The organism is Caballeronia fortuita, from assembly GCF_001544835.2.
Lineage (GTDB): Bacteria > Pseudomonadota > Gammaproteobacteria > Burkholderiales > Burkholderiaceae > Caballeronia > Caballeronia fortuita.
Genome location: NZ_FCNX02000005.1, coordinates 1 through 54583, shown reverse-complemented (window position 1 = coordinate 54583; position 54583 = coordinate 1). Strand labels below are relative to the sequence as shown.

The window sequence follows — 54583 nt, the reverse complement described above, 5'->3', positions numbered from 1 at the left end:
ACGCGAAGACCGACGGCCCGCCGCCGTTGCCGAAGGCCGTGGTCGAAGCGGCGAAGCAAGCGGACACGCCCTTGCCAGCCACGCGAGGCAAGCTATGAATAAGATACGCCCGGTGATATCGCAGTCGAGACATCTGCGGGATCTCGATAAAAGCGCGCAGGACTTTCTGCACGCAGTGGACTTGATGAACGAAACCAGCCGCGAGTTGCCGCCTGTGCGGGCTGCAGGCGCGGGTCTGGTTCCGGCGTGGAGGGCGTGGGTGCAGGCTCTGGAGCACCGCGATGGAGCGCAGCATGACGAACTTCATCTGTCTGGACGCGCTGACTTTCAAACCCAGAGCGCTGGCAACGCGGCTTTTCGTTTGACGATCGAAGCGTTACGCGTTCATCATCCGGCCATGCTGGACGCTTTGTCCGGCAACGACCTTAAAAGACGCGCGACACTGACCCAGTGCGCCGCGCTTTATCAGGTTCGTCCTCATGCGGTGATCGAACCCACCGACGCATTGCAGACGTGGCTCGCGCATACCGATATCGGAAACGATGTGCCTGCCTCGCTGGTGCGCTTACCGTTTCCGGCGGTGTTTATCCGCTTTGGCCCGGAGATGGCGCGTGCGGTAGACGCGTCTTTGTGGGCGGACATCAGTCATCCGATTCAGACTCGGGGTGTGTATGTGTTCGAGACGGTCCGCCACGATCGCCGTGAGCTGTATTTTCTGGTGGTCGGCGTGCCGCCCGGTCATGTGGAGGAACAGCCACGGGGACTGCAGATTGCCTTTACCGATGAAGGCGAATCCGTTAGCGCGCAAGTGCTCGATCTCGAAGACCGATCGGGATTCGTAGACAGTTCGTGTCTGGGGATGGTGCAGATGTGCCTGAAGGTGCTGCTGTACATGCAAACCGTCGGGGCGGTACGCATCGATGATTTGCGCCATCACGAAATCGCAGCGCGTCTTGGGCGCGTGGGCGGCAAGAAGGCGTCGAAGCTCGAGCGACGACTGGCGAGCCGCTACAACCGGATCATCGTGGGCCCGTCACACATCATTCATCACTCGCCCAGCGAGGTGTCGCCGCACTGGCGTCGCGGTCATATGCGCATGCAGGCGCACGGCCCGCAATTCTCGCTGCGCAAGCTCATGTTTATTGCGCCGACGCTGATTCGCGCCGATCGCCTCAATGAGGCGGGCGCAACAGTTCAGCGCGCTCAATAAAAGTCTGTATATGTTTTCGAATCTCCTCAATGCGTTGTTTGGTACACGCCAACCGTCCGGTCTTGCGATCGAAGCGTTGCCGCAGTGGGATGAATGGCTCGTTCCCATCCGCGCCGATTCACCCGTCGGTGACGACCCCGGTTACGACGACGATTTTCTCGCCATCAAGGACGAAGTCGCGAAGCTCTCGAACGTCGACGATGCGCTGATCGTCGAATCGGCCGAGCGTCTGATCAGAGGCCGAGCGAAAGATGTGCGGCTCGCGGTGTACTACGTCTATGGCCGTCTGCGTCGCGATGGCGCAGAAGGTGTGAAGAGCCGTATCAATCGCAAGGATGCGGACAAGCCTGCGCTGTCCGTGCGCATCGATAGCCTCACGGCCGATCTGACCGCGATCGACGCCGCCCGCGCCGTGGCGCTGACGTAAAAGGAAACTACGAAGATGTCGTCTCCGACCAAGGACAACGAAATCCTGCGCTACTACGAAGCGGAAATGCGCTATCTGCGCGAGGCCGGCAAGGAATTCGCCCGCGCGTTTCCGGACCGCGCACGCGAACTCGATATCGACCGCGTCGGCGAGCGCGATCCGCACGTCGAACGCCTGTTCGAAGGCTTCGCGTTCCTGATGGGCCGCTTGCGCCACAAGCTTGACGATGAACTGCCCGAACTCACCGAGGGCCTGGTCAGCATGTTGTGGCCACATTATCTGCGGATGATTCCGTCACTCTCGATTCTAGAACTCACGCCGAACGCGGGCGCGATGCAGAAGCACGAGATCGTCGAAGCGGGGCTGGAGGCGACCTCCGATCCAATCGCCACGGGCCTGAACGGGGCCGACGAAGCGCAGATCGAATGCGTGTATCGCACCACGCAACCGGTCGATCTGTATCCGCTCACGCTCACCGAAGCAGGTGCCTTTGCGCGCGAGGACGGGCGCTCGGTGATCCGGTTCCGTTTCACGCTCCAGCCGCAGACGCAGCGCGACCGCCTGAGCGTGCCACGGTTGCGCTTCTATCTGAATGCCGATCGCCCGGTGGCGCATGCGCTATACGCGGCGCTGACTGCGAAGCCTGTCGCCGTGCAAGTGCGCGTGCCGGGTTTCCCGGAAGATCGTCCCGGCGCGCAGCAATCGATGGAAGGCTTGCGGCTCGCGCCAGCGGGCTTCGCCACCGACGAGCGCCTGTGGCCGAAAGCCGACAATGCCTTCGGCGGCTATCAGTTGCTGCTCGAATACTTCACGTTCCCCGAGAAGTTCATGTTCGTCGATCTGCTGGGGCTCGACATGACGGCGATCCCGAAGTCGGCTGCGTCATTCGATGTCGAAGTGGTGCTGGATAAGCCCTATCCCGATGATATGCGTTTCACCGAAGAAAACGTGCGTCTTTACTGCACGCCGGTGATCAACCTGTTTCCGATCGCAGCCGATCCGGTGACGGTCACGCAATTCGAAACGGAATATCGCGTGCGTGCGCGCGAGCAGTATGGATCGCTCGTCGACATCTATTCGGTCGATACGGTCGAAGGCTTCGAGAAGGGCCGGCGTTTCGAGTACGTGCCGTTTGCTGCGTTCAAGCATCGCGGGGGCATGCTGCGGCACGAGATGCCGGAGCGCTATTTCCACACGCGCATGCGGCGCGGACCCTCGGGACGGTTCGATACGTGGCTCGTGCTGGGCGGTCAGGCGTGGGGCGAAACGGGCAACCGCGCACAAGCCTTGCCGAAGGAGACGCTCTCGGTGACGGTGACGGGCACCAACGGCATGCTGCCGCGCAAGGCGCTGCGCGAGGCGGGCATCACGCGCATGCGCGGCGGTTTCACGAACGTGGGCGCGGTGCGCAATCTGACCGCGCCGACATTGCCCGTGTATCCGCCTACGGGCGACCGGTTCCAGTGGCGCGTGCTCTCGCATCTTGCGCCGAACTATTTGTCCCTGCTCGATGCGGAGATTCTGCGCGGCTCGCTCGGACTGTATGACTGGACCGAGGGCGAACTCAATCGCCGACGTATCGATGCGATCACCGATGTGCGTCATCGCCCGCTGCAAAAACTCGTGAAGGGCGGATTGATGCGTGGTGTCGAAGTGACCGTGACGCTCGACAGCACACGTTTTGCGGGCGATGGCGATCTGTACATGTTCGGCGGCATGCTGAACCGCTTCCTGGGTCTCTATGCGAGTCTGAATCTCTACACGAAGCTGGTCGTCATATCACAGCTTTCGGGCAAGCGTATCGAATGGCCTGAGACGAAGGGCGAAGGAGCGCCGTTTTGAACGCGCCGGAGAAGCTGTTTGGCGCAATGAATCGCCAGCCTGATCGAACGTTGCTGCAGACGGTGCTCGATGATGCGACGCGGATGAACTTCTTTCGCTTCTGCGAACTGATCGAGTTGTCCGCGCCCGATGCCGCGCCGATCGGCACGACCGATTCGCCGCGCACGGAGCCGGTGCGCTTTCGCTCGCGCGGGCGGCTCGGATTTCCCGCCCGCGAGATTGATCGTATCGAATATGACGACGATAACCCGGACGCGCCGCCGACCGTGCGCACGACCTTCCTCGGCCTGTATGGCGTGGATGCGCGCATGCCGTCGTACTTCGTCGACGAAGTGGCGCAGAACCGCGATGGCGCCGAGCCGCTCGCGACCTTTCTGGATCTGTTTCACCATCGCATTCTGACGCAGCACTATCGCGTGTGGCGCAAGTATCGCTATCCGGTGGGCTATCGCGAGGGCGGCAGCGATGCGGTGTCGCGCTGTCTGCTGAGCTTCGCCGGGATGGGATTCAGCGCGAAGCCGAATGCGTTGTCATCGTCGGTCGATCCGCGCAAGCTGATGTCGATGCTGGGCATCACCGCGCAGAAGACGCGCACGGCGGAAGGGTTGGCGGGTGTGCTGCAGCACGCGGTGCCGGATGCGTTGATCACGATCGAAGAGTTTCATCCGGTCTGGCGCGAGGTCAACGACTACGAACCCGCGGCGCTGGGCGAGCAATGTCTGCTTGGACGCGGTTTCTACGACCGCTCGAACGCGGTTCGTGTGATCATCACGCCCGAGACGCGAGACGCGGTGCTTGATCTGACGCCGGGCGGCCACGCGCATCGCGAGGTGATGGCGCTGCTGCGCTTCTATCTCGGCTACGAGGGTGAGGCGCATCTGGAGATGCATGTCAGGCCCGAGTTGATGCCCGATCCGGTGCTGGAACCGAAGCAAACCAGTTTGGGACTGACGACGCAACTGGTGAGGCGCTCGAACTCGACCGGTGAAGCAGCGCGCATCACGCGCGTGCATCTGGGGCGCTGGGATGGCGCCACTGTATAAGCAAAGTAGAGCAGGACAAGCAATGCAGCAATACGAATCGAATGCTTCCCTCCTGGGCCACGTAATGCGAAGCGTAAAGACCGCACTCGCCACAGTGAGCCTTATCGCACTCTCTGGGTGCGGCGCGTGGCCGGCCACGAAAGACAGCACGGTAAGCGCCGCAGAATGGCTCTTCACCACGCAGCTCAAGACGATGAACGTCGAGTTCGACGGTCGCGCGGCGTTGAACGAGAAAACGACCGGCCAGTCGCTTTCGACGGTGGTGCGGTTCTATCAGTTGAAGGACTCGAAGACCTTCACGCAGCTCGAATACGCGCAACTACAGAACAACGATCTGGAACTGCTCGAGACGGACCTCGTCGCCACGAAGGATGTCGTGCTGCGGCCTGGCGCGGCCGCTAGCCTCAGTGAGCCGATGGAGAAGGACGCGGAATAGAGGTGGCCTCGGTAGTTCGGACGGCTTTCTGAGATTTTTAAGTGGAGCGTCCGAGGCAATCATGCTGCCGATTTGATCGCTGGCCGCGTCGCGAAGTATGCCTCATCCGGCGTCTGATCCGCCAGGCTCGAATGGGGCCGTTTCCGGTTGTATAGCTCGATGTAATCGCCGATAGAGCGCCGGGCGTGACTGACCGACTCGTAGGCCCTCAGGTAGACTTCTTCGTACTTGATGCAGCGCCATAAGCGCTCGATGAACACGTTGTCGCGCCAAGCGCCTTTGCCGTCCATCGACAGTTGAATACCTCGGCCCAGTACCACCTCGGTGAATGCGCCTGCCGTGAACTGGCTTCCCTGATCGGTGTTCACGATGTCAGGGTGCCCATAGCGGGCAAACGCTTCTTCCAGCGCCTCGACGGCATGCATCGCCTCCAGCGTAATGGCCACGCGGTGCGCAAGAACCTTGCGACTCGCCCAATCGACTACCGCCGTCAATAGACGAAGCCACGCGCCATGGGAATGTATGTCGTGTCGAGCGCGAACACCTGATTGGCGCGCTCTATCTTCATGCCGCGCAGCAGATACGGCCAAACCTTGTGCTGCGAGTTGCGTCGGCTTGTGTTCGGCTTGCAGTAAAGCGCTTCCACACCCATACGCTTCATGAGCGTGCGCACACGGCGGCGGCCAACCTCAAAGCCATCTTGTCGCAGCAGGCGCGCCAGCATCCGCGCTCAGGCGAACGGAAACTCCAGATGCAGTTCGTCTATGCGGCGCATCAACCGATGGCCAAGTTCGCTCACCGGTTGCGGCTGGTAATACGCGCTCGACCTTGCAATGCCTACCAACCGGACTTGCTGCGAAACCGGCAACGCATGGCCCCGGTGAATCATCGCTTTGCGCTCAGCAATCCCGCCTTCTTGAGCGCGCCGCTTAAAAATCATTTTCCAGAGAAAGCTGGCCGATTTTTGGCGTGCAAAGTCTTCACATCAAACGGCGGCTCGTTCGATACCATGCCCGCCGTCCCAGACACGTCGGCTGCACGCTCCTGCAACTGCCGCTTCCACTCCGTGATCTGATTCGGATGCACATCGAACTGCTGCGCGAGTTCGGCCAGCGTGCGCTCGCCCTTGACTGCAGCCAGCGCCACTTCCGCTTTGAACGCCGCTGAGTGCGTGCCTCGGGTTCTCTTCGTCATGTCCTCGGTTCCTTTGCCTGAATTATCGCCGGCTCAGGCCTCGGCTGGTCCACTTATCCCGCTGTCCAAATTCCCGCAGCCACCTCTTCGCGCATCCGGCCCGGCACGCCACCGGAAACCGGATGCCGAATGTGTAAGGCGCGGTTAGTCGTCGCTTTTCTTGCCGAAGGACTTCGCTCGTTCGGCGTTGCGGGCTATCTCTGCATCGACGCCCGCGCGAATGCCATCCACCGTAAAACTGGCCGGTTTCTGACTAGGAGGATATGCAGCGAATGTCTCGAGGAACCGCGCCGTCTCCGCTATCACGCCGTAGGTGATGTAGACGTTTTTGGTCGTCCAGTCGTAGTACTGATCAGACACGATGTCGGCCCGCTCGAACGGGTCCATACGCAGATTGAATATTTTCGGTACACGCAGACAGGTCAGCGGGTTGTTCCAGACTGCGAAACCGCCGGGTGCGCGCTGTTCGCAAAAAACGAACTTCTAGTCGTGGTAGCGCATGTCGACCAGTACGCCGTCGTCGTCGAAGTAGAAAAATTCTTTACGTTCGCCCTTGGGCTGCCGTCCTTCGAGATAGGGGAGCTGGTTATAGCCGTCCAGATGGTTCTTGAAGGTTCGCCCTCCGACGGTCCAGCCGTTCAGCAAGCGTTCTTTCACGCCGGCGTCGCCAGCGGCGGCAAGTAACGTCGGGAACCAGTCCATGCCGGAAAACAGTTCGTTCGACACCTGTCCGGCCTTGATGTGTCCAGGCCAGCGCACGAGCGCGGGCACACGGAAGGCACCCTCGTAATGGAGTCCTTCTCATTGCGGAAGGGCGTGGTCGCGGCATCCGGCCACGTGAACTGATTTGGTCCGTTATCTGTGGTGTAGACCACGATGGTGTTGTCCGCAATGCCGAGATCGTCCAACGTCTTGAGCATCTTGCCGACGTCCTGATCGTGCTCCCACATGCCGTCGGCATATTCGTTGCCGATCATGCCACTTTTGCCTGCGAACTCCGGACGCACGTGCGTGAACACATGCATGCGCGTCGTATTCATCCAGACGAAGAATGGCTTGTCCGACTGCGCTTGCTGGCGCATGAAGTCGATCGCGCGGCCAGTGGTCTCGTCGTCGATGGTCTCCATGCGCTTCCTGGTCAATGGCCCCGTGTCCTTGCACGATTGACGGCCGACCTTGCCAAAACGCGCCTCAACGGTCGGATCGTCCCGGTCGGTGGCCACGCAGTCCATCACACCGCGTGGCATGAAGAGTTTGGCGTAGGCTTTGCCCTCCGACGTATTGGCTTGGGGCCAGAGGGGCGCTCCGGCTCTTCCTCTGCGTTCAGGTGGTAGAGATTGCCGTAGAAAGCATCGAAGCCGTGCACCGTCGGAAGGTACTCGTTGCGGTCGCCCAGATGATTTTTGCCAAACTGTGCGGTCGCGTAACCGAGCGACTTGAGCGCCTGTGCGATCGTTATGTCCGACGCCTGCAGACCTTGCGGCGCGGCTGGAATGCCGACCTTGCTGAGGCCGGTGCGCAGCGGCGACTGCCCGGTGATGAAGGACGAGCGGCCCGCCGTAGAACTGTTCTCGGCATAGTAGTCCGTGAACATCATGCCTTCCTGGGCAAGGCGGTCGATATTCGGCGTCTGATAGCCGACCACGCCCTTGCCATAGGCACTGATGTTGGTCTGGCCGATATCGTCGCCAAAGATCACGAGGATGTTGGGACGTTTGGCGGCATCGGCAGCCTGTACCGGCGTGCTCAGCGCGAGCCACCCGGTTAAGGCGACGGAGACGGCAGCCGTCAGTTTGCGCTTCAGCAGGCGCTGAATGGTCGGATTCGTTTTTCATGGATATACCTTTGAAAGCAGCGTGGGTCTAACACGCATGACAGACGACAACACAACAACTGACGACGCCACTCCCGATACGAGATCGACCGATCTCTGCCGCATCCGAACTGCGGCCTGTTTCGTAAGATTTCGATCGAGTTGGATCCCGGCGTAGCAGTCAACCTGCGGAGGACGGCGCAATGCTGCGCGCTATCTGTCTGAGTCGGGGGCCCGCGTGCGCGTGGAATGCGCGAATGCCGGGGCACAGATAGTTGAGTCCGGTCTCGCCGTCCGGGGCGCGCACGATGCGATTCTTTGGACACTCTCCCCAGCACAGATTCAGGTGACTGCATTCACGGCAGTACTTGGGCAGAGTGTCTTTCTTGGCAAAGCCGAACACTTTTTGTCGCTCGGAGAACGCAATCTCATTGAGCGGACGATCGAATATGTCGCTCAGTTCGTACTCTGGATAGACGTAGTGGTCGCACGAGTACACGCGGCCATCGTGTTCCATGGCCAGACCCTTGCCACAGAACGGCGCGGTAATGCAAAGCTGCGAAGGCATCCCGAGGGTTTGGGCGACCGCCGTCTCGAAAAGGTTCACGAGTACCCGCCCAAGATCGTGCCGATACCATTCGTCGAAGGTGCGCGTCAGGAAATAGCCCCAGTCGTCAGGGTCAACGGACCAGTCGGTCACGATGGAATCTTCCCCGCCCGGCCTGGCTCTGGCAGAGCCGACCTCGGGGATCGTGGCGTCGTCCCAAAACTGCGGAGCCACATTCCGGAACGTCCTTGGTTCCACGCACGGATTGAACTGTACGTACGTCGCGCCGATCTCACGCGTGAGAAAGCGGTAGACATCGACGGGACGCCGTGCGTTGATGCGGTTCACCACCGTCAGCGCGTTGAAGTTGACGCCGTGACTATGGATACGTTCCACGGCACGCATGACCTGGTAAAACGTCGGCTTACCCGAGCGGGACACACGGTATGCATCGTGAAGGTCGCGTGGCCCATCGATGGACAAACCTACGAGCCAATTGTTCTCATTGAGAAAAATACACCAGTCGTCGGTGAGCGCGACGCCGTTGGTTTGCAGATTGTTTTCGATGCGTTGACCAGACGGCGCATACTTCGCCTGCAATTCCACTACGCGACGGAAGAAGTCGAGACCCATGAGCGTCGGTTCGCCGCCTTGCCAGGAGAAAACAATTGATTCGCCATCCTGTGCTTCGATGTATTGCTGGATGAACGTTTCGAGCGTTCGATCGCTCATGAACTTCCCACGGCGCTGTTCGAGAAGCGCTTCCTTGTGAAGGTAGAAGCAGTACGTGCAATCCAGATTGCACGCCGACCCCGTCGGCTTCGCCATCACGTGGAAGCGCCGCTTGAAACGCGCACCCGAAGGTGGCGCTTGCTCATCTCCGCGGCTCGTAGATAGGGGCGCAAGCGGAACGAAGGTGCTTTGCTTCATCGTGCCATCCGTTAGTTTAACGAAGTATCAGGCAGTGTTGCTTCCTTCCGAACCAATGGCTGGTCGGTGAGAGATGACTCGACTCGAAGCAAGACCATGAAGCCAATTGGCTGAAGTTTATCCTCGACCTGTTATGAGAAGTGTTCGTGATGGACGGTGCGGCATTACGGCGAGGTTATGAGCCAGTGGTTTGCTTGAGCCAAGCAAGGCCGAAACTGCCGATTCGTAATGCGCTAACTAGTTGGTAGAGTTGACTGTTAATACGCAACGGTCATCTAACATGTCTCGGTCCGGCGTCAAACGTTCAGGCGTCTCCCGCGGGACCGCATGAGAAATGACCGCCGCTCGGCGATGCGTTCAGGATCGCTCTGATTTCTCTGCCTTCTGATCTTTCTGGCAACTCCTGCATTCGGCCACACCTCGCAGCGTTTCAGCCATGTTGACGCGCACGCGTGCGATGTGTCAGTCCGACCTGACATATCGGCTCGCGAGACGACGCGTTCACGTTTCTTTCTTGTTTGTCCTGCAGAGTCACGCTCACGCGCGCGGAGGCGGTTTTATGCCGTCGTGGTCAGTACGGACGTCTACATCCGAATCGTTAGCAATTTCGAAAAGAACGAATCGACACTGTTTCAAACCGGCTTCTGCCGCCTCCGAGGCCTGATCGTCTCGGTCGTGGAACGCGCGCGCGTGCGGCAAGGTCGACCGCGGGTGGGCGCCGCCGGTTCGCGCCGTAGCGTCCGCCGCGACGCGCCTGCCGTCGCTCGCCTTGGCGCAGACAGCGGCACGCCGCCGTCACGGCAGAACACGATGTTTCACGCCGGCAGCGTGAGTTGATAGGCCAGCTCGGGGCGGGCGTGAATAGCGGTGGAATTCAGCAACGTCAATACGTACTATCAGCTGACCGCCAGAGTGAATCGAAGATTCGTATCGAGCGGCATTCGCAGAGCGTTGAAGCTGGCACGTGTGCTGCGCCGCAGCCAGAGCGACATCTTCGGCGGCTGCGTGGAGTTGTCGAAACGCTTCGGCGCGAGTGTCATCGACGATACCGAGATCGACCTTCAGCACCCACACAACACATATTTCGAGGCGAATCTCATAGATAGTCACTATGTCGGGGGGCGAAATTTGATGGATCGTTTGCGTATCGGAAGGGCATCGGCGCATTAAGTGCAACGCCTGAACCGTCATTGCCGCTCGATCCGAAGTTTGTGCCGACGCCCGCTACCGAACCGAGGTCGCAACACCCCGTTCGGCCTCGCAACGCGCCATGCAAGTCGCAATATCACCGCTTCACGACCAACGCGCACCTCCCGCCCGCCGTCGCGCATGTCAAAATCCTGAAGCCCAACCCCGCACAAGGAGTCGCATCGCTCATGGACATCCCCCGCGTTCTGCAAGCCATCGCGCATCAGGAACACACGCTCGTGTTCCCGCAGTTCCACGCCGAACACGCGTGGCAGATCGGCTCACAACTGCGCGAGATGGCGCTCGCGCGCGACGCGGCCATCGTCATCGATGTACGCACCTTCGGACGCAGGCTCTTCTACGCCGCGCTCGACAACACCACGCCCGATAACGCGCGCTGGGTCGAACGCAAGTCGCGCACCGTCGAGCATTTCCGCCGCAGCTCGTATGCGATCGGCCTCACGCTGCAACAGGCCGGCACCACGCTCGCCGACAAGTACACGCTCGATCCCAAAGAGTTCGCCACGCACGGCGGCGCATTCCCGTTGCGCGTGCAGGGCGCGGGCGTGATCGGCTCGGTGGCGGTATCGGGTCTGCCGCAGCGCGACGATCATCAACTGGTCGTCGAAGCGCTGTGCGCCGAGCTCGGCGCGAACTTCGGCGACCTGTCGCTCGGACGCGACTGACAAGAGATCCGACGCCGATGCGCTCAACCGCTTATGTGCTACTCGCCATCGCGATCGTCGCCGAAGTCGTCGCGACCTCCGCGTTGCGCGCCTCCGATGGCTTCACGCGCGCGCTGCCCGCGGCCATCGTCGTCGCCGGATACGGTGTGTCGTTCTATCTGCTGTCGCTGACCTTGCGCGCGCTGCCAGTCGGCGTCGTGTATGCGGTGTGGTCGGGCGCGGGCATCGTGCTCATCACGATCGTCGCCGCGCTGCTTTTCAAGCAGACGCCCGATCTGCCCGCGATGCTCGGCATGGGCCTCATCGTCGCGGGCGTCGTGGTGCTCAATGCGTTCTCGAAAATGAGCGCGCACTGAGGTGCGCTTACTTGCAGCGCACGATCATCGAGCGGTTTTTGACGTTCGCCGATACCACGTTGCTGATGCCGCCACCGGTCGGGCCGCCTTCCTCGTTGTCTTTCGACACGATGTCATAACCGGTCGCGCCGCATTTCTTGCCGGCGAGCACGTAGCAGCTCGCCCAGCTCGATCCGGCATCCGCGCCACTGCAATTGACGGCGTAGCCGGTCTGTCCATCCGGCAGATTGATGAGCGACGCCTCGTTCGACGACGCACACGCGCCCAACGTCGCGAGTGCCACGACAGCCGCGCCGAGCGTCGCGGCACGTGCGGAAATACGGCGCATGCGCCGGCCGGGTTCCTTCATCTTTACCTCGTGAGAGCGATTACGAAATTGCGATACGCGCCGCAGGCCGCGGATTCGCGGCGAGGACGCGTTTTTGAGATGTGCATTGTCCCACACGCACCTTACGCGACACGTAAGCGGTTGTTAGCGCCTCCATGCGTTGTCGCCGCGGGCGCGATGCTTGCGAACGCGAGTAACAGACACTCGACACGCGCCGCGCCGGCATTGCCCGATGAACTATTTTCCGAATCGCGCGCCTTATCCAACTCGGAGTTCCGGTTGGAATTGCCTGCAGGGTTTCGGAGCAAAGCACCGCGCGCGCGGCAGACAAACAAGGAGCGGATCATGGTGGAACGAGTCACGGGGCCATATCGAGGGTATTACATCAGCGCGTCGGCGCGGCTCGTGCAGTCGCACGGCAACAGCGACAGCGACGGCGCCGCGCCGATCTATGTCGGATCGGTGAGTCTCGCGCGCGGCGGTCCGGACGACGTGCATCGTTTCGAAGCGCTCGTCGATCTCGGCCCCGAGCGGCGCTTCGCCACGGAAGGCGAGGCGCTCGCGCATGTCGAAGAGGCCGCGCGCGAATACATCGACCGTCTGCTGCAATCGACGTGATGCGTCCCGTCCACCTTCGACACACCGTGCTGTACGACGTCGCCAATTGCCTGATCGACCTTTTTCCGAGCGGCGCGGACGTCGCGGAAGTCGGTCTCGAGGCGTCGCCCGCGCTCTTCGTGAGCTGGCGCACGGGCGGCGTTGCGAATCATCCCGGCAATATCGCGTGGGGCGTGCATTATCGCTTCGACGCGCACGTGCTGCGCGACTATCCGCATCTGTCGGAAGAGGCGCGCCGGCGCGTGTGTGAGCGCGTGCGCGAGATGAGCCGGCTGCTCGACTTCAATTACGCCGATCCCCTCGCGAGCTCGCTGCTCGTCGTCGATGTCGACGATGCCGTGCTCGCTGCATGAACCGGCGTCGCTGGACTGCGCGGCGCTCGCGCGAGTACCATAGTCGCCGAATCGATTCGTGCGATCGCATCGACCGCACCGACAGCATCGACAGAGCGGCTCGAACGTCTTCCGCAACGAGACAACCATGAATATCCGATTCCTTCCGGACGCGCCCGACTACCGCAGTTCGAATCTCACCGTCGAGTTCGCGGCGATCGTCGATGGCCGGCGCGTGCCGTGCGCCATCTCGGTCGAAGCGCTGGAAGATCACTTCGGCGCGCAGACATACGACAGCGCCGGCTGGATCGGCGCGTTCGATGCGGGACGACCGCGCATCGAAGCCGTCGCGCGGGAACATCTGGTCGTGTCGAACGGCATGCCGGTGCTGCTCAAGAGCGGACACTTTCCGCCGGGACGCGCGTGACGGTCTGAGGCATCGGCGTTCTGCTGTTACAAGGCGTGATGTAAGACCTCCATCGCGCTTGCGTCTCATCGAAAGCCGATACGCCGCGCCGCCTTTCGCGCGATCGCGCAACGGAGTACCATCCATCTGTTCGCCGCAGGCGATGCGATTCGCTCGGCACACTACTTGCTCGAAGGCTGCACGCAGAGCCAGAGCAACCAAATATAAAATCGCCCGGGGTCGTCATGTTTCAATCCTTTGTCCACTCACTTGTCGAGTCCAATGCGCTATGGCTCATCTGGGCAGCGGTTGGTGTGCTGATTCTTGCATTGTGCATCGTGTTCGCGTCGGTCGTGCTGAGCGATTCCGACGAGCCGCTTTACCGGGCGGCGTCACGCCGCGACGACGACGGCAAGATGACCGTTTGAGCGCGCGCGGGCGCGCCGCGATTTGACTTCGAAAGAGGCGGTGCCGACAATGCCTCGCATGGCTTCGCAAGAGCGGCGCACCGAGCAACGGCGCGAGCAGCGTGAGGCGCTGCGCGAGCGCATACTCGAAGTCTCGCGCGAGATCGTGCGGCGCGAAGGGTTCGCATCGCTGTCGATGAGAAAGCTGGCCGAGGCGATCGACTATTCACCGGCGGCGCTCTATCTTCATTTCAAGAGCCGTGGCGATATTGCCCGGGCGTTGCGCGTGCAAGGGCATGCGAGTCTGCGTGACGCGTTTCTCGCGCACACGTCGATTGCGGATCCGGCCGCGCGTCTGAACGCGATGGGGCGCGCGTATGTCGAATTCGGGCTGGCCGAGCCCGAGACGTATCGGCTGATGTTCATGGAGCTCGCAGCTTCCGCCGGGCCGTCCAGCGAAGCGCGTGCCGGCTCGCCCGGCGATGCGCCCGGCAACGGCGACGCGCATGCGGCGGAACCCGGCGCGGCGACGCTGTCGATGATCGCGGACGCGTTCGTCGAATTGCGCGCGGCCGACCGCTTGCCGGCTCGCGCCGCGCCGCTCGCGTGCGCGGAAGGGCTGTGGGCGAATCTGCATGGCATCGTCGCGCTGAAGCTCAATGGCGCGGCGTTGCCCGAGACGCCGGCCGCGACGCTCGTCGAATTGTCGCTCGATGCGTGGTTCGCGCCGGCCAACCGAACCGAACCTCGATTCAGCTCAGCGAATCGACCCGACACTTCAACACGATGACCACCGAAGACATCCGTATCGACACCGCCAACGGCATCGGCTTCATTGCGCTCGATCGTCCGAAGGCACTCAATGCGTTGACCCCGCCGATGCTGCGCGCGATCAGCGAGGCGTTGCGCGCGTGGCGCCACGATCAGGCGATCCGCGCCGTCGTCGTCTACAGTCCGCACGTGCGCGCGTTTTGCGCGGGCGGCGATATCCGCTTCCTGTACGAGTCCGCACAGTCGGGCGACCGCGCGGCAATCGACGCGTTCTTCACCGACGAATACAAGCTCAACCACGCGATCTTCACGTTCCCGAAGCCGTACGTCGCGGTCGTCAACGGCGTCGTGATGGGCGGCGGCATGGGCATTTCGCAGGGCGCGCATCACACGGGCGGCCTGCGCATCGTCACGCAATCGACCAAGATGGCGATGCCCGAGACACGCATCGGTCTCTTTCCCGACGTCGGCGTGAGCTGGTTCCTCGCGCGCACGCCGGGCGCGATCGGTCGCTATCTCGCGGCAACGGGCGCGAGCCTGTCCGCCGCCGATGCGCTTTACGCGCGCATGGCCGACGCCTATCTCGACGATGGCGCGCTGCCGGGCCTCATCGAATCGCTGCGTCATCAGCGGTTTCTCGATGGCGTCGAGATCGTGCGCTTCGTGCAAAACGAAACGACGAAGTACAAGGTCGCGCCGATTCCCGAGAAGGGCGAGCTCGCGGCCGCGCGCACGCTGATCGACAAGCACTTCGCGGCGGGCAACGGCGCGTCGATTCTGGCGTCGCTCGAGCGCGAGGCGGACATCGGCAACGACTGGGCGAAGCGCACGGCCGCCGAGCTACGCGAGCGCTCGCCGCTTTCCGTCGATGTAGCCCTGCAGCAAGTCGACCGCGCCAAGTTCTCGACGATGGCCGAAACGCTGCGCCGCGATCTCGATCTGACGCGCACGGTGTTCGAACGGGGCGATGTGCTGGAGGGCATTCGCGCGCGAATCGTCGACAAGGACAACGAGCCGCGCTGGAAGATCACGCGCGCCGAAGACGTGAGCGCCGCCGATGTCGACCGCATGTTCGAAAGCGCGTGGACGTCCGCGGCGCATCCGCTGCGGCTCTTGAAGGACTGAAGTCGCGAGACAGGCGGCGCCTGCGGCCGCCTCGTTTCTCGTGGCGGCTCAGCGCGGCTCGCTGCCGGCCATGAACGCGCGCATGAAGACGAGCGCACCCCAGCCCCAGATCGCATTGGCGACTAAGTTCGGCGCGAGGCGCGGCAGCATGTTGCCGCTCGGCCAGATGCCGCGCGCCGGATCGATGATGAACACGCCCACGGCCGTCAACACGATGCCGCCGAAAACCAGCGCCCCGATCCAAGGCGCGCTGTGATCGGGCGCGACGCGCAGCAGCCACGCCATCAGCACGCCGAAGATCGAACTCCACAATGCGTTGGCGATGAATTCGGGAATGCCGAGCGGAAGAAACGGTGCGGTCGAGAAACCCGCCGGATCGACGATGCCCGCTGCGTGGAGCAGCGCCAGGGTCGATTCGCGAAAGAAGAGTGCGGCGAGAAAACCGGAAACGAACGGCAGAATGACTTTTTGCATTGGCTAGACCGCTTGGAACCCTGAGGCGCGGTTCTCTCAAATTATCGAGACGAGCGCCATTATAGTGGCGTCGCGCGCGCTTCCAAGCCGGATGCGGGGCCGTTGCGGGATATTGTTGCGCGCTATTTTGCGATGGCGTCGCTCGCCGGGCTGTGATGCAGCATGCGATCGCTGTTCGGCGGCGGATTCGGACGCTTCACGGGCATGTTGTCGGGGTTGTCGGGGCGCGTGGCGCTCGCGGAAGGCGCGCCGGGCGCGCCTGGCGGCTTGACCATCGACGCGTTGTCGTCGGGGCGCGGGGTCTGGGCTTGCGCCGCAAGGGACGTGGTCAGGAGGAGGGCGGCTATCGCGAGGTGATGGGCGAACATGGCGAGTCTCCGCGATGAGGAGACTCTCGACGTGCACGGCCCGTGCCCGAGCAAGCCCGAAACGCAAAAAGCCCGGTCATTCGACCGGGCTTTTGCTTGAATTCTCGGTGGGGTGGCTGATGGGACTCGAACCCACGACGACAGGAATCACAATCCTGGACTCTACCAACTGAGCTACAGCCACCACTGTTACCGCGATCCCGACTGCTTCAAAACCGCCGTAGCAATCAAGAAGCGAGATTATACGAACAACGATTGCACTTGCCTAGTCCCTTTGAGCATCTTTTTCCGCATGACGCGCGTCAGGATTCGATCGCTTCCACCGCCTCGCGAAGATGCGCGCGCGCTTCATCGAAAATCGTGAGATCGCCTGTGGCGAGACGACGATTGTCGGACAACACGCGACGCCATCCTCGCGCGCCCGCGACCCCGCGATACAGCCCGAGCGCATGCCGCGTCACCGCGCCGAGATACGTGCCGCGGGCAAGCTCGTGACGCGCGTAGTCGATCAGGCCCGCCTCGATGTCCTCGCGCGAAGGCATCGGCGTATCCGCGCCGTAGAAGCGCGTATCGACCCCGGCGAGCACGTAAGGATTGTGATAAGCCTCGCGGCCGAGCATCACGCCGTCGACATGCTTCAGATGTTCTTCGACTTCGTCCAGCGTCTTGATGCCGCCGTTGATCGAAATTTCCAGATGCGGGAAATCGCGTTTCAGCCGATACGCGTACTCGTACTTGAGCGGCGGAATCTCGCGGTTCTCCTTGGGGCTCAAGCCCTTGAGAATCGCATTGCGCGCATGCACGATGAACACCTCGCAGCCCGCATCGGCGATCGTGCCGACGAAATCGCGCACGAACTCATACTCTTCCACCGTATCGACGCCGATGCGATGCTTGACCGTCACCGGAACGGACACCGCGTCGCGCATCGCCTTGACGCAATCCGCGACGAGTTGAGGCTCCTTCATCAGGCATGCGCCGAATGCGCCGCGCTGCACGCGCTCGGACGGGCATCCGCAATTCAGGTTGATTTCGTCGTAGCCCCATTGCTCGCCGAGCTTCGCGCACTTCGCGAGATCGGCGGGCTCGCTGCCCCCGAGTTGCAGCGCGACCGGCGCTTCGGCGGGCGTGAACGCGAGATGCCGCGCGACATCGCCGTAGAGCAGCGCGCCCGTCGTCACCATTTCCGTGTAGAGCCACGTATGACGCGACACGAGCCGGTGCAAGGAGCGGCAGTGGCGGTCGGTCCAATCCATCATCGGAGCGACGGAGACGCGGCGGGGGCTGATGTTCGAAACGGCTGACATGGGCGATCGCGGCCGCATCTTCATGCGAACCGCTTGAATCTCAAGGGGAATCCGCGATTTTACCGCAGTGCGGCGGTTCGGTCGCGCCGCTCGATCCTTTCTTCCGGCCCAAACTCGCGCCACGTTCGCCTCACCATGCTAGGATTTCCGGACCACCCCGAACGACGACATCGGAGGCACATATGGCTACTTTGGCGATCGACGGTGTGCGCTGGGTCAACGACCGCGTGACCAGCGTGCGCTGGGGCAGTTTCGATCAAACCACGAACGCGTGGGCCGCGCCCACCACCATCGTGGATGTCCAGCAGGTCGTGGAAGCCATCAAGAGCGGCAAGGAAGTCCGCACGCTCTTCACGCTCGGCGGCCGCACTTTTCTCGGACCGAAAGTCAGCGCGCTACCGTATGCGAACGGACACATCGGCATCGAGGCGCGCGTGCAGGACGGTCAGATCGAGAAATCGCTCGAAGACTTGCCGGCCGTCTGAACACGGTGCGTACGATCGCCGGAGACATGCATTGAATCGGCAAGTCGCGCTGCGGTTCGAGAGCGAATTCATGCCGCGCATCGTCGAGCGCGTGGCGCGCGTCGTCGATCATGGCGTGCGCGTCGCCATCCTCCCTTATGAAAGCCCGCGCATGCCGACGCGCCTGAACGTGAGCGCCGAGCGTGCGCCGCACGACGACGACGGCCATCGGCGCGGCTATCCGTATCCGCTGAATGTATTTCTGACGTGGGACGACGAAGAAATCGAGCGGCTCATGGCGCCCGGCGGCGACGCGCGCTTCCTGCGCTATCTCGACGCGCTCGGCGCCAAGCTCGACGCCTGGCAAGGCGCGCGCGATGTCGATCTCGAGACGCGCTCGCAAGCCGAACCATCGGTGCTCTTCGGCGGTCTCGACTTCGAAGCCTGATCACGGCGGCCGGCTGCCGCCCGTTAGCGCCCGTTCAGCCGACACATCGCATCGCCGGTGACATGCATACGTGCTTATGCGTGACGCGCCACCGGCAGGGCGCATCAACATGAACGAGGAGGTCGATATGGCATCGTCGAAAGAAGGCGATCTGCGCGCATTCGTGCAGACGGCGGAACAGGCGGGCGGCTTCGTGTGGGTCATCACGCTCGTCGATTTCGCGGCGCGAGAAGTCAAACGCGCGCTCGTTTCCGAAGAAAACTTCTCCACCGCCGACGCGGCCCGCGATGCCGGCAACGATCGCCTGAAAGGGATGTCGAACGACCGCTGACGAAGCGCCTGCGGCTGTCCAGAAACGCTACGCTCGACGATCGGCGCACATGTTCGACGATATCGAACATGTGCGCCGATCTTGTCGTACGGCAACCGGCACATGCCCGCCCATAATGGCTTCACACTGATCAACGTTCACAAGGAGAACGTCATGAAGCGCTTCGAAGGCAAGACGGTTCTGGTTACCGGCGGCAATAGCGGCATCGGTCTCGCGGCAGCACAGGCATTTGCGGCGGAAGGCGCGCGCGTCGTCATCACGGGCCGCGACGAAAGCGCGCTCGCAACGGCGCGCGAGACGCTCGGCGCGAACGCGATCGCGATCCGCAACGTGGCGGGCACGGTCGGCGCGGCGCGCGAACTCGCGCAGACGCTCGCCGATGCGAACGTCCGGCTCGACGCGATCTTCGTCAACGCGGGCGTCGGCACCTTCGCGCCGTTCACCGACATCGACGAAAAAGCCTGGGACGAAACCTTCGCGATCAACGTGAAAGGGCCGTACTTCCAGATCCAGTCGCTCGTGCCCTTGCTCAACGAAGGCGCATCGATCGTGCTGAACGGATCGATCAACGCGCATATCGGCATGCCGATGTCGTCGGTCTACGCTGCGAGCAAGGCGGCGCTCGTGTCGCTCGCGAAGACCTTGTCGGCGGAATTGCTGCCGCGCGGCGCTCGCGTGAACGTCGTGAGTCCCGGTCCGGTGTCGACGCCGCTGCACGGCAAGCTCGGCCTCGTCGACGATGCCGCCGCGCAACTTCAAAGCCAGATTCCGCTCGGACGCTTCGGCAAGTCGAGCGAAGTCGCGGCGACGGTGCTGCATCTCGCATCGCCGGAATCGGGCTTCATCGTCGGCACGGAGATCATCATCGACGGCGGCATGAGCCAGCTTTGACCGGCAGCCGGGGCGCGCTCACCGCATCACGGGTTGCAGCTCGCCCCAGCCGACGAGAATTTGCTGAATGCTGCGCGCGTAGGCATCGCGATGTTTCGGCGATTCCGAGTGATACGCGCCGATCGCGCGCCACGTGTTGCCGTACTTCACCATCTTCTGCTTCAGGAGCCACGCGGCGACGAACACGTTGACGCACGGATCGGCGAGCGCGCGATGCGGAATGCCCTGACGCGCCAGATCGGAGAAGTGAATCGAGTTGATCTGCAACTGGCCGATATCGATCGAGCCGTTGGCGTTGCGGTTGACCGCGGCGGCGTCGCCTTTGGATTCGCGCCACGCGACCGCGCGCAGCACGAGCGGATTGACGCCCTGATAGGCGGCAGCTTGCTCGAAGCAATCGTCGGCGCGCGCGGCGTGAGGCGCGAGCGATGCGGCAAGCAGCACGCACGCGGCGAGTGCCGCGTGAATCGGACGGGACATGAACTGGCTCCTTCGGTCAGGGCGCGAGCGCGACGTCGATACTGCGCTCGACATCCTTCATATACGCGCGCGATTCGTCGGAGACGACGAGGCGCGGCTCCGGCCCGTTGCATTTGCAATCGACGACGCGGCGCGCTTTCCTGCCTTTTTTCGCGGATGGTTTCACGGGCGCATCGTCTTCGTCGCCGATGGACGGCGGCAGCATCGCGAGCGTCGGCAACGGCGGATAGACCTTCTGACCGGCCGGACCGAGCGCCGCGAGCGTTTGTGCGGACGCGGGCGCGCTCACGTCGAGCGGACCGGCGGCGGCGTTCGTCGACACCACCAGGGCGGCCAGTATAAGGAATGGGCGCATCGGGTCAACCTCCCTGCGTTGGTTTGATGACCACGCTGTACGGCTGTCGCGCGCCGGCGGTCAGGTTCTCGAGGCTGAGCTTGACCGCGTGTTTCGCGGGAACGCCTTTCCAGATCGCCTGGTTGAGATACGGAAAGTCCTGCGCGAGCGCGGTGACGAGGATGGTCGTCGGCTGCTTTTGAGCGGCGGCGAGCGCGCCTGCCTTTACGAGGATCGCGGTGAGTTGCCCGTCGCGCGCGCCGAGCGCGTCAGCGGGAATCTCAAAGCGGATGATGTCGACAGGCGCCGACGGTTTCTCGATCTGCGCCGTATTCGCGGCCGGAATCGGCGCGCAGCCCGTCGCGGCGACTGCGACGGCGATGGCAAAAAGTGACGCTGCCCACTTCACTGGCATCTCCTGATTGGGTCATGGCGATATCCGAGTTGTCGGCGCGCGTGCGTGCGACTTGATAGCCGCGCGCAAACGTTTCAGCAAATAAGAAGACTTGACTCAGAAGTTACCGAATCGAGGAAGCATGTCGCGCGGGTGCAGGTAAAGAGTGCCGGGGTTCGAGCCGCTCACATCGGCCACCACGCGCCGATGCTCGGCGCGGCGTCGAGTGCGCGCAGGAAATCGTCGGCGAAGGCGTCGGCGGCAACTTGCCGCTCGTGCGTACCTTCGGGAAAGTCATGGGGATTTTTCAGGCCGCGTGCGTGGCGGATGACGGCGACCGTTTCGGTCAGGGCGGCGAGGGCGTCGATCGTGTGCGAGTTCATATCGCGGATTACGGCAGGGGCGGCGCAGGCTTGAGCCCCCGCGTCATAAAACCTTCACGCCTTCGGCTTCCGATGCCCCGACACGACCGCCCCGGCGTCCTTCGCGAGCCCGAACAGATCGGCCACGCCGACGAGCCCGATCAACGCCACGATCAGAAACGCGACGCCGAAATCCTCCGGCCCGATCGAATGCGCATCGTGGCCGTGCACCCACTCGCCGATGCGCAGCGCGATCGCGCCGGCCGCCACGCCGATGCCCATCGTCATCTGGAACAGCGTGCTCGATAGCGCCGACGCACCGCTCATCTGTGTCTTCGGCACGTCGGCGAACGATAGCGTGTTGAGCGCCGTGAACTGCAGCGAACGCGACAAGCCGCTCGCGAACAACACGGCGACGATCACGAGCGTCGGCGTCGATGGCGTGAGCAGGCTCATCGCAGCGAGCGAAAGCGCCGCGAGCACGCCGTTGACGATCAGCACGGGACGGAAGCCGAACATGCGCATCACGGGCGTGGTGACCAGTTTCATCGACAGATTGCCCGCAAAGACGGCGAGCGTAAGCAGGCCCGATTCGAACGCGTTCATGCCGAAGCCGACCTGAAACATCAGCGGCAAAAGGAACGGCGCCGCGCTGATCGCGATGCGAAAGAGCGAGCCGCCGCCCATCGCCACGGCAAACGTCTTTACCTTCAGCGCCGACAGATCCACCACCGGCTGCGCCGCGCGCCGCAGATGCCGGTACGACGCGATGCCCGCCACTACGCCCACCGCGACCAGCACGCCGACGAAGCGCCAGTCCACGTCGCTGCGGCCGATCAGCTCCATCGCGTAAAGCAGCGTCGTGCACGCGGTTCCGCACAGCGCGAAACCCGCCAGATCGAAACGGCGCGTCGCGTCCTCGCGCGCGTTGCCGATATAGCGCAGCGTGAGCAGCAAGCCGATCAAACCGAGCGGAACATTGAGATAGAAGATCCAGCGCCACGACGAATACGTCGTGATGAAGCCGCCGAGCGGCGGGCCGATCACCGGCGCGACGAGGCCGGGCCACGTGATGATCGCGATGGCGCGCATCAAGCCTTCCTTGGGCGTCGCGCGTAGAACGGCAAGCCGTCCGACCGGCACCATCATCGCGCCGCCGATGCCTTGCAGCACGCGCGCCGCGGCGAACGCGTGCAGCGTCGAAGTCGTCGCGCACAGCACGGACGCGGCGGTGAACACCGCGATCGCGCTTGCGAACACGGTGCGCAGCCCGAAGCGGTCGGCGGCCCAGCCGGAAATCGGAATGAAGACCGCGAGCGTGAGCAGATACGCCGTGATGCCGAGACTCATGTCGGCGGGATGCACGCCGAACGAGCGCGCCATCTGCGGCAGCGCGGTCGCGATGATCGTGCCGTCGAGGTTCTCCATGAAGAAAGTCGCGGCGACGAGCATGACGATGAGCGGCGAGCCCTTGTTCTCGCGATCGCTTGCGGACGGCATCGGTTACGCGCTCCTGCGTTTCTTGAAGCCTGCCATTCTAGCCGCGGGAGCAGACCTTTCGCGGCTATGGTAGGTTTTGCGCTTGCCGGCAAACCCGCGAGACGCCTTGCCCGACAACGCGCCTACGATGTGCCGACAACGCGCAAACACGAAGCGCAAACAACACGCCACCAAGAGGAATGAGAAATGAAGTTTCGGAAACTGGGTGATTCGGGTGTCGACGTCAGCCTGATCGGGCTTGGCACCATGACCTGGGGCGAGCAGAACACCGAAAGCGAAGCGCACGAGCAGATCGCTTACGCGCTGGCTCAGGGCGTGAATCTGATCGATGCCGCCGAAATGTACCCGGTGCCGCCGCGCCCCGAGACCCAGGGCCTCACGGAGCAATACATCGGCACGTGGCTCGCGAAGAATCGATCGAAGCGCGCCGATATCGTGCTCGCGACGAAGATCGCCGGCCCCGCGCGCCAGCCCCACAATCCGCGGCATATCCGGGGCGCTGGCAATCAGTTCGATCGCAAGAACCTGAACGAAGCCATCGACGGCAGCCTGAAGCGCCTGCAGACCGATTACGTCGATCTGTATCAGCTGCACTGGCCGGACCGCAGCACGATGACTTTCGGCCGCTCGAACTATCCGTATATCGACGACGAATACACGGTTCCGATCGAGGAAACGCTCGCCGCCCTCGCGGAAGTCGTGAAGGCGGGCAAGATCCGTCATGTGGGCGTGTCGAACGAAACGCCGTGGGGCGTCGCCCGATTCCTGCGCGCGGCCGAAAAAGCGGGGCTCCCGAAGATCGTCAGCATTCAGAATCCGTACAGTCTCGTGAATCGCACGTATGAACTCGGGTTGTCGGAGTTCACGCACAAGGAAGGCGTCGGGCTGCTCGCGTATTCGCCGCTCGCGTTCGGCTGGCTCTCGGGCAAGTACGAAGGCGGGGCGCGTCCGGCCGGCGCGCGCATCACCTTGTTCGAGCGCTTTCAGCGCTACAGCAAGCCGCAGTCGGTCGCGGCGATCACGTCGTACGTCGAACTGGCGAAGCGCCACGGACTTACGCCGACGCAACTCGCGCTCGCCTTCGTCAACACGCGGCCATTTACGACGAGCACGCTGATCGGCGCGACCTCGATGGCGCAATTGAAGGAGAACATCGAGAGCGTGAATATCGAACTGTCGGACGAAATTCTGGCCGAGATCGACGCGCTGCACGAGCGCCAGCCGAATCCCGCGCCCTGAGTTTTGCTAGGCAGCTCAACCGTTTGGCGCAGAATTGCATGTCTTCGCCGCGATTGTGTCAGCATTGACGTTCGCGTTTCTGTCGGCTATCGCTTCGTAACGCCGGGCTAAGTTTCGGCCCGTACTCTGCCGTAACGCCGCCCGAGTCTCGCCCCAAGCGGGATTCGCGGCGCGCTCCACGTGTCATTCGCGGTGCGGTGCTTCTCGCAAGGCACTACACTTGCTCGATGGTCCTGGTTGCCCGCTGCGGCGCCTTTCGCCACAGCGCGCTCTTCGCAAAGGAGTCGTCGCTCATGTCTGAAGCAACACCGAAAGCACAAGATCTCGATCGCCTGACGATCGACACCATCCGCACGCTATCGATGGATGCCGTGCAGGCGGCCAATTCCGGCCACCCCGGCACGCCGATGGCGCTCGCGCCCGTCGCCTTCCATCTCTGGCAGAACCATCTCCGTTACGATCCCGACGCACCGCTATGGCCGAATCGCGACCGCTTCGTGCTGTCGGTCGGGCACGCGTCGATGCTGCTGTACTCGCTGCTGCATCTCGCCGGCGTGAAGGAGTTCGACGGCGATGGCAAGCCGACCGGCAAGCCCGCAGTGTCGATCGACGACATCAAGCAGTTCCGCCAGCTCGACAGCAAGACGCCCGGCCATCCGGAATACCGCATGACGACGGGCGTCGAGACGACGACCGGGCCGCTCGGCCAGGGTCTCGGCAACAGCGTCGGCATGGCGATGGCCGCGCGCTGGAAGGAAGCGCACTTCAACAAGGGCAGCGACACGATCTTCGATTACCGCGTCTACGCGCTGTGCGGCGACGGCGACATGATGGAGGGCGTGTCGCACGAAGCGGCATCGCTCGCGGGGCATCTGAAGCTGTCGAACCTCATCTGGATCTACGACAGCAACACGATCACGATCGAAGGCCATACGGATCTCGCCTATAGCGACGACGTCGAAGCGCGCTTTCACGGCTACAACTGGCACACGCTGCACGTCGACGACGCCAACGACGCGGCCGCCCTCGAGGCCGCCATCAATCAGGCCAAGTCGCACACGGACAAGCCGACGCTCATCGTGGTGAAGAGCATCATCGGCTGGGGCGCGCCGAACAAGCAGAACACGGCGAGCGCGCACGGCGAGGCCCTCGGCGAGGAAGAAGTGAAGCTCGCGAAGAAGTTCTACGGCTGGCCCGAGGACAAGCAGTTCTACGTGCCGGACGGCGTCATGCAGCACTTCGCCGACGGCATGGGCGCGCGTGGCAAGAAGGCGCACGCCGAGTGGAAGCAGCGTTTCGACGCCTACGAGAAGGCCAATCCCGAACTCGCGAAAGAAGCGTGGCGGATGCTGGAAGGCAAGCTGCCCGACGACTGGGACGCCGACATCCCGACTTTCGAGCCGGACGCGAAAGGCATCGCCACGCGCGATTCGTCGGGCAAGGTGCTCAACGCGATCGCGCCGCGCCTGCCGTGGCTGCTCGGCGGGGCGGCGGATCTGTCGCCATCGACGAAGACGAATCTCAAGTTCGAAGGCGCCGGCAGCTTCGAGCACGACAGCTACGGCGGACGCAATCTGCACTTCGGCATCCGCGAGCACGGCATGGGCGCGGTCTGCAACGGGCTTGCGCTGTCGGGGCTGCGTCCGTACGGTTCGACATTCCTGATCTTCAGCGACTACATGAAGCCGCCGATCCGCCTCTCCGCGATCATGGAAGTGCCGGTGATCTACGTGTTCACGCACGATTCGATCGGCGTGGGCGAGGACGGCCCGACGCATCAGCCGATCGAGCAGCTTGCGTCGCTGCGCGGCGTGCCGGGCCTTTGCACGCTGCGGCCCGCCGATGCGAACGAAGTCGCGGAGGCCTGGCGCGTCGCGCTGTCGCATCCGAAGGAGCCGTCGTGCATCGTGCTCACGCGCCAGCCGCTGCCGACGTTCGATCGCAAGAAATTCGGTTCGGCCGATGGCGTGAAGCGCGGCGCCTATGTGCTCGCCGATACCGAAGGCGGCAAGAAGCCCGAAGTGCTTCTGCTCGCGACGGGCAGCGAAGTGTCGTTGTGCGTCGAGGCGTACGAGAAGCTGACGAGCGAAGGCATCGCTGCGCGCGTCGTGTCGATGCCGTCATGGGACATCTTCGAGAAGCAGGACCTCGCGTACAAGGAATCGGTGCTGCCGCCGGACGTGCATGCGCGCGTGTGTGTCGAGCAGGCCGCGACGCTCGGCTGGGATCGCTACGTCGGCCGGCTCGGATCGCAGATCGTGATGCACACGTTCGGCGCATCGGCGCCGCTCAAGGCGCTCAAGACGAAGTTCGGCTTCACGCCGGAAGCGGTCTATGAAGCCGCGAAGAAGCAGATCGAACGCGTGAAATCCAACGGGAAGGAGTGAATCATCATGCAGATCGGCATCGTGGGACTGGGGCGCATGGGCGGCAACATCGGGCGGCGTCTGATGCGCGGCGGGCATACGTGCGTCGTGTACGACCACAATCCGCAAGCGACCGAGGCGCTCGCGAGCGAAGGCGCGACGGGCGCGAAGGATCTCGGCGATCTCGTCGCGAAACTCGCCGCGCCGCGCGTCGTCTGGCTGATGCTGCCGGCGGGGAAAATCACCGAGGACACGCTCAACGATCTGCACAAGATCCTCGGCGCGGACGACGTGATCATCGACGGCGGCAACAGCTTCTACAAGGACGATATCCGGCGCGCGGCGCAGTTGCGCGAGCAGGGCATCCATTACGTCGATGTCGGCACGTCGGGCGGCGTGTGGGGGCTCACGCGCGGCTACTGCATGATGATCGGCGGCGATGAGCCGGTCGTGCGCCGCATCGATCCGATTCTCGCGACGCTCGCGCCGGGGCGCGGCGACATTCCCGCAACGCCGGGCCGCGAAGGGCGCGATGCGCGCGTCGAAAACGGCTACATGCACTGCGGTCCGGTCGGTTCGGGGCACTTCGTGAAGATGGTGCACAACGGCATCGAATACGGTTTGATGCAGGCGTATGCCGAGGGCTTTCACGTGCTCGAGCGCAAGGATTCGACGGAGTTGCCGGAGAACGAACGCTATACGCTCGATCTCGCCGATATCGCGGAAGTGTGGCGACGCGGCAGCGTGGTTTCGTCGTGGCTGCTCGATCTGACCGCGGGCGCGCTCGCGGGCGACGGCTCGCTGGACCGTTACTCAGCCGAAGTCGCGGATAGCGGCGAAGGGCGCTGGACGATCGAAGCGGCGATCGAGGAAGCGGTGCCGGCGCAAGTGCTGTCGGCGGCGCTATACACGCGTTTTCGCTCGCGCGACGCCGAAGCGTTCCCGGAACGCTTGCTGTCGGCGATGCGCTTCGGCTTCGGCGGCCACCACGAGTTTCCGGCGAAGTAGTGCTGAACGGCGATGGAGCTTCACGCGCCATCGCCGTTTCTCATTTCATCATGCGTCGCCTGAACAGCCACGCGCACAGAAAGAACGACACGACCGCATAGGCGAGCAGCACGAGCACGTGCGGCACGAAGGCGTCGAACGGACGGCCGAGCATCGCCGGGCGGATCAGTTCGACCGCGTGATAAAGCGGCAAAACCTGCGTGACGTGCTGCGCGATCGAGGGCAATTGCGCGATCGGAAAGAACACGCCGGAGAGCAGGAGCATCGGCGTGAGCGCGAGCGTCTGATAAAACATGAAGAAGTCGTAGCTCGGCGCGAGCGCGGTGACGACCATCGCCGTGCTTGCGAAGGCAAGACCCGTCAGCACGATGACCGGCAAGGCGGTGAGCATCGACGGAAAGCTCGCATAACCGAGCGCGCCCGCGACGATCATGATCGCCACGCCCGACAGCACCGACTTGCTCGCGGCCCAGACGATCTCGCCCAGCACGATGTCGCCGAGCGTGAGCGGCGTATGCATGATCGCTTCCCACGTGCGCTGCACGTGCATGCGCGAGAACCCCGAATACATCGACTCGAAGCTCGCGGACATCATCACGCTCGACGCCGCCGTGCCCGCCGCGAGAAACGCGATATACGACACGCCGTCGACATGCCCGACCATCAGCCCGAGACCCAGGCCGAGCCCGAAGAGATAGATCATCGGATCGGCGAGATTGCCGATCATCGACGCGATGGCGAGCTTCTTCCAGACGAGATAGTTGCGCCGCCACACCGACATCCAGTGCGTGGCGTTCGCGGGCAGCGCGCTCGACAGCGGCGTGACGCTGGCCTCGGGCTTCGTTGCGCGTTGCTTGTCGATGCGGGATCGTTCGAGCGTATCCATTGTTTCAGTCCACCATCTCACGTCCCGTGAGACGCAGGAAAACATCTTCGAGATTCGCCGGACGATGCAGATAGCGCACGTCGGCGCGGCCCTTCACGCGCGCATGCACCGGCTGCGGATCGTCGACGTAGCAAAAGAGCGTCTCGCCGCTCACTTCCATGCGCGCGACGAGCGGCGCGAGTTCGGCGGCGAGCGCTTGCGGATCGGGGCCGTAGATTTCGATCACGTCCGAGCCGATCACTTCCCCGATCAGATCGCGCGGCCGTCCTTCGGCGATCTTGCGGCCTTCCTCGATCACGCACAGGCGATCGCACAGACGCTCGGCTTCTTCCATGAAGTGCGTCGTCAGCAGGATCGTCTTGCCGCGCGCAAGCAGCGAGCGCAGGCGCTCCCAGATCAGGTGTCGCGCCTGCGGGTCGAGTCCGGTAGTCGGTTCGTCCATCACGAGCACATCTGGATCGTTGACGAGCGCGCGCGCAAGCGTAAGCCGCCGCTTCATGCCGCCCGACAATTCGCCGACACGCGCATCGGCCTTGTTTTCCAGACGCGCGAATTCGAGCAGCGACGGCACGAGCGCATCCATGCGCGCGCCCGTCAGACCGAAGTAACGGCCGAACACGGTGAGATTTTCGCGGACGGTGAAATCGGGATCGAGATTGTCGAACTGCGGCACGACGCCCACGCGCTCGCGCGCGAAACGGGCACGCGCGGGTACCGGTTCGCCGACGAGACGGATCGCGCCGCTGTCGGGCGACGTGATGCCGAGCAGCATCTTGAGCGTCGTCGTCTTGCCCGCGCCGTTCGGTCCCAGCAGTCCGAAGCATTCGCCGGGCCGCACATCGAACGATAGTCCGTCGACGACCGTGCGCTCGCCGTAGTGCTTCCTTACTTCGCTGAACTCGATGGCGGGCGCGCCGTTTCGATCGGCGTCGCGTGCAGTGTCTTGTTGCTGTGTTCGATCAGTCATGCATTCGTGCCGCAAGGGAAAACCGCATGGGGAGAAGTCAGCGGGCTAGTGTAATCCATTGCACCAAGGCGGCGCCTGGCGTGCAACCGCACGCGGCGCGAGCGTGTCAAATCTGTGCGGCGGGCATCGAACCGGTTCCGGCCGAAAGTGCCAGAGGCTTGTCCGCCGGTGTTTTTACGGTTCTGGCACGGTGCGAGCTAACGTGTTCGCGCCGCTAGGCGTTTTCCAGCGTTGCCAACCGGAAAGCGACGCACGATGATGAAACCACGCCGCGGGCACGTCGCGCTCATCGGCAAGTCGGCCAGGGAGGTCAAGATGGAAAGCTACCGGAAAATCCTGCTGTGCTACGACGGCTCCAGAGAGGGTCGCAAGGCGCTGCGTCAGGGCGCCAATCTCGCGCTCGACCTGAACGCGGAGACGCACGTGCTCGCGGTCGTCGACATGCGATCGAGCATCGCGCAGAGCGCCGGACTGCTGACCGACATGGCCTGCGGACGCTTCGAAGAGGCCGCGCGCGACATCCTGCAAGAGGGCGTCGAATGGCTGCGCGAGCGCGGACTTCAGGCACAGGGGCATTTCGCGTTCGGCCATCCGATCGACGAGATCGCGGCGCTCGCCGAAAGCCTTCAGGTCGATCTCGTCGTGGTCGGGCATCGCTGCCGCAGCGGACTTGCGCGCTGGTGGATGGGCGCGGGCAACACGCCGCTGCTCGACCGCGTGAAGTGCAGCATTCTGGTTGCCGTGTGTCAGGCGGGCGAATCCGCCGAAGCCGAGGACGAAGCGGCTTACGCGGCCAAGCCGGTCAAGGCAGAAGCGGGCGCTTGAGCGCGGACGCTTTGCGCGTCAGCCGTTGAGATCGACCGCGACGAGCTTCCACGACACGAGCCCGTCGCGGTGAAAGATCGCGGAGTAACGCGCATCGCCGGCGCCGTGCCGATACGTGACGACGAACGTGTTGAGACTGCGATAACCCGCCGTGGTCTGCGGCGGTTCCTTAGGCGGCGGCGGTCCTGCCATGACGCTGGAAGCGGGCGCGGCGTCGCCAGCCTGCGGCGGCGGACGTTCGCCCGGCTCGCCGCGCGGCGGGATGCCGTTCAGAATGGCCGCGACGCCGTCCGGTGTCGCATACGAGTCCACCAGCGGACCGACGAGCGCCGCGCCGATCATCGCGCCGATGATCGCGAGCGGATTGCCGCTTTTCTGAATATCGACGCGGCGCGTGAGCAGTGCCGCGATCTGTTCCTTGAGACTTGCACGCAGCGCGGGAAAATCGACGTACTGGTTGACTGTCTGCGCATCGCGCGCATCGGCGGCACGCTTTACGCGATCGAGCGCGATGTAAGGCGACGCATAAATGAATCCGAGCGCCGCAAGCAGAACCAGGACGACGAGCGCGGCAACGACAGCGCGGGTAATGCGGGTAGTGCGGCTAGTACGGATCATGCGACGGCCAAGCCTTCGTGCAGAACGTGACTAAGGAATTGACCGCGCGCACGCCGCTTATATCCCGCGAATTCACGTTCCGCATGTAGTTCGCTCGTGTCAGGCAAGGATTCCGCCCGCGAGCCCGGCATTCTCCTCGGCGATGCAACGGTCGATCATGCGCGACACTTCATCGATCTTGCCGACCAGAATCACGCGCGATTGTCCGCGATACACGCGCACCGGCGCGCGCTGTTCCGGCTCCGCGTGCACGGCGTTGTTGAGCGAAACGCGCGCAAACGCGGGCTGACGCGACGGCAGCGCGGGCATTTCGTTAAAGAGATCGGGCGTGGTTTCGGCGCGCGGCATGCCGCACGCGATCAGCGTGCGCAGATGGCGCAGGCGGCCGAATTGACGGAAGGGCAGCAGACGGGCAAAACGTTCCATGATGACTCTCCAGACGATAGGACGCACCGCGGCTCACCGCGGACGGCGGCCGACATGCTTGTAATGTTTGAGACGCCGGACTGGCGTCAAAAGCGGTTGGTGAGGCTATCTTGCGTTGTCAATGAGACATTTCCTGTCCCGTTGCCAAAGGAACGGTTCGAAACTCAGAACTCGCCCGAGCGGATCAATCCGACTGCGATGCCTTCCAGCGCGAAATCGCTGCTGCCCGAGCGCACGAAGATGTTCTCGTAATCCGGATTCTCGGCGATGAGTTCCACGCCGTCCGACCGGCGTTTCCAGCGTTTGACCGTGACGTCGTCGCCCAGACGCGCGACCACGATCTGTCCGTCTTTCGCTTCGGTGCGCTTTTGCACGGCGAGCAGATCGCCGTCGAGAATGCCGGCATCGCGCATGGACAGGCCGCGCACCTTCAACAGATAGTCCGGCTTGCTGGAAAAGAGCGCGGGATCGCATGCGTAGTGCTGCGAGATGTGCTCTTGCGCAAGTATGGGACTGCCCGCCGCGACGCGGCCAACGAGCGGCAGCGACAGTTGCATGATGCTTTGATGCGGCAGCGTGAACTGATGCGGCAGTTCCTCCGATCGATCGATGCGCGATGCATCGCCGAGCAGCCGGATGCCGCGCGACGAACCCGCTGCCAGTTCGATCACACCCTTGCGCGCCAGCGCCCGAAGGTGTTCCTCGGCGGAATTGGCCGAACTGAAGCCGAGTTCCGCGGCGATTTCGGCGCGCGTCGGCGGAAAGCCGGTGCGTTCGATCGCGCGCTGGATAAGCTCGAACACCTGCTGCTGCCGCGCGGTAAGTTTCGTTGTCTTGGTCACTGGCTCGGGCCCCCGGTGCACTGTATGAATGGACAGGTAACTGTATTTTTATACAGTATTCCGCGCTTTTCAAGCTTTACTTTAAGTTCGTCCGCGTGGGGCCTTGGCGCAGGCGTTCGATGCCCGTGCGGCCTTTTTCCGCTCAGGAATAACGTTCTTAGCAGTTTTTCGTATAAAAAAGTGAGGAACGATTATTTCTAATCATATAGGCGCCTCGATAGACTGATTCCGTCAATTCGATAAGACGGAGAACGGGGAATGCATAGCATCAACACGGGATTACGACGGCTTTTCGCGGCGGCTGCATTGGGCGCTGCGGGGCTGATCATGACGGCGCCGACGCACGCCGACACGTCGTTCCTGAACGTTTCGTACGATCCGACGCGCGAGCTGTATCAGGACTTCAATCAGGCGTTCGCGAAAAAGTGGAAGGCCGACACCGGCGAATCCGTGACCTTCAAGCAGTCACACGGCGGCTCGGGCGGTCAGGCGCGCGCGGTCATCGATGGACTCCAGGCCGACGTCGTCACGCTCGCGCTTGCTTACGATATCGACGCGCTCGCGGGCAAGGGGCTCGTCGGCGCGGACTGGCAGAAGCGCTTGCCGGACAACGCATCACCGTACACGTCGACGATCGTGTTTCTCGTGCGAAAGGGCAATCCGAAGCACATCAAGGACTGGGACGATCTGGCGAAGCCGGGCGTGTCGATCGTCACGCCGAATCCGAAGACTTCGGGCGGCGCGCGCTGGAACTATCTTGCGGCGTGGGCGTATGCGCAGCACAAGCCGGGCGGCAACGAGCAGACCGCGAAGGATTTCGTGACGAAGCTCTACAAGAATGCCGGCGTGCTCGATTCCGGCGCGCGCGGCGCGACGACGAGCTTCGTGCAGCGCGGCCAGGGCGACGTGCTGATCGCGTGGGAAAACGAGGCGTTCCTGTCGCTGAAGGAGTTCGGTCCGGACAAGTTCGAGATCGTGGTGCCGTCGGTGAGCATTCTGGCCGAGCCGCCGGTCGCGGTGGTCGACAAGGTCGTCGACAAGCACGGCACGCGCAAGCTCGCCGAGGCGTATCTGAAGTACCTGTACAGCGACGAAGGGCAGCAGATCGCCGCGCGCAACTTCTATCGGCCGCGCTCGGACAAGGTGCCCGCCGAGCTCACGAAGCAGTTCCCGAAGCTGAAGCTCTATACCATCGACGATACGTTCGGCGGCTGGACGAAAGCGCAGAAGACGCACTTCGCCGATGGCGGCGTATTCGATTCGATCTATCAGCCGCAATAGGCGTGTCGGCCGGCGACGCGGCGCGTTCAAGACGCCGCGCGCCGAAGCAGCAACGCGCGCCACCCCGCGCGCAAACAGGATGACTCAAGGATGACTCTAGGATGACGACTCTCACATTCAGGAAACCGAGCGCGCTGCCCGGGTTCGGCCTGACGCTCGGCATCACGGTGGCTTATCTGAGCCTCGTGGTGCTGATTCCGCTTGCCGCGACCTTCGCAAAAACGGCGACGCTCGACTGGGCGCAGTTCGTGCGCGCGGTCACGTCGCCGCGCGTGCTCGCGTCGTATCGGCTGACGTTCAGCGCGGCGCTCGGCGGCGCGCTCATCAACGCGGTGTTCGGCTTTCTCGTCGCGTGGGTGCTCGTGCGCTACACGTTCCCGTTCAAGCGCATCGTCGATGCGATCGTCGATCTGCCGTTCGCGCTGCCGACCTCGGTGGCCGGCATCTCGCTTGCCGCCGTCTATGCGGGCAACGGATGGATCGGGCAATATCTCGCTCCGCTCGGCATCAAGGTCGCGTTCACGCCGCTCGGCGTGCTCGTCGCGCTGACGTTCATCGGCTTGCCGTTCGTCGTGCGCACGGTGCAGCCGGTGCTCGAAGACTTCGAGCGCGAGCAGGAAGAAGCGGCCGCGTGCCTGGGCGCTACGCGCTGGCTCACGTTTCGCCGCGTCGTGCTGCCGTCGCTCTTTCCGGCGCTGCTGACGGGCTTCGCGCTCGCGTTCGCGCGTGCGCTCGGCGAATACGGCTCGGTGATTTTCATCGCGGGCAATGTGCCGATGAAATCCGAAATCACGTCGCTGCTCATCATCACGAAGCTCGAACAATACGACTACGCCGGCGCGACCGCGCTCGCCGTCGTGATGCTGTGCGTGTCGTTCCTGATGCTTCTGTTGATCAACACGTTGCAATGGTGGTTGCAGCGCCGCACGAGCAAGACGGGCGCGGTGCCGGTCAACGTCTCGCTGGCGGCGGGAGAAACGGCATGAGCAAGGTGCTTCCATTGCAGACGACGACACCGCGCGACGCGCACGGTCTCAATCCCGTCACCGAGCCGCGCGCCGTGCGCTGGCTGCTGACTGGCATCGCGCTCGCGTTTCTGGCGTTCTTTCTCGTCGTGCCGCTCGTCGCCGTGTTCGTGCAGGCGTTCGCGAAAGGCGTCGACTATTACTTCGAGTCGCTCAAGGACCCGGACGCGTGGTCCGCCATCAAGCTCACGCTCATCACCGCCGCGATTGCCGTGCCGCTGAACGTGGTCTTCGGGCTGGCCGCGTCGTGGGCAATCGCCAAGTTCGAGTTTCGCGGCAAGGCGCTTCTGACGACGCTCATCGACTTGCCGTTCTCGGTCTCGCCGGTCATTTCCGGTCTCGTCTATGTGCTGATGTTCGGCGCGCAAGGCTGGTTCGGACCGTGGCTCGCCGCGCACGACGTGCAGATCATTTTCGCGGTGCCGGGCATCGTGCTCGCGACGATCTTCGTCACGTTTCCGTTCGTCGCGCGCGAACTGATTCCGCTGATGCAGGCGCAAGGCAACGACGAAGAGGAAGCGGCGCACGTGCTTGGCGCATCGGGCTGGCAGATCTTCCGGCGCGTGACGCTGCCCAACGTGAAGTGGGGCCTGCTCTACGGCGTGATCCTTTGCAACGCGCGCGCGATGGGCGAGTTCGGTGCGGTATCGGTGGTATCGGGACATATCCGCGGACAGACCGACACGATGCCGCTGCACGTCGAGATTCTCTACAACGAATACAACTTTTCGGCTGCGTTCGCGGTGGCGTCGCTGCTCGCGCTGCTCGCGCTCGTCACGCTTGCGCTGAAGCTCCTCGCGGAGCGGCGCATGACGCAGGCGCTGACCGTTGCCAAAGCTACCGCACAGAATTAAGAGGCCGACACAAACATGAGCATCATCGTTCGCAATCTGCAAAAGCGCTTCGGCGATTTCACCGCGCTCGACAACGTCTCGCTCGACTTTCCCGCGGGCGAGCTCGTCGCGCTGCTCGGGCCGTCGGGCTGCGGCAAGACCACGCTCCTGCGCGTGATCGCGGGCCTCGAATTCGCCGACGCGGGGCAAGTCGTGCTGCATGGCGAAGACGTCGCGGAAGTCGGCGCGCGCGAGCGGCAAGTCGGCTTCGTGTTCCAGCATTACGCGCTGTTCCGGCACATGACGGTGTTCGAGAACGTGGCGTTCGGCCTGCGCGTGAAGCCGCGCCGCGAACGCCCGAGCGAAGCGAAAATCCGCGAGAAGGTGCATGAGCTGCTGAAGCTCGTCCAACTTGATTGGCTCGCGGAGCGTTTTCCGTCGGAGCTTTCGGGCGGGCAGCGGCAGCGCATTGCGCTTGCGCGCGCGCTTGCTGTCGAACCGAAAGTGCTGCTGCTCGACGAGCCGTTCGGCGCGCTCGATGCCAAGGTGCGCAAGGAACTGCGTAGCTGGCTGCGCCGCCTGCACGACGACCTGCATATCTCGACACTCTTCGTCACGCATGACCAGGAAGAGGCGCTCGAAGTGGCCGATCGCATCGTCGTGATGAATCATGGGCGCGTGGAGCAGGTCGGCAGCCCGCAGGACGTGTACGATCATCCGCAGACGTCGTTCGTCTACGAGTTTCTCGGCGCGGCGAACCGGCTGCAGGGCGAAGTGAACGCGAACGGCTTTATCGCCGATGGCGCCACGAGCCCGATCGCGGCAGAGGCGCATTTCAGCGGTCGCGCGCTTGCGTATGTGCGGCCGCACGATCTAGCGCTCTATCCCGCGAATGCCGCCAATGCCGCCGATGGCACGCATCGCGACGGCATCGTGGTCGATGTGCGGCGCGTCGTGACGCTCGGCGGCTCGGTGCGTGTGGAACTCGAAGGCCGCGCGGGCGGCGTGATCGAGGCGGAACTGGATCGCGAGGCGTGGCGCGCGCTCAGGCTCGATGTCGGCGATGGCGTGACGGCCGTGCCGCGCGCGCTGCGCGTCTTTCCCGCGCAATGACACCATAAGAACAGAGAGGATGAAATGAACTTCCAGCAACTGCGCTTCGTGCGCGAAGCCGTGCGTCAGAACATGAATCTGACTGAGGTCGCCAATGTGCTCTACACGTCGCAGTCGGGCGTGTCGAAGCAGATCAAGGATCTCGAGGACGAGCTCGGCGTCGATATCTTCATACGCCGCGGCAAGCGTCTGACGGGACTCACGGAGCCGGGCAAGGAAGTGCATCAGCTGATCGAGCGGATGTTGCTCGATGCGGAGAATCTGCGACGCGTCGCGCGCCAGTTCGCGGATCAGGACAACGGCCATCTCGTCGTCGCGACGACGCACACGCAGGCCCGTTACGCGCTGCCGAAGGTCATTCGCCGGTTCACCGAGGTGTATCCGAAGGTGCATCTCGCGCTGCGCCAGGGCAGCCCGCAGCAGATCGCGCAGATGATCATCAACGGCGAAGCGGATATCGGCATTTCGACCGAAGCGCTCGACCGTTATCCGGACATCGTCACGTTTCCATGCTATTCGTGGCATCACACGGTCGTCGTGCCGAAGGATCATCCGCTCGTCGGCCGCGAGAACATCACGCTGGAGCAGATCGCCGAATATCCGATCGTCACGTATGACAACGACTTTACAGGCCGCTCGCACGTCGATCAGGCGTTTGCGAGCGCGGGCGCGATTCCCGACATCGTGCTGACTGCAATCGACGCCGACGTCATCAAGACGTATGTGGAACTGGGCATGGGCATCGGCATCGTCGCGGCGATGGCGTACGACGCGAAACGCGATACCGAGCTCGTCGCGCTCGATACGCAGCATCTGTTCGAAGCGAGCACCACGCGCGTCGGCCTGCGAAAGGGCGCGTTCCTGCGGGCGTATGCGTACCGGTTGATCGAGATGTTCGCGCCGCAGCTCGACGAGGCGCAGATCGCCGCGCAGCTTCGCGAAGCGGCTTGAATTCGTGCCGGCTGTTTTACAATCGCCGGCATGAATACATCCTCTCTACCTCGTATCGCGGTGCTGGCAACGGGCGGCACCATCGCCGGATCGGCGGGCGATGCATCGAAGACGGCGGGCTACAGGGCGGGCGTCGTCGGCGTCGACAAGCTGCTCGATGCCGTGCCGGCGCTCGGCTCCGTCGCGCGAATCCACGCGGAACAGATAGCGAGCATCGACAGCAAGGACATGAGCGCCGCGCTGTGGACGACGCTCGGCAGGCGCATCGATGCATTGCTCGTGCGGGACGATATCGATGGCGTCGTCGTCACGCACGGCACCGATACGCTTGAAGAAACCGCGTATCTGCTGCATCTCACGGTGAAGAGCACGAAGCCTGTCGTGCTGACGGCGGCGATGCGCCCGTCGACCGCGCTTTCCGCCGATGGCCCGCTCAATCTGCTCAACGCGGTGACGGTTGCGGCGTCGAAGGATGCGGCGGGCAAGGGCGTGCTCGTCGCGTTCAACAACCAGATTCACTGCGCGCGCGATGTCACCAAGACGAGCACCTATGCCGTCGATGCGTTCCGTTCGCCTGAAACGGGCGTGCTCGGCTTCGTGCAGGATGGACGCGTCGAGTTTCAGCGTATTGCTTTGCGGCCGCATACGGCGTCGAGCGAGTTCGCTTTGTCCGAGCAATGGCCGATGGTCGAGATCGTCACGAGCTATGCGGATGCGTCTCGGGTGACGGTCGATGCGCTCGTCGCGGCGGGGGTGAAAGGGATTGTGGTGGCGGGTACGGGCAATGGGTCGATGCATGCTGGGCTTACGCAGGCGCTCGTCGATGCGGTGAAACGAGGGGTTGCGGTCGTGCGGGCGTCGCGGGTGGGTTCGGGGCATGTGATGCGTAACGGCGCCGCGAATGACGATGCGTTGGGGACGGTCAGTGCGGGAAGTTTGAATCCTTATAAGGCCCGCGTGTTGTTGATGCTCGCGCTCGCTGCTGAAGTGAGCGATCTGCAGCGGGTTTTTGATGTTTATTGATGTGGAATCTTGATTTGTTATTGGTCTATTAGCACTGCCCCTGTGCGGGGCGGCACTCACTTTCTTTGCGGCTGCAAAGAAAGTAAGCAAAGAAAGCAGCTTCTGTTACGCCCGCGGTCATACGCACGTTGGGTAGTTCTCTCGTCCTCCGTGGCCCTCGCCTAAAGAGTGCCCTCGAAGGCCAAACCGGGCTTGGATCGCGCACGGTCTGATTAGCTGGATCGTTGCGCGCGCTGGTTCAGCACGAAATGGCTCCGGCCCGCTCCGCGGCCGATGGGTCAATCGGGTTTTGCGCGTACTTCTTCCTAAGGCCGCCATCTCACTGCACACGCGCTCCCCTGGTTTCCCACGCATACCCGACGGCAGGGCGCAGCGCTGTGCCGGCGCACTTTGGTGCTGAACCAATTCGTTACGTGGTGCGATGGTGCAGACCGTGCGCGAGCCAAGTCCGATCTGGCCTATGAGAGCGACACTTAGGCGAGTGCCACCTGGGACGAGAGAACTACCCAAACTGCGTGTGACTGCGGGCCTGAAAAGCTGCTTTCTTTGGTTACTTTCTTTGCAGCAGCAAAGAAAGTGACTGCCGCCCCGCACAGGGGCAGTGCTAAAAGACCGAAAAGAAATCAGGATTCCACAGAAGCACAAGCGAAAACAAGAAACAAAACCGTGAACCCCATCAAACCTTAACCGAAGGTTCGGCCTCCTCGGCTCGATGCTCCGTCCGCGTCTCCGGCATCGCGAGCCACACCATGAGAACGGCAAGCGCCCCCGCCCCGGCGAGACCAAAGAAACTCATCGCAGTGCCGAATCGATCGGCAGCAAATCCCGCAGCAGCGGTCGAAAGCGTCGCTCCCACACCCGCAGCGAGCCCGAAGAACCCTATCGTCAAGTTGTAATGCCCGCGCCCGCCCGCAACATCGGCGGCAATAAGCGGCAACATCACACCAAAGACCGCCGCACTGATCCCATCGAGCATCTGCACTGGAACGAGCAGATACGGACTGCTCACGCCCGCAAAAAGAATCGCGCGTATCGGCAGCGCGCAGAAGCCGAGGATCAGCACCGGCCGTCTTCCCCACTTCTGCGCCTGTCGCCCGACCCACGGCGATAACGCCGCGACGATGAACTGCGGCACGATGATGCACGCCGCAATCACGAGTTGAACGTTGTCGCCCATGTGCGCAGTGACTTCGCCGGCAGCGAGATTGAGCATTGCCGCGTTCGACAGGTGAAAGAGCACCACGCACGCCGCGAAGATCAAGAGGCGTCGGTCCTTAAGCAACTCGCGCAAGGATTCGCGCTCCTCGCCCTCGGGCGTGAGCTTAGGTCTGCCCGCAGGCGCGCGCGGCACGACGGGCGGCGCATCGTAATGAATCATGCGCAGCGCGACGATCGCCGGCAACGCGAGCGCAGCCGTCAGGAAGAACACCGAACGCAAAGACAGGTATTCGCCGAACGCGCCCATCAACGCTGCCGTCAGCGCGCTGCCGATCGACGCCCAGCGCGCATTGCGGCCAAGCCGGTCGCCGAGATCGGCGCGCGAGACAAGGGCGAGCGAGATCGCCGCCATCGCCGGAACGAGCATGCAGCTCGCGAAGCCGTGCAGAACTTCGGCCGCAAAAACGGGGACGAACGTCGGGCTCGCGGCGAGCAACAGCGCACTCACGATGATCGCGATGATCGCGGAGAGCGCTGCGAACTTCTTGTTGCGCATCGCATCGACGAGCGCGCCAGCCGGCAACTGGCTCGCCATCGCGCTGATCGTGCCGACGGAAAGCATCAGGCCGATCTCGCCCTGCGTCCACTTGTTGGCCGCGAGGTACGAAGCAATGAAGGGGCCGAAGCCGGTCTGCACGTTGGCGACGAAGAAGTTCAGCCAGTCGAGCGCGCGCAGACTGCGTGCAATTACCATGTTGTGATTCTTTTATCGATGTCGTTATCCGCTATCTGGTCAGACGCGCGCCCGAAGCGGGCGCTTGCGCCGGCGTCGCGCCCGAAGCCGTCGCGCTTCCCGCGCCGCTCGATGCCGATGCCGATGCCGCGCTCGCAGCCGTCGCCGGCGCTGGCACCACGGGCGACACGATCTTGATCGGCTGCTCGGGCGAGTAGGTCGGCGCGGCCTTCAGTTGCGCGTCGGTGAAGTCCATCTGTAGCTGGAGTTGCTTGTTGCGCGAGAGCACGTGCAGATCGCCCCAGTTGGCCGCGACATGCCGCTTGTCGGCCGCGAGCGAGCTGGACAGATCGAGCACGAGCGCCTGAGGTTGAGCCTGGGCATCGACGAGCACATCCACCACACGGCCGATGCGCGCGCCGCTCTTTTGCGTCACCGTCGAATCGACGAGCTGCATCAGATTGGCCGGCGCCTCCGCGACGGGCTGCGGCTTCGGTACCGGATCGGCCGGCTTGCCTTTGGCAGGCGGTGGCGGCGGCACGAACGTGATCGGTGCCGTCTTCGAGTTCGGCGTGAAGCGGAAGGCGGTCCACGGAAAATTGACCTTGCGATCGCCGACGCCGAGGAAGCCCGCGAGATTGACCATCATGAGCTTCGGCTTCGCGGACCCGTCGATGTACATGTCCACCGCGCGTCCGACGACCTTGCCGTCGGGACGCTGCACCTCGGCATCGAGCAGGCCGTGCAACTGGTCGTGCTGCATGATGCGCGTCGAGATGATCTGCGGCGGAGGCGGCGGCTCGGGCGGTTCGGGCGGCGGCACGACCACCGGTTCGGGCGGCTTCGGCTTGACGACGCGGCGCTTGGGTTTCGGCGCGGGCGCGGGCTTCACGGCGGACGCGGGCTCGGGCGCCTGAACCGCGGGCAGCGGCTCTTCGGGTTCGGCAGAGCCTGCCTCGTCGGGCGTCGGGATATAAGAGTGCTCGACGATGGGCGCCGGAACCTGCTGCGGCATCAGTCCGCACGCGGAAAGCGCGAAGGCGGCGACGAGCGGCAGGCTCGCGCCAGGGCGCAACGCGCGCAACGTTCGCATCATGGCGACGATGAACGCGGCCACGCACAGCGTCTTGCGTGCGACGGCATGGAAGACGCCGCTCACAAGACGCGCCCGCGCGAGCGCGTGAGAGCCGTTCGGCGACGCATCACCCCGATGCGAGGTACCGCCTGTCATCGCAAAAGCTCCATGGTTCCGGGTCACCTGCTTGTCTGGTTTGTCGTTGGATCGGTGGCTGTCAGATCGATTCGACGTGCGCGAAGCGTCGTTCGTTCAGCGGATTGGATTTGCATGTTGAATGACGCATGCAAAGTGCATAGTGCCAAGCCGAGACTTTCATGCTTCGGATGGCCGCGTGTTTCCATTCGATGCCTGCGCGAGCCGTGCAGCCGTGTCGGGCGCGCCCATCTTCTCGGCAGCATCGCGCGCGCTGAAGCCGCCCGCATCGCGCGCATGCGGATCGGCGCCGCGCGCGATCAGCAGTTCGACGATCTCGACGCGGTTGAACATCGCCGCAATCATGAGCGCGGTGCGTCCGTCGGGCGATGCGCCTTCGACGTCCGCGCCATGCTCGAGCAGCGTTTCGATGACATCGCGAAAGCCCTTGAACGCCGCGCCTGCGATCGGCGTCTGGCCGTTGTCGTTGCGCAGGTTCGCATCGGCGCCATGTTGCAGAATGACGCGCACCGCGTCGGCGTGACCGTGGTAACTCGCGAGCATCACGAGGCTGTCGCCCTTGTCGTTGCGCAGATTGGGCGGCAGGCCCTTGGTCAGAAGCGCATCGAGCATCGCGGCGTCGCCTCGGCGGGCGACATCGAACACTTCGCTCGCGAACGCGATCATGTCGTCGTTGGGGCCGTTGGGCGATGGCGTCGCCGGGCTCTGGTTCGGGTCGTGCTGCATGTTTCACTCCATCTCGATCGCGCCGCGTGCGCGGTCCTGGGTTGTCGGGATGCATCCGGTGTGCGCGGTCTTGCTGTTGCGCCAGGTTTTTTGAATGCGGTTGTATTGCATGTAATCTGGCATTCGGAATGCAATTCGAATGAATGCAGAATGCGAAAGCCGAATGCGACATCTGAATGCGAAAAGCAACGCGGGCGCGAGATCAACCGGGAGCATACACAGATTTGCTTGCAATCCGCGCTTTCCGCGCGGGCTCGGCAGCACGAATCGCGCCATGTCGCGACGCCTGTTGCCAGACAACGGTGCGCTTGACGCTGAAACTCGCGTGCCGTTAGGCTCGACGCGACTGTCACCATCCGCGTGGATATACGCGCCATCGCCAATGAATCGAACAACGTCCAGTCCCGACGATACGCCGCCCGCCGACATCGCCGTGCGCCGCCGCGCGCCCGCCGCCGAACGAAATCGCGATGCGATTCTATCGGTACTTGCGCGCGTTCTGCCGCAGAGTGGCATTGTGCTCGAGATCGCGAGCGGCACCGGACAGCATGCCGTGCATTGTGCCGCGGCGTTGCCGGGCATCGTCTGGCAGCCGAGCGATCCCGACGCCGACGCGCGCGATTCCATCGCCGCATGGCGTGCTCACGCGGGGCTCGCAAATCTGAACGCGCCGCTCGCGCTTGACGTCGAACGCGAAGACTGGAGCATCGCCAACGTCGCGGCCATCGTGTGCATCAACATGATCCACATCGCGCCGTGGACAGCGGCCGAAGCGCTGTTTAACGGCGCGGGCGCGCGGCTGGAAGCGGGGGGCGTGCTGTACCTGTATGGACCGTATCGGCGCAATGGCGCGCACACCGCGCCGAGCAACGAAGCCTTCGATCAGCAATTGCGTGCGCGCGATGCGCGCTGGGGCGTGCGCGACATGGAAGCGGTCGAAGCGCTGGGCGAGAAGGCCGGCCTGACGCTCGTGGAGACGGTCGCGATGCCGGCCAACAACTTCAGCGTGATCTTCGAGAAGTGCGCATAAAGCATGCATCCCGGCATTCTGCATCAAGCATTTTGCATTCACGCTTTTCGCATTCAAGCCTCGCGCGGATTCGCCGCGAACATGCCGCGCCAGGGCACGGTCGCCATCAGCGAGGCCGCAACGATCATCCCGCCGCCGATCCATCCCGTCGTCGATACATGTTCGCCGAGCCAGACGCTTGCGAAGAGGGCGCCGAACGCGGGTTCGCTCCCCATCAGGAGCGAGACGCGCGTCGGGCTGCTACGGCCGATCGCGTAGTTCTGCGCGAAGAACGCAAAGAGCGTGCACGCGAACACGAGGTACAGCACCGAGCCCCAGAACATGCCGTGACCGGCGAGCGCGGGCAACGGCTGCCATTGCGACGGCGCGAACGCAAGCGCGATAAGCGCACTTCCCGACGCGACCACACCCGCCTGCACCGCCGTCACGGTGAGCGCGGGCAGGGCGGATGTGCGCAGCACGCGCTTGGTGACGCAGACGGCCAACGCGCGCAGCACGGCGGCGGCGATAATCAGGCCGTCGCCGAAATTAAATTCGAAAGTGAGCGCGCCGTCGCTCGCAAGCAGCCACGCGCCCGCGAACGATACGCCGACCGCGAACCACTCCGCCGCAGCCGGACGGCGCCTGAGCAGCGCCCATTCGACGAGCGGCGTCAGCACGACGCACAAGCTGATAAGGAACGCGGCGTTCGCGGCGCGCGTGTGGAGCACGCCGAACGTCTCCGCGAGAAAGATGGAAAGCAGCAGCAGACCGAGCACGAAGACGCCGCGCAGCGTCGCCCCGCTCGCGTTCCCCAGATGCCGCAGGCTCGCGGCGAGCAGGCAGAACGTAATGCCGAAGCGCAGCGCGAGAAGTGCGAGCACCGGATAGAACGCAAGCGCGCTCTTGACGATGCCGTAACTGCTGCCCCACACCATCGCGACGGCAAAGAGGAGCAGATCGGACAGGGGAAGCAGGCGTCGGACGGTCATGGCAGCGGCTCCTGGGGAAGAAGCCGTCATTGTCGATCGATGCGTTCGGCGCGATAATCCAGTTCCGGCGCACAGCTTTCCTGTCGCAAATGCACAGATGAATTCAGCCGATCTTTTCGACCTCATGCCCCATATGGCCGTGTTCGCGCGCGTCGTCGATGCAGGCAACTTCTCGGTCGCGGCGCGGCAACTGGGCAGCACGCCATCGACGGTCAGCCGCCAGATCAAGCGTCTCGAAGAGGCGCTCGCCACCCGCCTGCTCGAACGTTCGACGCGCAAGGTCCGCGTCACCGAGCCGGGGATGCAGGTTTACCGGCATTGCCGCGACATGGCCGCGGCAGCGTCCGGCGCGATCGATGCGGCCGGCCAGGGGTCGGGCAAACCTCAGGGCCGCGTCGCGCTGTCGGCACCGACGGCTTATGCGAAATCGGTGATTCATCCGCTCGTCCCGTCGTTTCTTGCGGCGTATCCCGATGTCGTTCTGCAACTCGTATTCAGCGATCACGACATCGATCCGCTCGCGAGCGACGTCGATCTCGTCATTCGCGCGACGAGCCATCCGCCGCAAGGCTTGGCCGCGCGCGCGCTCGGACGCGTGCGCTGGCTGCTGTGCGCATCGGCGGGCTATCTTGGCGAGCGCGGCGCGCCGAAGCATCCGCGCGAGCTCGCGCATCACGACTGCATCCATCTGGGCGAAACCGCCGACGACAACCGCTGGCGCTTCACGAAACACGGCGAAACGGCGACGGTCGCGGTGCGCGGGCGTTACATCGCCAATCACGCGGGCGCGCGGCTCGAAGCGGCTGAAGGCGGGCTCGGCATCGCCGCATTGCCGGAATTCGCCGCACGCGACGCGCTCGCGTCGGGCCGCGTGGAGGCCGTGCTCGCCGACTGGGACATGCAGGCGCGCGCGTATCAGGGACCGGTGTGGCTGCTGTATCCGCCGAACCGTTTTTTGCCGCCGAAAGTGCGCGCGCTGATCGACCATCTTCACGCGCACCTGGGGGAGCCGGCCTGAACGCGGGCGATCCGTCGCGCGCCGAAACGATCGACGCCGTGTAGACTTCGAATGGTCGTTCATTGCGCCGCGTGCGAGCGTGGCACTCAATCCGATCTCCCCACACCGGAGGCGTCGTACATGCACGCAGCGTTGCCGCAAGGCGAGCAGGAAGCCGGTTCCAGCGATACATCCACGAGACCGCCGCGCGATTTGCGCCGCGTCGACATTCATCCCGATCATTGGTATCCGCTTGCGTGGTCGCGCGAGGTGAAGGCGGGACGCGCGCACGGCGTGCACTTCGCGGGCGATCCGATCGTGCTCGTGCGCACCGCGTCGGGCAACGTGTTCGCGCTGGAGGACCGCTGCGCGCATCGGCAGGTGCCGTTGTCGGCGGGCGTCGTCGACGGGGAATCGATTCGCTGCTGCTATCACGGCTGGACCTACGACTGCACAGGCCGCTGCACGGACATTCCCTATCTCGGCCGCGAGCGCCTGCCCAACGGCGTGCGCGCGTATCCGTGCCGGGAGGCGGGCGGGCTCGTGTTCGTCTTCACGGGCGACCCGGCGCTCGCCGACGCCGCCAAGTTTCCCGATCTCGGCTCCGCCACCGATCGCGCCTACAAGACGCGCCACTTCGGCCGCGAGGTGAAATGCCACTATTCGTTCATGCACGAAAACCTGATGGACATGAACCATCAGTTCCTGCATCGGCGGCAGATGGGCAGCATGCGCGCGCGCTCGCTCGGCAGAAGGCGCGGCGAAGACTGGATCGAAGTCGACTACACCTTCGCGCGCGAGGCGGGCAAACAGCCGATCGGCGAGGCGCTCGTCTTCGGCCAGAAGCGCGGCGCGAAGCCCGACGACGATCAGAAAGACGTGATGACGATCCGCACGGACTATCCGTATCAGACGCTCAAGATCCGCACCAAGGACGACACGATGGTGATGGACCTATGGATCGCCTACGTGCCGCTCGACGCCGAGCAGCGCACGAACCGCACCTTCGGTCTCTTGTCGATCCGGCGTCCGAAGATCGCCCCTTTGCTCGATGCCGCGTGGCCGCTGCTCGTGTGGTTTACCGAGCGCATCTTCAAGGAAGACCGGTGGATCGTGGAGCGCGAACAGGAAGCGCACGACCGGCAGGGCGCCGATCACAACCACGAGGTGTTTCCGGTGATCGTCGAACTGCGCGCGCTGCTGATGGAGCACGGCGTGCCGCATGGCACGGCACGCGGTCCGGGCGACGCGCGGCGCGTGCATTTCATCCAGCCGGTGCAGGAGATGCCGGCTTCCTGAACGTGTTCAGGTGCGCGCGGATTGCGCGGGTCGCGCCGCGGCGCTATACAGAAAGGGCAGCGAAGAAACCATACAAGGGAGGTCCATCATCATGAACAGCGACCCGAACAGACCGCGCGACGACGCATCGGGTATCGACGACGCGCATCCCGCCGTCGAACATTTCGATGCGGCGATAACGCACGTCGACGAATCGTACGCCACGGGCAAGATGGCGGCCGGCGCGGCGAGGGGCATCCTGTACAGCATCATCGAGACGCTCGGGACGCTCGTCGGCGATCCAGATTTGCCCGCCCATGCGCGCTCGGGCTACGAAGGTCTGCTCGAAACGGCGCGCGAGCTGCGCGCGAAGATCGAGCACTAGCCGCATCGATCGGGCGTCGCGAGCTTGCACTGCGTTCGCCCGATGTCATGTTCGCGTTTGCGCATCGTCGGATAACTTTCATAATACTTTCGATGCGAGAGTGACGCGTGTCGCCCTGAGAAACTGCTTCGTGAGTGCCGCTGCGCCCGGAGCCCCCAAAAAACGACGACCATCCCGGACACCCTTGTCCAGCAAGCCTCCGACGGATAGGCCGGGCCTCACACGCCGCGCGCCTTGGACGCGCTCGCGCCACGCTCGTGTCGACTCGCTGTCAGTTTCATGACCGGTTGCCCAATATCTGCGCGCCAGAAAATACTCGTTAACCAGACAGTGAAAAAAAACGACACAAAGGTGTGTCTTTCTTTCCCATTCGGTCTGTAAGCCATACACTTGCCAGCGATAAAAGTTACGAGTTGAAACATAACGACGTCGCCACGGCGGCACCGGTTCCACGACTCGCACGCAAGTAAATTGCCCACCGCTTGAGGAGAAAAAATGAAGGGTTTCACGTTGACCAAGGCCGCCGTCGTCGCAGCTACGGCGTTCGCAGCCGCAGCACCGGCGTTCGCGCAGAGCAGCGTCACGCTGTACGGTATCGTCGACGATTCGATCGTCTACCAAAGCAGCCAGACGAACCTGGCGAAGACGAACCCGGGCCGTTCGAACATCAAGACGGCGTCCGGCATCTGGGCGGGCAGCCGTTTCGGCTTGAAGGGCGCCGAGGATCTTGGCGGCGGCAACAAGGCGATCTTCCAGTTGGAGTCGGGCTTCGACATCAACAGCGGACAACAGCAATTCACCAATGCGATGTTCGGCCGCCAGGCATGGGTCGGTCTGACGAACCCGGCATACGGTACGTTGACCGCCGGCCGCCAGTACACCTCGTACTACACGCTGCTGTCGCCGTATAGCCCGACGAACTGGCTGACCGGCTACTTCGGCGCGCACCCGGGCGATCTGGACGGCCTCGACACGATCTATCGCGCGAACAACTCGATCGTCTACACGTCGCCGAAGTTCTACGGCCTGACGGTGAGCGGCTCGTACTCGTTCGCGGGCGTGCCCGACAGCGTGTACCAGGGCTCGACCTGGTCGGCGGCGATCCAGTATCAGCAAGGCCCGATCGGCGGTACGGTCGCGTTCTCGCGCATCAACAACGCGGCTGAAGGCGGCGGCATCTATAGCGGCAACTCGACGACGATCAACAGCACGTCGGCGACCGATGGCACGGGGCAGCCGGGCGTGTCGGCGGTGACGGCGGGCTACCAGCGTGCGCAAGCGCAGCAGCGCTTTGCGGTCGCGGGCGGCTACCAGTTCAACAGCGCCTGGGACATCTCGGTCACGTACACGAACGTTCAGTACATTCCGGGCGTGAACTCGCGCTTCACCGACGAAGCCGTCTTCAACACGGCAGGCACGGTGCTGCACTGGAAGGCGACGTCGGCATGGGACTTCGCGGCGGGCTACAGCTACACGTGGGCCAGCAAGGCGAACGGCATCAACGACGCTGCGTCGTACCACCAGTTCAACCTCTCGCAGTACTACTCGCTGTCGAAGCGCACGGGCCTGTACGCACTGGAAGCATTCCAGCGCGCGAACGGCAACACGCTGGCTGTTCCGACGAACACGTCGACCAATCGCCAGACGTCGGCCAACGCCACGATCGGCGACGGCTTCCAGAGCGCGCCGTCGGCATCGCGCAGCATGTTCGCAGCGGGCGTGGGCATCATCCACCGCTTCTAAGCGATGCTTCGCGGCTTGATGCATCGAATATTGCATTAAGCATTAAGCATTAAGCATTAAGCATTAAGCATTAAGCATTAAGCATTAGGCATTACGCATGCTGCATGCAAAACCGGACGCCTCGGCGTCCGGTTTTTTTTCGTGCGTCGCGGGCCGATGCGTCAGATGAACATGCCTCCCGACACCTCGACGCGCTGCGCCGTCATCCAGCGATTGCCGTCCGAGAGCAGCGCCGCGATCGCACCGCCGATATCGTCCGGCAGGCCCGCGCGCCCGAGTGCGGTGTTGTCGGCGACGAAGCGGTTGGTATCGTGATCGTCGCGCACGGCGCCGCCGCCGAAGTCCGTCTCGATCGCGCCGGGCGCAATGGTATTGACCGTGATGCCGTGCGGTCCAAGCTCCTTCGCCAGATAACGCGTCAACACTTCGATGCCGCCTTTCATCACGGCATACGCTGCGAACCCCGGCAGCGCGAAACGCGTGAGTCCGCTCGATACGTTGAGAATCGCGCCTTCCTCGTGCAGATATGGCAAGAGCGTCTGCGTCAGGAAAAACGGCCCCTTCAACTGGATGTTGACGAGCTCGTCGAATTGCGCAGGCGTCGTTTCGGCGAAAAGCGCATGGATGCCGATGCCCGCATTGTTCACGAGAAAATCGAAGTTCTCGCGCTCGAACAGATCTTCCAGCGTCTTGCAGAGGGCGTCGCCGAAAGCGCCGAAGGTTTCGCAGCGGGCGACATCGAGTTCCAGCATGGCCGCCTTGCCGCCCGCTTGAGCGATTTCATCGACGAGCGTATGCGCAGCTTGCGCATTGCGGTTGTAGGTGCCGATCACGCCCGCGCCCTGTTCGGCGAGTTTCAGCGCGGCGTTGCGCCCGAGGCCGCGGCTCGCGCCGGTGATGACTGCGATCTTTCCGCTCATGGTTCCATTCACGGTGACTGCTCCTTCGATTCGTGACCGATGCTTCAATGTAGGACGACGCGGCGCACGCAGGAAAGCGGTGTCGATGCTGCATCGCACAGACCGCGGGCGCGGCCTTTGCTGCATTGTTTCGATCGATGCACATACCGGAGCGACACACCATGACCGATCAACGAAACAAAGATAGCAATCCGGAACCGCCCGCGAGCCTCGAACGTCCGTTCAGGCTTTTTGCGGTGGAGCAGCGCGTGCTCGCGCAGAATGTCGACGGCAAGGTGATCGACATCGGCGCGATGGATTCGAAGAACGGCGAGTTCCGCGCCTGCATGGATTCGGGCGACATCGCCACGGAGCCGAAACGCAGCCCTGAACTCGCGTTGAAGGCGCTCGTGGAGAAGCTGTCGTTCGATTATCTCGACGGCCTTTTCACGAGCGAGCGCGAAGCCGAAGTGAGCGGCCGCTTGCAAGACTATCCGAACATTGAATTCGAGCTTGATGAAACCTTGCCGCGCGACATGACGGATCGCAGGCCGCCGCATCTTTTCTGATGTGACGCTTCGGGGAACTCTTTCGGGTTCCTTATCTAATTTCCGCGAGGCAGCGCTTTCAATTGTGCGACGAGCGTTGGATACATGTCGAGAAAGCCGGGTACGCCGAGCCGTTCGAGCAGGCTCGGATCGATCGTTTCGTTCAGCGCCGTTCCCGCCGCGCGCGGCTCCTTTCTGCACACGGCCTGCAAGAATGGATGATGAGTCGTGAACTCGGCGTATGAATCGATCGGTTGCGACTGAAACGCTTGCGGGGGAATCGCGATCGGCCCATCGATTGCAAGACCGCGTTCCGCCGCCTTCTTGCGCAGCCATTCGGCAGGAATGAGCGGCAAAAGGTCTTCAGGCGTGCGCGGCGGCGTCACATAGCCGCCGCCGACGTTCGCGTGCGCGCCCGCGAACCAGCGCTGTTCGAGCGGCAGATCTGCGCCGCGCGCATCGGTGCCTCGCGTCCACAAAGTCGGCTTGTAGAGCGAGCGAAATTCGTTCGCGGCGATCGCGTGATAGGCCGCTTTCGTGCTGTTCGAAAGCGTCGTGTCGTGGAACTTGTAATAGCTCGAAAATCCCGGCGCCGGCACGCCATCCACTGGTATGCCGAGTTCGCCGACCGTATCCCATACGCCGATGAACTCCACATTCACCTCGCGCGTGAACTGCTTGCGGAACTCGACGACGGAGTCATCCGCGGGCCCGACGTCCTTGTCGCGATAGATGCCGTAGGCCTGATCGATTGACTGAGGGCTCCAGTCGTTCGCGAGTCCGCACTTGCGGATGAGGCCGGCCAGGCTGCGCGCGGAATAGGCGCCACGGCTGAAGCCGAAGATGTAGATCTTCGCATCGGGCTTGTAGCGCTGACATAACCACGCATAGCCGCTCTTGATGTTCTCGCTGAGACCATCGCCGAATGCGCCGCCGAGGAACTTGTTCGCGAGCGAGAAGAGCCCGTTGCCTTGCGTGCCGACGCCGGGCACGTAAAGCGTTTCTTGCTGGTCCGTCTCGGGCGCGAGCTTGTAGAGCAGATAGGCGTTGGTGCGGTCATTGGGCTCGTTCCACGTGCCGTCGAAGAAGATGGCGAGATTCATGGTGCGCGTCTCCTGAATCGTTCGGTCCATGCGGCGCCGGTATGACAAAAGACGCCTTGAAGTAAGGAATAGGTAATCCGGGCACCGTCCGCAAGCACGCGAACGGTGCAATGAGCGTCTCAGGCAGGAGCGCGCTGGATTTTGGCGGAAAGACGGGGGACGCAAGAGAGATCGAAGCGCGCACACCGCGCGCAGCGTCCGAACCGATGTGCGATGCTTGGCGAGCGGCGAATGCGTAATGCATGCCGCATTCAATCGCGAGGTGAATCATGAAAAGAACGCCTTTCGCCACGATCATCGTCCTTGCGGCGGCAACGCTCGCCGCTCCGGCTTTCGCCCGCGAGGACGGACCGCGCTTCGCGCAAGACCGTCTCGATGCGCTCGTCGCACAACACAAGGAGGCAAGCCGGTATATCGCGCAGGACAGTCGCGCGCAAGCTCAGGCACGGACGCAAGTAAAGACGCGACACGATCACGCTTCATGATGTGAAGACCTACGCAGCGTGACATAGCGAACCGTTCGTCATGCATCGAAGAGCCGGCGTGCAACGCGCCGGATGGGATCGTTCGTGCTCAAAGGTATGAAATTTGCGACCGCCGCCCAGATGCTCCGCGGCTAAGCGCCGACGATCCTCCTCTCACTTCACAAAAAGCCATGACAAGGAAAGCCTTATCGATTGCCATTCTCTCCGTCTCGTTTCTCGCGGCGGGCTGCGCGGGTATCGGCCCGGGACGACTCAAAGCTGATCAGGTCGATTACGCCCGTGCGCTCGGCGATGCGAAGAAGCGCGAAATACTTGCGGCGATCGTCGGTTTGCGTTTTGCCGATGCGCCGTCCTTTCTCACCGTGAGCAGCATTATCGCCGCCTATACGTTCGATTCCTCGGGCGGCGTTATCCTCAATGCCGGCTCGGGCGCGCAGCCGAACTATGCGCAAGCGACAGGCAGCGTGTCGTACTCGAATCATCCGACGTTCACCTTTACGCCGACCACTGGCGATGCCTACGCGAGCGCATACATCCGGCCGCTATCGCCGACGCTCGTGATGCCGCTCGCCGAAAGCGGCATACCGATCGATTTGCTTCTGCGCATCACGGCGCAGTCGGTCAGCGGCTTGCAGAACGGCAACGCGCTGGGTGGGCCGAATGCATCGGGCTCGCCGCAATTCTTCCTGCTTCTGCAGGCATTGCGCCGATTGCAACTCGCGGGAGAATTGAACATCGAAACGCGCAACGCGGAAGACGACAAGACCGCGAAGACCGATAAACGCGCGGGCGGCAACAGCCCCGAGAAGGACAAGGGCGGTGTGTTCATCACGCTCGGCGCAACGCGCAGCGGAACGAACAAGGAAGTCGTCGACGATCTCGCGCTCGTGAGGAAGCTGTTGCATCTCTCGCCGAAGATGAAGACCTACGAGATCGTCTATGGACAATCGTCGGATCAGAATCGCATTCCGATGGTCACGCGTTCGGTGCTTGGCATCCTCACCGATCTCGGCGCGCAGATCGCGGTTCCCGACGAACAGGTGGGAACCGGCGCGACCAAGCCGAGCATCGGTCTGATCGGCGGAGAGACTCGGCCGACCATCATCGTGAAGGTGGGCGAGAAGGTGCCGAAGGATGCTTACGTGAGCGTGCTCTACGACGAATCGAACTATTGGATCGATCGCAGCGACTTCGATTCCAAATACGCCTTCACAGTCGTGCAGAACCTGATGGCGCTCGCGGAAGTGACGGACACGGCCAGATCACCCGTGGTGACGATTCCGGCGAACTGAGTCGGCGGCTAGCCGTATCGGACATGCTGAATGCAAAATGCCACCTTGCATGAAGCATTTCGAATGCAAAAAACAAGGGCGACCTCGTTAGGAGGTCGCCCTTCTGCATTTCAGCCGTATGGTGTCCGGCTGGCGGCGCTATTGCTTACTGGCCGAAGTAGGTGCCGAGCGCGCGCGAATGGGCGCCAATAGTACGTCCCGACTGCGACGAGCCATTGGCCACCGAGCCGTAGTCGCTCGATTGCACCGAGGTTTGCGCGAGTTGCTGGGCGCTTACGCGTGCCTGCGCCGCCTGAATGTTCGACGGATAGGACGGATCGCTGATGTTCGGGTTGTAGCCGGCTTTCTCGAGCTGAACCAGTTCAGCGCGCACTTGCGCGCGGCTGAGCGGCGTGTCCGATTGCTGCGCAAACGAAAGAGCCGGAGCTGCGAGAGCAGCAGCAACGGCAACTGCGGAAATGAACGTCTTCATGATGACTACCTCCGATTCGAATTTCTGATCGCGCTGCCGTTTCGTTTTAAGCAGCTTGTGAACGGAGTGTAAAGACGAGCCTTCGGAAGATCATTCGCGTTTCCGTTGAATGATCTTTGTCGATATTGGAATAATGGGTCTAGCAGATTGTTGTCTTGTCCGGGATAGGGCGTATGTGTGCCGCTACGGAGCGCGCGTGTATATGACACCGGTTTCCGGTCATACCGACATCCGCGATTCATTACCGTTTTCGTAAAGATGCTTCCTTCTAGCGATGAATGATCGTCGGGCTTCGTGCACTTACACTGCGCTCGTTTGCTTGGCGAACGCGCCGTGCTTCATCGAATGAGGAGTGTCGCCATGAAATCGTGGGTCAACGCAGTGATCGCCGCAGCGGTTCTTACCAGTCCGCTGGTCTCGTTCGCACAATCGAGTGCGTCGGTAAGCCGCGCGGATGTGCGTAGCGAACTCGTCCAGGTAGAGAAAGCCGGCTATGAGCCTGTCGCTGAAGATGCGTCCTATCCGGCAAAGCTGCAGGCAGCAGAAGCGCGCCTTGCCGCTGTGCGCGTTGCTCAAGCGCAGGCGGAAGGGTATGGATCGTCGACTGGCGCGTCGTCGCAAGCGGGGCGCGCGAACCAGCGTACCGATCCTCAAGCTGCATTCTTCGGGCAGTAAGTAATTCGGCGCGATTGCGGTCCTCTTAGACCACAGGACGCGCCTGGCCGCTCGAATACAGAACGCAAAATGCGCTTTAACGGATCGGTTTTATAGAGCGCACAGCAACCTCCGCCGCCGGCTCGCCGGTGGTTTTGCCCAGTTCATATAGCGACTGGGCCTTTTTGCGTCCCGATCGTACATTCACGTCGGCTATCGGGTTAACGCCATGCTATTCGACCTGCATCGTATGCAAGTAAAATTAATCAACCGGACGGTCGGTTAATAGCTATACTCGCTCCATCGCATCTCAAAAAGACGGCGGAGCCTGCATGTACACGCAATCCCTCGACCTTCCAAGTCCGACTCAACAAGCGGAAAGCCCATCCGCATCCCCCGCCCAAACCCGCTTCGACGCGGTGATGCAAGCCGACGGCAAGATCGAGCCGCAGGACTGGATGCC

Annotated in this window: 59 protein-coding genes, 1 tRNA gene and 4 pseudogenes (1 of these 64 cut by a window edge); 39 read left to right on the top strand and 25 right to left on the bottom strand. The window is 63.1% G+C overall.

The features are described from left to right. The 6 genes and pseudogenes from AWB77_RS11250 to tssJ form a co-directional block, all read left to right on the top strand. Window positions 1-98, top strand: partial view of an ImcF-related family protein gene (locus AWB77_RS11250; protein WP_244158519.1) — the end only. It extends 3400 nt beyond the left edge of the window; only the last 98 of its 3498 coding nucleotides appear in the window; the start codon falls outside the window, past its left edge; its stop codon occupies window positions 96-98. Beyond that, window positions 95-1210: an AcrVA2 family anti-CRISPR protein gene (locus tag AWB77_RS11245; RefSeq protein WP_157694797.1), complete on the top strand. Its 1116-nt coding sequence runs from the start codon at window positions 95-97 to the stop codon at window positions 1208-1210. Before AWB77_RS11250 ends, AWB77_RS11245 begins: the two co-directional genes overlap by 4 nt. 10 nt (window positions 1211-1220) lie before the next feature. Beyond that, window positions 1221-1529: pseudogene (locus tag AWB77_RS11240) on the top strand (type VI secretion system ImpA family N-terminal domain-containing protein); the annotation flags it as partial. A gap of 123 nt (window positions 1530-1652) precedes the next feature. Next, window positions 1653-3479, top strand: coding sequence for a type VI secretion system baseplate subunit TssF (gene tssF, locus AWB77_RS11235; RefSeq protein WP_061134523.1), 1827 nt, complete (start codon window positions 1653-1655; stop codon window positions 3477-3479). A 26-nt stretch (window positions 3480-3505) separates the two neighbouring features. Next, complete coding sequence (tssG, locus tag AWB77_RS11230) at window positions 3506-4522, top strand: type VI secretion system baseplate subunit TssG (protein ID WP_061134791.1); 1017 nt, start codon at window positions 3506-3508, stop codon at window positions 4520-4522. Between the two features lie 94 nt (window positions 4523-4616). Next, window positions 4617-4958, top strand: coding sequence for a type VI secretion system lipoprotein TssJ (gene tssJ / locus AWB77_RS11225; protein WP_244158518.1), 342 nt, complete (start codon window positions 4617-4619; stop codon window positions 4956-4958). A gap of 59 nt (window positions 4959-5017) precedes the next feature. On the opposite strand, the pseudogene AWB77_RS35330 reads toward tssJ, so the two are convergent. The 3 genes and pseudogenes from AWB77_RS35330 to AWB77_RS11200 form a co-directional block, all read right to left on the bottom strand. Continuing rightward, window positions 5018-6152, bottom strand: a pseudogene (locus AWB77_RS35330) (IS3 family transposase). 144 nt (window positions 6153-6296) lie between these two features. After that, window positions 6297-7902, bottom strand: a pseudogene (locus AWB77_RS11205) (arylsulfatase). Between the two features lie 244 nt (window positions 7903-8146). Continuing rightward, on the bottom strand, window positions 8147-9442 hold the full coding sequence (locus AWB77_RS11200; RefSeq protein ID WP_061134520.1) for an anaerobic sulfatase maturase: 1296 nt from the start codon (window positions 9440-9442) through the stop codon (window positions 8147-8149). 867 nt (window positions 9443-10309) lie between these two features. Here AWB77_RS11200 and AWB77_RS35730 point away from each other — a divergent pair. The 3 genes from AWB77_RS35730 (at window position 10310) to AWB77_RS11185 (ending at window position 11672) form a co-directional block, all read left to right on the top strand. Then, window positions 10310-10612: a ShlB/FhaC/HecB family hemolysin secretion/activation protein gene (locus tag AWB77_RS35730; RefSeq protein ID WP_157694796.1), complete on the top strand. Its 303-nt coding sequence runs from the start codon at window positions 10310-10312 to the stop codon at window positions 10610-10612. Window positions 10613-10818: 206 nt separating this feature from the next. Further along, window positions 10819-11316, top strand: a complete 498-nt coding sequence (locus tag AWB77_RS11190; protein ID WP_061134790.1) for a heme-degrading domain-containing protein — start codon at window positions 10819-10821, stop codon at window positions 11314-11316. A gap of 17 nt (window positions 11317-11333) precedes the next feature. Beyond that, window positions 11334-11672, top strand: coding sequence for a DMT family transporter (locus AWB77_RS11185; protein WP_061134518.1), 339 nt, complete (start codon window positions 11334-11336; stop codon window positions 11670-11672). Between the two features lie 7 nt (window positions 11673-11679). Here AWB77_RS11185 and AWB77_RS11180 read toward each other — a convergent pair whose 3' ends face one another. Further along, the gene (locus tag AWB77_RS11180) at window positions 11680-12021 is read right to left on the bottom strand and encodes a hypothetical protein (protein ID WP_061134517.1); all 342 of its coding nucleotides are present in this window, start codon (window positions 12019-12021) and stop codon (window positions 11680-11682) included. 324 nt (window positions 12022-12345) lie between these two features. Between AWB77_RS11180 and AWB77_RS11175 the strand changes: the two genes are divergently transcribed. The 6 genes from AWB77_RS11175 to AWB77_RS11150 all read left to right on the top strand — a co-directional run bounded on the left by AWB77_RS11175 (window position 12346) and on the right by AWB77_RS11150 (window position 15659). Beyond that, window positions 12346-12618, top strand: a complete 273-nt coding sequence (locus AWB77_RS11175) for a hypothetical protein (RefSeq protein ID WP_061134516.1) — start codon at window positions 12346-12348, stop codon at window positions 12616-12618. Beyond that, on the top strand, window positions 12618-12971 hold the full coding sequence (locus AWB77_RS11170; RefSeq protein ID WP_244158531.1) for a hypothetical protein: 354 nt from the start codon (window positions 12618-12620) through the stop codon (window positions 12969-12971). Before AWB77_RS11175 ends, AWB77_RS11170 begins: the two co-directional genes overlap by 1 nt. A gap of 127 nt (window positions 12972-13098) precedes the next feature. Then, window positions 13099-13377 carry a DUF1488 family protein gene (locus AWB77_RS11165; RefSeq protein WP_061134514.1) on the top strand — a complete coding sequence of 93 codons (279 nt, stop codon included), beginning with the start codon at window positions 13099-13101 and terminating at the stop codon, window positions 13375-13377. 224 nt (window positions 13378-13601) lie between these two features. After that, window positions 13602-13784, top strand: a complete 183-nt coding sequence (locus AWB77_RS11160; RefSeq protein WP_061134513.1) for a hypothetical protein — start codon at window positions 13602-13604, stop codon at window positions 13782-13784. A 58-nt stretch (window positions 13785-13842) separates the two neighbouring features. Further along, a complete protein-coding gene (locus AWB77_RS11155; RefSeq protein WP_061134512.1) occupies window positions 13843-14553 on the top strand; it encodes a TetR/AcrR family transcriptional regulator in 711 nt (236 codons plus the stop codon). Next, window positions 14550-15659: an enoyl-CoA hydratase/isomerase family protein gene (locus tag AWB77_RS11150; protein WP_061134511.1), complete on the top strand. Its 1110-nt coding sequence runs from the start codon at window positions 14550-14552 to the stop codon at window positions 15657-15659. Before AWB77_RS11155 ends, AWB77_RS11150 begins: the two co-directional genes overlap by 4 nt. A 48-nt stretch (window positions 15660-15707) precedes the next feature. Here AWB77_RS11150 and AWB77_RS11145 read toward each other — a convergent pair whose 3' ends face one another. The 4 genes from AWB77_RS11145 to dusA all read right to left on the bottom strand — a co-directional run bounded on the left by AWB77_RS11145 (window position 15708) and on the right by dusA (window position 17808). Then, window positions 15708-16133, bottom strand: coding sequence for a hypothetical protein (locus AWB77_RS11145; protein WP_061134510.1), 426 nt, complete (start codon window positions 16131-16133; stop codon window positions 15708-15710). A 122-nt stretch (window positions 16134-16255) separates the two neighbouring features. Further along, the gene (locus AWB77_RS11140) at window positions 16256-16501 is read right to left on the bottom strand and encodes a hypothetical protein (protein ID WP_061134509.1); all 246 of its coding nucleotides are present in this window, start codon (window positions 16499-16501) and stop codon (window positions 16256-16258) included. A 108-nt stretch (window positions 16502-16609) separates the two neighbouring features. Next, window positions 16610-16685: transfer RNA gene (locus AWB77_RS11135), tRNA-His, on the bottom strand. Window positions 16686-16803: 118 nt separating this feature from the next. Further along, on the bottom strand, window positions 16804-17808 hold the full coding sequence (gene dusA / locus AWB77_RS11130; protein ID WP_061134789.1) for a tRNA dihydrouridine(20/20a) synthase DusA: 1005 nt from the start codon (window positions 17806-17808) through the stop codon (window positions 16804-16806). Window positions 17809-17990: 182 nt separating this feature from the next. On the opposite strand from dusA, the gene AWB77_RS11125 reads away from it, so the two are divergent. The 4 genes from AWB77_RS11125 (at window position 17991) to AWB77_RS11110 (ending at window position 19942) form a co-directional block, all read left to right on the top strand. Then, complete coding sequence (locus AWB77_RS11125; RefSeq protein ID WP_061134508.1) at window positions 17991-18293, top strand: hypothetical protein; 303 nt, start codon at window positions 17991-17993, stop codon at window positions 18291-18293. 31 nt (window positions 18294-18324) lie between these two features. Next, window positions 18325-18720: a DUF5594 family protein gene (locus AWB77_RS11120; RefSeq protein WP_082852637.1), complete on the top strand. Its 396-nt coding sequence runs from the start codon at window positions 18325-18327 to the stop codon at window positions 18718-18720. Window positions 18721-18847: 127 nt separating this feature from the next. Then, the gene (locus AWB77_RS11115) at window positions 18848-19051 is read left to right on the top strand and encodes a hypothetical protein (protein WP_061134787.1); all 204 of its coding nucleotides are present in this window, start codon (window positions 18848-18850) and stop codon (window positions 19049-19051) included. A 153-nt stretch (window positions 19052-19204) separates the two neighbouring features. Beyond that, entirely contained in the window at window positions 19205-19942 is a 738-nt protein-coding gene (locus tag AWB77_RS11110) for an SDR family oxidoreductase (RefSeq protein WP_061134786.1), read from the top strand. Between the two features lie 18 nt (window positions 19943-19960). On the opposite strand, the gene AWB77_RS11105 is transcribed toward AWB77_RS11110, so the two are convergent. The 5 genes from AWB77_RS11105 to AWB77_RS11085 form a co-directional block, all read right to left on the bottom strand. Beyond that, window positions 19961-20422 (bottom strand): lytic transglycosylase domain-containing protein, encoded by a 462-nt coding sequence (locus AWB77_RS11105; RefSeq protein WP_061134507.1) that lies wholly within the window; start codon window positions 20420-20422, stop codon window positions 19961-19963. A 16-nt stretch (window positions 20423-20438) separates the two neighbouring features. Continuing rightward, the gene (locus AWB77_RS11100; protein WP_061134506.1) at window positions 20439-20777 is read right to left on the bottom strand and encodes a hypothetical protein; all 339 of its coding nucleotides are present in this window, start codon (window positions 20775-20777) and stop codon (window positions 20439-20441) included. A 4-nt stretch (window positions 20778-20781) separates the two neighbouring features. After that, the gene (locus AWB77_RS11095) at window positions 20782-21171 is read right to left on the bottom strand and encodes a hypothetical protein (protein ID WP_061134505.1); all 390 of its coding nucleotides are present in this window, start codon (window positions 21169-21171) and stop codon (window positions 20782-20784) included. Window positions 21172-21335: 164 nt separating this feature from the next. Beyond that, a complete protein-coding gene (locus AWB77_RS11090; protein ID WP_061134504.1) occupies window positions 21336-21533 on the bottom strand; it encodes a hypothetical protein in 198 nt (65 codons plus the stop codon). Between the two features lie 54 nt (window positions 21534-21587). After that, window positions 21588-23012 carry an MFS transporter gene (locus AWB77_RS11085; protein ID WP_061134503.1) on the bottom strand — a complete coding sequence of 475 codons (1425 nt, stop codon included), beginning with the start codon at window positions 23010-23012 and terminating at the stop codon, window positions 21588-21590. Between the two features lie 186 nt (window positions 23013-23198). On the opposite strand from AWB77_RS11085, the gene AWB77_RS11080 reads away from it, so the two are divergent. The 3 genes from AWB77_RS11080 (at window position 23199) to gnd (ending at window position 27625) form a co-directional block, all read left to right on the top strand. Continuing rightward, window positions 23199-24251 (top strand): NADP(H)-dependent aldo-keto reductase, encoded by a 1053-nt coding sequence (locus AWB77_RS11080; RefSeq protein ID WP_061134502.1) that lies wholly within the window; start codon window positions 23199-23201, stop codon window positions 24249-24251. A 293-nt stretch (window positions 24252-24544) separates the two neighbouring features. Then, window positions 24545-26638: a transketolase gene (tkt, locus tag AWB77_RS11075; protein WP_061134785.1), complete on the top strand. Its 2094-nt coding sequence runs from the start codon at window positions 24545-24547 to the stop codon at window positions 26636-26638. Between the two features lie 6 nt (window positions 26639-26644). Then, a complete protein-coding gene (gnd, locus tag AWB77_RS11070) occupies window positions 26645-27625 on the top strand; it encodes a phosphogluconate dehydrogenase (NAD(+)-dependent, decarboxylating) (RefSeq protein ID WP_061134501.1) in 981 nt (326 codons plus the stop codon). A gap of 40 nt (window positions 27626-27665) precedes the next feature. On the opposite strand, the gene nodJ is transcribed toward gnd, so the two are convergent. After that, complete coding sequence (gene nodJ, locus AWB77_RS11065; protein WP_279616180.1) at window positions 27666-28511, bottom strand: nodulation factor ABC transporter permease subunit NodJ; 846 nt, start codon at window positions 28509-28511, stop codon at window positions 27666-27668. 4 nt (window positions 28512-28515) lie between these two features. After that, entirely contained in the window at window positions 28516-29478 is a 963-nt protein-coding gene (gene nodI / locus AWB77_RS11060) for a nodulation factor ABC transporter ATP-binding protein NodI (RefSeq protein ID WP_061134500.1), read from the bottom strand. A 315-nt stretch (window positions 29479-29793) separates the two neighbouring features. On the opposite strand from nodI, the gene AWB77_RS11055 reads away from it, so the two are divergent. Continuing rightward, window positions 29794-30303 (top strand): universal stress protein, encoded by a 510-nt coding sequence (locus AWB77_RS11055; protein WP_041731023.1) that lies wholly within the window; start codon window positions 29794-29796, stop codon window positions 30301-30303. An 18-nt stretch (window positions 30304-30321) separates the two neighbouring features. Here the strand turns inward: AWB77_RS11055 and AWB77_RS11050 are convergent, their stop codons facing one another. From AWB77_RS11050 to lexA, 3 genes are all read right to left on the bottom strand, one after another. Then, window positions 30322-30921, bottom strand: a complete 600-nt coding sequence (locus tag AWB77_RS11050; protein ID WP_061134499.1) for a DUF2939 domain-containing protein — start codon at window positions 30919-30921, stop codon at window positions 30322-30324. A 99-nt stretch (window positions 30922-31020) separates the two neighbouring features. After that, window positions 31021-31347, bottom strand: coding sequence for a hypothetical protein (locus AWB77_RS11045; protein WP_061134498.1), 327 nt, complete (start codon window positions 31345-31347; stop codon window positions 31021-31023). Between the two features lie 164 nt (window positions 31348-31511). Continuing rightward, the gene (gene lexA / locus AWB77_RS11040; RefSeq protein WP_061134497.1) at window positions 31512-32189 is read right to left on the bottom strand and encodes a transcriptional repressor LexA; all 678 of its coding nucleotides are present in this window, start codon (window positions 32187-32189) and stop codon (window positions 31512-31514) included. 258 nt (window positions 32190-32447) lie between these two features. Between lexA and AWB77_RS11035 the strand changes: the two genes are divergently transcribed. The 6 genes from AWB77_RS11035 (at window position 32448) to AWB77_RS11010 (ending at window position 38415) form a co-directional block, all read left to right on the top strand. Next, complete coding sequence (locus AWB77_RS11035) at window positions 32448-33470, top strand: sulfate ABC transporter substrate-binding protein (protein ID WP_061134496.1); 1023 nt, start codon at window positions 32448-32450, stop codon at window positions 33468-33470. 101 nt (window positions 33471-33571) lie between these two features. Beyond that, window positions 33572-34456 (top strand): sulfate ABC transporter permease subunit CysT, encoded by an 885-nt coding sequence (gene cysT, locus AWB77_RS11030; RefSeq protein ID WP_061134495.1) that lies wholly within the window; start codon window positions 33572-33574, stop codon window positions 34454-34456. After that, on the top strand, window positions 34453-35349 hold the full coding sequence (cysW, locus tag AWB77_RS11025) for a sulfate ABC transporter permease subunit CysW (RefSeq protein ID WP_061134494.1): 897 nt from the start codon (window positions 34453-34455) through the stop codon (window positions 35347-35349). Before cysT ends, cysW begins: the two co-directional genes overlap by 4 nt. A 15-nt stretch (window positions 35350-35364) precedes the next feature. Then, entirely contained in the window at window positions 35365-36441 is a 1077-nt protein-coding gene (locus AWB77_RS11020) for a sulfate/molybdate ABC transporter ATP-binding protein (protein ID WP_061134493.1), read from the top strand. Window positions 36442-36465: 24 nt separating this feature from the next. Continuing rightward, window positions 36466-37392 carry a CysB family HTH-type transcriptional regulator gene (locus AWB77_RS11015; RefSeq protein WP_061134492.1) on the top strand — a complete coding sequence of 309 codons (927 nt, stop codon included), beginning with the start codon at window positions 36466-36468 and terminating at the stop codon, window positions 37390-37392. After that, complete coding sequence (locus AWB77_RS11010) at window positions 37393-38415, top strand: asparaginase (protein WP_374728689.1); 1023 nt, start codon at window positions 37393-37395, stop codon at window positions 38413-38415. A 676-nt stretch (window positions 38416-39091) separates the two neighbouring features. Here the strand turns inward: AWB77_RS11010 and AWB77_RS11005 are convergent. From AWB77_RS11005 to AWB77_RS10995, 3 genes are all read right to left on the bottom strand, one after another. Beyond that, window positions 39092-40327, bottom strand: coding sequence for an MFS transporter (locus tag AWB77_RS11005; protein WP_061134490.1), 1236 nt, complete (start codon window positions 40325-40327; stop codon window positions 39092-39094). A gap of 31 nt (window positions 40328-40358) precedes the next feature. Further along, on the bottom strand, window positions 40359-41537 hold the full coding sequence (locus tag AWB77_RS11000; protein WP_061134489.1) for a hypothetical protein: 1179 nt from the start codon (window positions 41535-41537) through the stop codon (window positions 40359-40361). A 159-nt stretch (window positions 41538-41696) separates the two neighbouring features. Then, window positions 41697-42203 carry an ankyrin repeat domain-containing protein gene (locus tag AWB77_RS10995; protein WP_374728688.1) on the bottom strand — a complete coding sequence of 169 codons (507 nt, stop codon included), beginning with the start codon at window positions 42201-42203 and terminating at the stop codon, window positions 41697-41699. A 442-nt stretch (window positions 42204-42645) separates the two neighbouring features. On the opposite strand from AWB77_RS10995, the gene AWB77_RS10990 reads away from it, so the two are divergent. Next, a complete protein-coding gene (locus AWB77_RS10990; protein WP_061134487.1) occupies window positions 42646-43293 on the top strand; it encodes a DUF938 domain-containing protein in 648 nt (215 codons plus the stop codon). Window positions 43294-43346: 53 nt separating this feature from the next. Here AWB77_RS10990 and AWB77_RS10985 read toward each other — a convergent pair whose 3' ends face one another. Continuing rightward, window positions 43347-44264 (bottom strand): DMT family transporter, encoded by a 918-nt coding sequence (locus tag AWB77_RS10985; protein WP_061134486.1) that lies wholly within the window; start codon window positions 44262-44264, stop codon window positions 43347-43349. Window positions 44265-44361: 97 nt separating this feature from the next. Here AWB77_RS10985 and AWB77_RS10980 point away from each other — a divergent pair, with 97 nt between their 5' ends. The 4 genes from AWB77_RS10980 (at window position 44362) to AWB77_RS10965 (ending at window position 48667) form a co-directional block, all read left to right on the top strand. Then, the gene (locus AWB77_RS10980; protein WP_061134485.1) at window positions 44362-45282 is read left to right on the top strand and encodes a LysR family transcriptional regulator; all 921 of its coding nucleotides are present in this window, start codon (window positions 44362-44364) and stop codon (window positions 45280-45282) included. A 120-nt stretch (window positions 45283-45402) separates the two neighbouring features. Further along, a complete protein-coding gene (locus tag AWB77_RS10975) occupies window positions 45403-46560 on the top strand; it encodes a Rieske 2Fe-2S domain-containing protein (protein ID WP_061134783.1) in 1158 nt (385 codons plus the stop codon). Between the two features lie 91 nt (window positions 46561-46651). Continuing rightward, the gene (locus AWB77_RS10970) at window positions 46652-46924 is read left to right on the top strand and encodes a hypothetical protein (RefSeq protein ID WP_061134484.1); all 273 of its coding nucleotides are present in this window, start codon (window positions 46652-46654) and stop codon (window positions 46922-46924) included. A 495-nt stretch (window positions 46925-47419) separates the two neighbouring features. Continuing rightward, the gene (locus AWB77_RS10965; RefSeq protein WP_061134483.1) at window positions 47420-48667 is read left to right on the top strand and encodes a porin; all 1248 of its coding nucleotides are present in this window, start codon (window positions 47420-47422) and stop codon (window positions 48665-48667) included. Window positions 48668-48828: 161 nt separating this feature from the next. Here the strand turns inward: AWB77_RS10965 and AWB77_RS10960 are convergent, their stop codons facing one another. Beyond that, the gene (locus AWB77_RS10960; RefSeq protein WP_061134482.1) at window positions 48829-49587 is read right to left on the bottom strand and encodes an SDR family NAD(P)-dependent oxidoreductase; all 759 of its coding nucleotides are present in this window, start codon (window positions 49585-49587) and stop codon (window positions 48829-48831) included. Window positions 49588-49748: 161 nt separating this feature from the next. On the opposite strand from AWB77_RS10960, the gene AWB77_RS10955 reads away from it, so the two are divergent. After that, window positions 49749-50135 carry a hypothetical protein gene (locus AWB77_RS10955; RefSeq protein WP_061134481.1) on the top strand — a complete coding sequence of 129 codons (387 nt, stop codon included), beginning with the start codon at window positions 49749-49751 and terminating at the stop codon, window positions 50133-50135. 35 nt (window positions 50136-50170) lie between these two features. Here the strand turns inward: AWB77_RS10955 and AWB77_RS10950 are convergent, their stop codons facing one another. Beyond that, entirely contained in the window at window positions 50171-51217 is a 1047-nt protein-coding gene (locus tag AWB77_RS10950) for a T6SS phospholipase effector Tle1-like catalytic domain-containing protein (protein ID WP_061134782.1), read from the bottom strand. Window positions 51218-51486: 269 nt separating this feature from the next. Between AWB77_RS10950 and AWB77_RS10945 the strand changes: the two genes are divergently transcribed. Together AWB77_RS10945 and AWB77_RS10940 are read left to right on the top strand one after the other, a co-directional pair. Next, a complete protein-coding gene (locus tag AWB77_RS10945) occupies window positions 51487-51702 on the top strand; it encodes a hypothetical protein (RefSeq protein ID WP_061134480.1) in 216 nt (71 codons plus the stop codon). A gap of 170 nt (window positions 51703-51872) precedes the next feature. Further along, on the top strand, window positions 51873-52994 hold the full coding sequence (locus AWB77_RS10940; protein WP_061134479.1) for a hypothetical protein: 1122 nt from the start codon (window positions 51873-51875) through the stop codon (window positions 52992-52994). Window positions 52995-53139: 145 nt separating this feature from the next. On the opposite strand, the gene AWB77_RS10935 is transcribed toward AWB77_RS10940, so the two are convergent. After that, window positions 53140-53466 carry a DUF4148 domain-containing protein gene (locus AWB77_RS10935; RefSeq protein WP_061134478.1) on the bottom strand — a complete coding sequence of 109 codons (327 nt, stop codon included), beginning with the start codon at window positions 53464-53466 and terminating at the stop codon, window positions 53140-53142. Between the two features lie 345 nt (window positions 53467-53811). Here AWB77_RS10935 and AWB77_RS10930 point away from each other — a divergent pair, with 345 nt between their 5' ends. Together AWB77_RS10930 and AWB77_RS36820 are read left to right on the top strand one after the other, a co-directional pair. Then, on the top strand, window positions 53812-54141 hold the full coding sequence (locus AWB77_RS10930) for a DUF4148 domain-containing protein (protein ID WP_341844971.1): 330 nt from the start codon (window positions 53812-53814) through the stop codon (window positions 54139-54141). A gap of 311 nt (window positions 54142-54452) precedes the next feature. Further along, window positions 54453-54583, top strand: a pseudogene (locus AWB77_RS36820) (1,2-phenylacetyl-CoA epoxidase subunit PaaA); the annotation flags it as partial.

Excerpts from the sequence above, each read along its gene's own strand:
- AWB77_RS11245 (WP_157694797.1), top strand. The coding sequence starts at position 95 with ATGAATAAGATACGCCCGGTGATATCGCAGTCGAGACATCTGCGGGAT.
- tssF (WP_061134523.1), top strand. The coding sequence starts at position 1,653 with ATGTCGTCTCCGACCAAGGACAACGAAATCCTGCGCTACTACGAAGCG.
- tssG (WP_061134791.1), top strand. The coding sequence starts at position 3,506 with ATGAATCGCCAGCCTGATCGAACGTTGCTGCAGACGGTGCTCGATGAT.
- AWB77_RS11200 (WP_061134520.1), bottom strand. The coding sequence starts at position 9,442 with ATGAAGCAAAGCACCTTCGTTCCGCTTGCGCCCCTATCTACGAGCCGC.
- AWB77_RS11190 (WP_061134790.1), top strand. The coding sequence starts at position 10,819 with ATGGACATCCCCCGCGTTCTGCAAGCCATCGCGCATCAGGAACACACG.
- AWB77_RS11185 (WP_061134518.1), top strand. The coding sequence starts at position 11,334 with ATGCGCTCAACCGCTTATGTGCTACTCGCCATCGCGATCGTCGCCGAA.
- AWB77_RS11180 (WP_061134517.1), bottom strand. The coding sequence starts at position 12,021 with ATGAAGGAACCCGGCCGGCGCATGCGCCGTATTTCCGCACGTGCCGCG.
- AWB77_RS11175 (WP_061134516.1), top strand. The coding sequence starts at position 12,346 with ATGGTGGAACGAGTCACGGGGCCATATCGAGGGTATTACATCAGCGCG.
- AWB77_RS11170 (WP_244158531.1), top strand. The coding sequence starts at position 12,618 with ATGCGTCCCGTCCACCTTCGACACACCGTGCTGTACGACGTCGCCAAT.
- AWB77_RS11165 (WP_061134514.1), top strand. The coding sequence starts at position 13,099 with ATGAATATCCGATTCCTTCCGGACGCGCCCGACTACCGCAGTTCGAAT.
- AWB77_RS11160 (WP_061134513.1), top strand. The coding sequence starts at position 13,602 with ATGTTTCAATCCTTTGTCCACTCACTTGTCGAGTCCAATGCGCTATGG.
- AWB77_RS11155 (WP_061134512.1), top strand. The coding sequence starts at position 13,843 with ATGGCTTCGCAAGAGCGGCGCACCGAGCAACGGCGCGAGCAGCGTGAG.
- AWB77_RS11150 (WP_061134511.1), top strand. The coding sequence starts at position 14,550 with ATGACCACCGAAGACATCCGTATCGACACCGCCAACGGCATCGGCTTC.
- AWB77_RS11145 (WP_061134510.1), bottom strand. The coding sequence starts at position 16,133 with ATGCAAAAAGTCATTCTGCCGTTCGTTTCCGGTTTTCTCGCCGCACTC.
- AWB77_RS11140 (WP_061134509.1), bottom strand. The coding sequence starts at position 16,501 with ATGTTCGCCCATCACCTCGCGATAGCCGCCCTCCTCCTGACCACGTCC.
- dusA (WP_061134789.1), bottom strand. The coding sequence starts at position 17,808 with ATGTCAGCCGTTTCGAACATCAGCCCCCGCCGCGTCTCCGTCGCTCCG.
- AWB77_RS11125 (WP_061134508.1), top strand. The coding sequence starts at position 17,991 with ATGGCTACTTTGGCGATCGACGGTGTGCGCTGGGTCAACGACCGCGTG.
- AWB77_RS11115 (WP_061134787.1), top strand. The coding sequence starts at position 18,848 with ATGGCATCGTCGAAAGAAGGCGATCTGCGCGCATTCGTGCAGACGGCG.
- AWB77_RS11110 (WP_061134786.1), top strand. The coding sequence starts at position 19,205 with ATGAAGCGCTTCGAAGGCAAGACGGTTCTGGTTACCGGCGGCAATAGC.
- AWB77_RS11105 (WP_061134507.1), bottom strand. The coding sequence starts at position 20,422 with ATGTCCCGTCCGATTCACGCGGCACTCGCCGCGTGCGTGCTGCTTGCC.
- AWB77_RS11100 (WP_061134506.1), bottom strand. The coding sequence starts at position 20,777 with ATGCGCCCATTCCTTATACTGGCCGCCCTGGTGGTGTCGACGAACGCC.
- AWB77_RS11095 (WP_061134505.1), bottom strand. The coding sequence starts at position 21,171 with ATGCCAGTGAAGTGGGCAGCGTCACTTTTTGCCATCGCCGTCGCAGTC.
- AWB77_RS11090 (WP_061134504.1), bottom strand. The coding sequence starts at position 21,533 with ATGAACTCGCACACGATCGACGCCCTCGCCGCCCTGACCGAAACGGTC.
- AWB77_RS11085 (WP_061134503.1), bottom strand. The coding sequence starts at position 23,012 with ATGCCGTCCGCAAGCGATCGCGAGAACAAGGGCTCGCCGCTCATCGTC.
- AWB77_RS11080 (WP_061134502.1), top strand. The coding sequence starts at position 23,199 with ATGAAGTTTCGGAAACTGGGTGATTCGGGTGTCGACGTCAGCCTGATC.
- tkt (WP_061134785.1), top strand. The coding sequence starts at position 24,545 with ATGTCTGAAGCAACACCGAAAGCACAAGATCTCGATCGCCTGACGATC.
- gnd (WP_061134501.1), top strand. The coding sequence starts at position 26,645 with ATGCAGATCGGCATCGTGGGACTGGGGCGCATGGGCGGCAACATCGGG.
- nodJ (WP_279616180.1), bottom strand. The coding sequence starts at position 28,511 with ATGGATACGCTCGAACGATCCCGCATCGACAAGCAACGCGCAACGAAG.
- nodI (WP_061134500.1), bottom strand. The coding sequence starts at position 29,478 with ATGACTGATCGAACACAGCAACAAGACACTGCACGCGACGCCGATCGA.
- AWB77_RS11055 (WP_041731023.1), top strand. The coding sequence starts at position 29,794 with ATGGAAAGCTACCGGAAAATCCTGCTGTGCTACGACGGCTCCAGAGAG.
- AWB77_RS11050 (WP_061134499.1), bottom strand. The coding sequence starts at position 30,921 with ATGATCCGTACTAGCCGCACTACCCGCATTACCCGCGCTGTCGTTGCC.
- AWB77_RS11045 (WP_061134498.1), bottom strand. The coding sequence starts at position 31,347 with ATGGAACGTTTTGCCCGTCTGCTGCCCTTCCGTCAATTCGGCCGCCTG.
- AWB77_RS11035 (WP_061134496.1), top strand. The coding sequence starts at position 32,448 with ATGCATAGCATCAACACGGGATTACGACGGCTTTTCGCGGCGGCTGCA.
- cysT (WP_061134495.1), top strand. The coding sequence starts at position 33,572 with ATGACGACTCTCACATTCAGGAAACCGAGCGCGCTGCCCGGGTTCGGC.
- cysW (WP_061134494.1), top strand. The coding sequence starts at position 34,453 with ATGAGCAAGGTGCTTCCATTGCAGACGACGACACCGCGCGACGCGCAC.
- AWB77_RS11020 (WP_061134493.1), top strand. The coding sequence starts at position 35,365 with ATGAGCATCATCGTTCGCAATCTGCAAAAGCGCTTCGGCGATTTCACC.
- AWB77_RS11015 (WP_061134492.1), top strand. The coding sequence starts at position 36,466 with ATGAACTTCCAGCAACTGCGCTTCGTGCGCGAAGCCGTGCGTCAGAAC.
- AWB77_RS11005 (WP_061134490.1), bottom strand. The coding sequence starts at position 40,327 with ATGGTAATTGCACGCAGTCTGCGCGCGCTCGACTGGCTGAACTTCTTC.
- AWB77_RS11000 (WP_061134489.1), bottom strand. The coding sequence starts at position 41,537 with ATGACAGGCGGTACCTCGCATCGGGGTGATGCGTCGCCGAACGGCTCT.
- AWB77_RS10995 (WP_374728688.1), bottom strand. The coding sequence starts at position 42,203 with ATGATCGCGTTCGCGAGCGAAGTGTTCGATGTCGCCCGCCGAGGCGAC.
- AWB77_RS10990 (WP_061134487.1), top strand. The coding sequence starts at position 42,646 with ATGAATCGAACAACGTCCAGTCCCGACGATACGCCGCCCGCCGACATC.
- AWB77_RS10985 (WP_061134486.1), bottom strand. The coding sequence starts at position 44,264 with ATGACCGTCCGACGCCTGCTTCCCCTGTCCGATCTGCTCCTCTTTGCC.
- AWB77_RS10980 (WP_061134485.1), top strand. The coding sequence starts at position 44,362 with ATGAATTCAGCCGATCTTTTCGACCTCATGCCCCATATGGCCGTGTTC.
- AWB77_RS10975 (WP_061134783.1), top strand. The coding sequence starts at position 45,403 with ATGCACGCAGCGTTGCCGCAAGGCGAGCAGGAAGCCGGTTCCAGCGAT.
- AWB77_RS10970 (WP_061134484.1), top strand. The coding sequence starts at position 46,652 with ATGAACAGCGACCCGAACAGACCGCGCGACGACGCATCGGGTATCGAC.
- AWB77_RS10965 (WP_061134483.1), top strand. The coding sequence starts at position 47,420 with ATGAAGGGTTTCACGTTGACCAAGGCCGCCGTCGTCGCAGCTACGGCG.
- AWB77_RS10960 (WP_061134482.1), bottom strand. The coding sequence starts at position 49,587 with ATGAGCGGAAAGATCGCAGTCATCACCGGCGCGAGCCGCGGCCTCGGG.
- AWB77_RS10955 (WP_061134481.1), top strand. The coding sequence starts at position 49,749 with ATGACCGATCAACGAAACAAAGATAGCAATCCGGAACCGCCCGCGAGC.
- AWB77_RS10950 (WP_061134782.1), bottom strand. The coding sequence starts at position 51,217 with ATGAATCTCGCCATCTTCTTCGACGGCACGTGGAACGAGCCCAATGAC.
- AWB77_RS10945 (WP_061134480.1), top strand. The coding sequence starts at position 51,487 with ATGAAAAGAACGCCTTTCGCCACGATCATCGTCCTTGCGGCGGCAACG.
- AWB77_RS10940 (WP_061134479.1), top strand. The coding sequence starts at position 51,873 with ATGACAAGGAAAGCCTTATCGATTGCCATTCTCTCCGTCTCGTTTCTC.
- AWB77_RS10935 (WP_061134478.1), bottom strand. The coding sequence starts at position 53,466 with ATGAAGACGTTCATTTCCGCAGTTGCCGTTGCTGCTGCTCTCGCAGCT.
- AWB77_RS10930 (WP_341844971.1), top strand. The coding sequence starts at position 53,812 with ATGAGGAGTGTCGCCATGAAATCGTGGGTCAACGCAGTGATCGCCGCA.